This is a genomic window from Rahnella selenatireducens (genome assembly GCF_046449555.1).
Taxonomy (GTDB): Bacteria; Pseudomonadota; Gammaproteobacteria; order Enterobacterales; family Enterobacteriaceae; genus Rahnella; species Rahnella selenatireducens.
Genome location: NZ_JBKEZJ010000018.1, coordinates 1 through 57,671 on the forward strand (window position 1 = coordinate 1; position 57,671 = coordinate 57,671).

At 53.0% G+C, this 57,671-nt stretch carries 45 protein-coding genes and 1 riboswitch (1 of these 46 running past the window's edge); of the genes, 32 read left to right on the plus strand and 13 right to left on the minus strand.

Annotated features, from left to right (window positions below):
* The first annotated feature begins 223 nt into the window (after positions 1-223).
* The 4 genes from metA to aceK all read left to right on the plus strand — a co-directional run bounded on the left by metA (position 224) and on the right by aceK (position 6,242).
* Positions 224-1,153 carry a homoserine O-acetyltransferase MetA gene (gene metA, locus ACLBVC_RS21580; protein WP_410151322.1) on the plus strand — a complete coding sequence of 310 codons (930 nt, stop codon included), beginning with the start codon at positions 224-226 and terminating at the stop codon, positions 1,151-1,153.
* A 368-nt stretch (positions 1,154-1,521) separates the two neighbouring features.
* Positions 1,522-3,120 carry a malate synthase A gene (aceB, locus tag ACLBVC_RS21585; protein WP_410151323.1) on the plus strand — a complete coding sequence of 533 codons (1,599 nt, stop codon included), beginning with the start codon at positions 1,522-1,524 and terminating at the stop codon, positions 3,118-3,120.
* Positions 3,121-3,160: 40 nt separating this feature from the next.
* Positions 3,161-4,483 carry an isocitrate lyase gene (aceA, locus tag ACLBVC_RS21590; RefSeq protein ID WP_410151324.1) on the plus strand — a complete coding sequence of 441 codons (1,323 nt, stop codon included), beginning with the start codon at positions 3,161-3,163 and terminating at the stop codon, positions 4,481-4,483.
* A 46-nt stretch (positions 4,484-4,529) separates the two neighbouring features.
* Entirely contained in the window at positions 4,530-6,242 is a 1,713-nt protein-coding gene (aceK, locus tag ACLBVC_RS21595) for a bifunctional isocitrate dehydrogenase kinase/phosphatase (RefSeq protein WP_410151325.1), read from the plus strand.
* A 40-nt stretch (positions 6,243-6,282) separates the two neighbouring features.
* Here the strand turns inward: aceK and iclR are convergent, their stop codons facing one another.
* A complete protein-coding gene (iclR, locus tag ACLBVC_RS21600; RefSeq protein ID WP_410151326.1) occupies positions 6,283-7,125 on the minus strand; it encodes a glyoxylate bypass operon transcriptional repressor IclR in 843 nt (280 codons plus the stop codon).
* Positions 7,126-7,390: 265 nt separating this feature from the next.
* Between iclR and metH the strand changes: the two genes are divergently transcribed.
* On the plus strand, positions 7,391-11,074 hold the full coding sequence (gene metH / locus ACLBVC_RS21605; protein ID WP_410151327.1) for a methionine synthase: 3,684 nt from the start codon (positions 7,391-7,393) through the stop codon (positions 11,072-11,074).
* 87 nt (positions 11,075-11,161) lie between these two features.
* Here the strand turns inward: metH and ACLBVC_RS21610 are convergent, their stop codons facing one another.
* Entirely contained in the window at positions 11,162-11,872 is a 711-nt protein-coding gene (locus tag ACLBVC_RS21610) for a UTRA domain-containing protein (protein WP_410151328.1), read from the minus strand.
* 204 nt (positions 11,873-12,076) lie between these two features.
* On the opposite strand from ACLBVC_RS21610, the gene ACLBVC_RS21615 reads away from it, so the two are divergent.
* From ACLBVC_RS21615 to ACLBVC_RS21640, 6 genes are all read left to right on the plus strand, one after another.
* Entirely contained in the window at positions 12,077-13,135 is a 1,059-nt protein-coding gene (locus ACLBVC_RS21615; RefSeq protein WP_410151329.1) for an ABC transporter substrate-binding protein, read from the plus strand.
* 79 nt (positions 13,136-13,214) lie between these two features.
* The gene (locus ACLBVC_RS21620; protein ID WP_410151330.1) at positions 13,215-14,012 is read left to right on the plus strand and encodes an alkaline phosphatase family protein; all 798 of its coding nucleotides are present in this window, start codon (positions 13,215-13,217) and stop codon (positions 14,010-14,012) included.
* 26 nt (positions 14,013-14,038) lie between these two features.
* Complete coding sequence (locus tag ACLBVC_RS21625) at positions 14,039-14,881, plus strand: ABC transporter permease (RefSeq protein ID WP_410151331.1); 843 nt, start codon at positions 14,039-14,041, stop codon at positions 14,879-14,881.
* A gap of 21 nt (positions 14,882-14,902) precedes the next feature.
* Positions 14,903-15,688, plus strand: coding sequence for an ABC transporter permease (locus ACLBVC_RS21630; RefSeq protein WP_410151332.1), 786 nt, complete (start codon positions 14,903-14,905; stop codon positions 15,686-15,688).
* A gap of 2 nt (positions 15,689-15,690) precedes the next feature.
* Positions 15,691-16,683 carry an ABC transporter ATP-binding protein gene (locus ACLBVC_RS21635; RefSeq protein WP_410151333.1) on the plus strand — a complete coding sequence of 331 codons (993 nt, stop codon included), beginning with the start codon at positions 15,691-15,693 and terminating at the stop codon, positions 16,681-16,683.
* The gene (locus tag ACLBVC_RS21640; RefSeq protein ID WP_410151334.1) at positions 16,680-17,336 is read left to right on the plus strand and encodes an HAD family hydrolase; all 657 of its coding nucleotides are present in this window, start codon (positions 16,680-16,682) and stop codon (positions 17,334-17,336) included. The genes ACLBVC_RS21635 and ACLBVC_RS21640 overlap by 4 nt, the downstream gene beginning before the upstream one ends.
* 83 nt (positions 17,337-17,419) lie before the next feature.
* Here ACLBVC_RS21640 and ACLBVC_RS21645 read toward each other — a convergent pair whose 3' ends face one another.
* Positions 17,420-21,310 (minus strand): S6 family peptidase, encoded by a 3,891-nt coding sequence (locus ACLBVC_RS21645; protein WP_410151335.1) that lies wholly within the window; start codon positions 21,308-21,310, stop codon positions 17,420-17,422.
* Positions 21,311-21,773: 463 nt separating this feature from the next.
* Between ACLBVC_RS21645 and ACLBVC_RS21650 the strand changes: the two genes are divergently transcribed.
* Positions 21,774-23,426: a Na/Pi cotransporter family protein gene (locus tag ACLBVC_RS21650; protein WP_410151336.1), complete on the plus strand. Its 1,653-nt coding sequence runs from the start codon at positions 21,774-21,776 to the stop codon at positions 23,424-23,426.
* A 63-nt stretch (positions 23,427-23,489) separates the two neighbouring features.
* Here ACLBVC_RS21650 and panS read toward each other — a convergent pair whose 3' ends face one another.
* Together panS and lysC are read right to left on the minus strand one after the other, a co-directional pair.
* Complete coding sequence (gene panS, locus ACLBVC_RS21655; protein ID WP_195816332.1) at positions 23,490-24,407, minus strand: ketopantoate/pantoate/pantothenate transporter PanS; 918 nt, start codon at positions 24,405-24,407, stop codon at positions 23,490-23,492.
* A gap of 94 nt (positions 24,408-24,501) precedes the next feature.
* Positions 24,502-25,890, minus strand: coding sequence for a lysine-sensitive aspartokinase 3 (lysC, locus tag ACLBVC_RS21660; RefSeq protein WP_410151337.1), 1,389 nt, complete (start codon positions 25,888-25,890; stop codon positions 24,502-24,504).
* 112 nt (positions 25,891-26,002) lie between these two features.
* Positions 26,003-26,191: riboswitch (Lysine riboswitch) on the minus strand.
* 232 nt (positions 26,192-26,423) lie between these two features.
* On the opposite strand from lysC, the gene pgi reads away from it, so the two are divergent.
* The 4 genes from pgi to ubiA all read left to right on the plus strand — a co-directional run bounded on the left by pgi (position 26,424) and on the right by ubiA (position 30,265).
* Positions 26,424-28,070, plus strand: a complete 1,647-nt coding sequence (pgi, locus tag ACLBVC_RS21665) for a glucose-6-phosphate isomerase (protein WP_410151338.1) — start codon at positions 26,424-26,426, stop codon at positions 28,068-28,070.
* A gap of 250 nt (positions 28,071-28,320) precedes the next feature.
* Positions 28,321-28,728 carry a phosphate-starvation-inducible protein PsiE gene (gene psiE / locus ACLBVC_RS21670; protein WP_195816329.1) on the plus strand — a complete coding sequence of 136 codons (408 nt, stop codon included), beginning with the start codon at positions 28,321-28,323 and terminating at the stop codon, positions 28,726-28,728.
* An 89-nt stretch (positions 28,729-28,817) separates the two neighbouring features.
* On the plus strand, positions 28,818-29,357 hold the full coding sequence (ubiC, locus tag ACLBVC_RS21675) for a chorismate lyase (protein ID WP_410151339.1): 540 nt from the start codon (positions 28,818-28,820) through the stop codon (positions 29,355-29,357).
* Positions 29,358-29,386: 29 nt separating this feature from the next.
* Entirely contained in the window at positions 29,387-30,265 is an 879-nt protein-coding gene (gene ubiA / locus ACLBVC_RS21680) for a 4-hydroxybenzoate octaprenyltransferase (protein WP_410151340.1), read from the plus strand.
* Between the two features lie 86 nt (positions 30,266-30,351).
* Here the strand turns inward: ubiA and plsB are convergent, their stop codons facing one another.
* The gene (gene plsB, locus ACLBVC_RS21685) at positions 30,352-32,832 is read right to left on the minus strand and encodes a glycerol-3-phosphate 1-O-acyltransferase PlsB (RefSeq protein ID WP_410151341.1); all 2,481 of its coding nucleotides are present in this window, start codon (positions 32,830-32,832) and stop codon (positions 30,352-30,354) included.
* A gap of 138 nt (positions 32,833-32,970) precedes the next feature.
* On the opposite strand from plsB, the gene ACLBVC_RS21690 reads away from it, so the two are divergent.
* The 3 genes from ACLBVC_RS21690 (at position 32,971) to ACLBVC_RS21700 (ending at position 34,666) form a co-directional block, all read left to right on the plus strand.
* Positions 32,971-33,339: a diacylglycerol kinase gene (locus tag ACLBVC_RS21690; RefSeq protein ID WP_410151342.1), complete on the plus strand. Its 369-nt coding sequence runs from the start codon at positions 32,971-32,973 to the stop codon at positions 33,337-33,339.
* Between the two features lie 119 nt (positions 33,340-33,458).
* Entirely contained in the window at positions 33,459-34,067 is a 609-nt protein-coding gene (gene lexA, locus ACLBVC_RS21695) for a transcriptional repressor LexA (protein ID WP_047605531.1), read from the plus strand.
* A 389-nt stretch (positions 34,068-34,456) separates the two neighbouring features.
* Positions 34,457-34,666 (plus strand): CsbD family protein, encoded by a 210-nt coding sequence (locus ACLBVC_RS21700; RefSeq protein ID WP_101074856.1) that lies wholly within the window; start codon positions 34,457-34,459, stop codon positions 34,664-34,666.
* 194 nt (positions 34,667-34,860) lie between these two features.
* On the opposite strand, the gene zur is transcribed toward ACLBVC_RS21700, so the two are convergent.
* Entirely contained in the window at positions 34,861-35,370 is a 510-nt protein-coding gene (zur, locus tag ACLBVC_RS21705; protein ID WP_410151343.1) for a zinc uptake transcriptional repressor Zur, read from the minus strand.
* A 99-nt stretch (positions 35,371-35,469) separates the two neighbouring features.
* Entirely contained in the window at positions 35,470-36,666 is a 1,197-nt protein-coding gene (locus tag ACLBVC_RS21710; RefSeq protein WP_410151344.1) for an ROK family protein, read from the minus strand.
* Positions 36,667-36,775: 109 nt separating this feature from the next.
* Between ACLBVC_RS21710 and ACLBVC_RS21715 the strand changes: the two genes are divergently transcribed.
* The 5 genes from ACLBVC_RS21715 (at position 36,776) to pspG (ending at position 43,993) form a co-directional block, all read left to right on the plus strand.
* Positions 36,776-40,030, plus strand: coding sequence for a DUF5107 domain-containing protein (locus tag ACLBVC_RS21715; protein WP_410151345.1), 3,255 nt, complete (start codon positions 36,776-36,778; stop codon positions 40,028-40,030).
* 12 nt (positions 40,031-40,042) lie between these two features.
* Complete coding sequence (locus ACLBVC_RS21720; RefSeq protein ID WP_410151346.1) at positions 40,043-40,948, plus strand: aldose 1-epimerase; 906 nt, start codon at positions 40,043-40,045, stop codon at positions 40,946-40,948.
* Between the two features lie 13 nt (positions 40,949-40,961).
* Complete coding sequence (locus tag ACLBVC_RS21725; protein WP_410151347.1) at positions 40,962-42,401, plus strand: sugar porter family MFS transporter; 1,440 nt, start codon at positions 40,962-40,964, stop codon at positions 42,399-42,401.
* A 108-nt stretch (positions 42,402-42,509) separates the two neighbouring features.
* The gene (gene dusA, locus ACLBVC_RS21730) at positions 42,510-43,553 is read left to right on the plus strand and encodes a tRNA dihydrouridine(20/20a) synthase DusA (RefSeq protein ID WP_410151348.1); all 1,044 of its coding nucleotides are present in this window, start codon (positions 42,510-42,512) and stop codon (positions 43,551-43,553) included.
* Between the two features lie 203 nt (positions 43,554-43,756).
* Positions 43,757-43,993 carry an envelope stress response protein PspG gene (gene pspG, locus ACLBVC_RS21735; RefSeq protein ID WP_410151349.1) on the plus strand — a complete coding sequence of 79 codons (237 nt, stop codon included), beginning with the start codon at positions 43,757-43,759 and terminating at the stop codon, positions 43,991-43,993.
* A gap of 528 nt (positions 43,994-44,521) precedes the next feature.
* Here pspG and ACLBVC_RS21740 read toward each other — a convergent pair.
* On the minus strand, positions 44,522-45,511 hold the full coding sequence (locus ACLBVC_RS21740; protein WP_410151350.1) for a quinone oxidoreductase: 990 nt from the start codon (positions 45,509-45,511) through the stop codon (positions 44,522-44,524).
* A 192-nt stretch (positions 45,512-45,703) separates the two neighbouring features.
* Here ACLBVC_RS21740 and dnaB point away from each other — a divergent pair, with 192 nt between their 5' ends.
* The gene (gene dnaB / locus ACLBVC_RS21745; RefSeq protein WP_101074864.1) at positions 45,704-47,110 is read left to right on the plus strand and encodes a replicative DNA helicase; all 1,407 of its coding nucleotides are present in this window, start codon (positions 45,704-45,706) and stop codon (positions 47,108-47,110) included.
* A gap of 107 nt (positions 47,111-47,217) precedes the next feature.
* A complete protein-coding gene (gene alr, locus ACLBVC_RS21750) occupies positions 47,218-48,297 on the plus strand; it encodes an alanine racemase (protein ID WP_410151351.1) in 1,080 nt (359 codons plus the stop codon).
* Between the two features lie 3 nt (positions 48,298-48,300).
* Here the strand turns inward: alr and ACLBVC_RS21755 are convergent, their stop codons facing one another.
* The gene (locus ACLBVC_RS21755; RefSeq protein WP_410151352.1) at positions 48,301-49,080 is read right to left on the minus strand and encodes a transporter substrate-binding domain-containing protein; all 780 of its coding nucleotides are present in this window, start codon (positions 49,078-49,080) and stop codon (positions 48,301-48,303) included.
* Between the two features lie 249 nt (positions 49,081-49,329).
* On the opposite strand from ACLBVC_RS21755, the gene ACLBVC_RS21760 reads away from it, so the two are divergent.
* Together ACLBVC_RS21760 and ACLBVC_RS21765 are read left to right on the plus strand one after the other, a co-directional pair.
* Positions 49,330-49,794 (plus strand): Lrp/AsnC family transcriptional regulator, encoded by a 465-nt coding sequence (locus tag ACLBVC_RS21760; RefSeq protein ID WP_410151353.1) that lies wholly within the window; start codon positions 49,330-49,332, stop codon positions 49,792-49,794.
* A 265-nt stretch (positions 49,795-50,059) separates the two neighbouring features.
* Positions 50,060-50,692 (plus strand): YitT family protein, encoded by a 633-nt coding sequence (locus tag ACLBVC_RS21765; RefSeq protein ID WP_410151354.1) that lies wholly within the window; start codon positions 50,060-50,062, stop codon positions 50,690-50,692.
* Between the two features lie 54 nt (positions 50,693-50,746).
* Here ACLBVC_RS21765 and ACLBVC_RS21770 read toward each other — a convergent pair whose 3' ends face one another.
* Positions 50,747-51,496, minus strand: a complete 750-nt coding sequence (locus tag ACLBVC_RS21770) for a 3-oxoacyl-ACP reductase family protein (RefSeq protein WP_410151355.1) — start codon at positions 51,494-51,496, stop codon at positions 50,747-50,749.
* A 227-nt stretch (positions 51,497-51,723) separates the two neighbouring features.
* Here ACLBVC_RS21770 and ACLBVC_RS21775 point away from each other — a divergent pair, with 227 nt between their 5' ends.
* Complete coding sequence (locus ACLBVC_RS21775; protein ID WP_410151356.1) at positions 51,724-52,917, plus strand: amino acid aminotransferase; 1,194 nt, start codon at positions 51,724-51,726, stop codon at positions 52,915-52,917.
* A 56-nt stretch (positions 52,918-52,973) separates the two neighbouring features.
* Here ACLBVC_RS21775 and ACLBVC_RS21780 read toward each other — a convergent pair whose 3' ends face one another.
* Both ACLBVC_RS21780 and ACLBVC_RS21785 read right to left on the minus strand, forming a co-directional pair.
* Complete coding sequence (locus ACLBVC_RS21780; protein WP_410151357.1) at positions 52,974-53,759, minus strand: DeoR/GlpR family DNA-binding transcription regulator; 786 nt, start codon at positions 53,757-53,759, stop codon at positions 52,974-52,976.
* A gap of 35 nt (positions 53,760-53,794) precedes the next feature.
* Positions 53,795-54,691, minus strand: coding sequence for a sugar kinase (locus ACLBVC_RS21785; RefSeq protein ID WP_410151358.1), 897 nt, complete (start codon positions 54,689-54,691; stop codon positions 53,795-53,797).
* Positions 54,692-54,863: 172 nt separating this feature from the next.
* On the opposite strand from ACLBVC_RS21785, the gene yihU reads away from it, so the two are divergent.
* The 3 genes in view from yihU to yihS are tightly spaced (at most 22 nt apart) and all read left to right on the plus strand, a layout consistent with a single transcriptional unit that may run on beyond the window.
* Positions 54,864-55,760, plus strand: coding sequence for a sulfolactaldehyde 3-reductase (yihU, locus tag ACLBVC_RS21790; RefSeq protein WP_410151359.1), 897 nt, complete (start codon positions 54,864-54,866; stop codon positions 55,758-55,760).
* Between the two features lie 22 nt (positions 55,761-55,782).
* Positions 55,783-56,661 carry a sulfofructosephosphate aldolase gene (gene yihT, locus ACLBVC_RS21795; protein ID WP_410151360.1) on the plus strand — a complete coding sequence of 293 codons (879 nt, stop codon included), beginning with the start codon at positions 55,783-55,785 and terminating at the stop codon, positions 56,659-56,661.
* Between the two features lie 15 nt (positions 56,662-56,676).
* Positions 56,677-57,671 carry the 5' portion of a sulfoquinovose isomerase gene (gene yihS / locus ACLBVC_RS21800; protein ID WP_410151361.1) on the plus strand. Its footprint extends 247 nt past the window's final position, so the window shows 995 of its 1,242 coding nt (coding positions 1-995); it begins with the start codon at positions 56,677-56,679; its stop codon lies off the right edge, out of view.

Below are 57,671 nucleotides of genomic sequence, written 5' to 3' on the forward strand. Positions count from 1 at the left end.
GGAGATTCTCAGCCACATCCCTCTGTTCTTTCCCTTCTGTCGTTCCCTTATTATCGCTCATTGCTTTGCATTTCCTCTGTTATATAACCAGATCGTCTAATTTAATAACCGAAGCTGAAACATTTTCACTTACCGTTTGCAGACTCGACATCTTAGATAAAAACCGCTATCTTCGGCTGTCTAGAAGTCTAAACGTATAAATGGATGTAGTGAGGAAGTAGCTATGCCGATCCGGGTTCCAGATGAGTTACCAGCCGTAAATTTCCTGCGCAATGAGAATGTCTTTGTGATGACTTCATCACGTGCAAAAACGCAGGAAATTCGTCCTTTGAAAGTGCTGGTACTCAACCTGATGCCAAAGAAAATTGAGACCGAAAATCAGTTTTTACGGCTGCTTTCTAACTCTCCTTTACAGATTGATGTGCAGCTTCTGCGCATTGATAGTCGTGAGTCTAAAAACACTCCGGCTGAGCACCTGAACAATTTCTACTGTGATTTTGAAGATATCCAGCATGATAACTACGATGGCCTGATTGTCACCGGCGCTCCTTTAGGCTTAGTGGATTTCTGTGATGTTGCCTACTGGCCAGAGATAGAACGCGTTATCCACTGGGCTAAAGAGCACGTCACGTCGACTTTGTTTGTGTGTTGGGCAGCGCAGGCTGCCTTAAATGTGCTTTATGATTTGCCGAAGATGACGCGCGAAACCAAGCTTTCAGGCGTTTATCCTCACCAGACATCACAGCCACTGGCTTTGCTGACCCGTGGATTTGATGAAACATTTCTGGCTCCTCATTCACGTTACGCTGATTTTCCTGCGGACATCCTGCGTCAGCATACCGATCTTGATATTTTCGCTGAATCTGACGAGGCTGGTGCCTATTTGTTCGCAACGAAAGATAAACGTATGGCCTTCGTTACGGGCCATCCGGAATATGATGCCGGTACACTGGCTGGAGAATATCTACGTGATGTCGCAGCCGGTTTATCGCCTGAAATGCCTTACAATTACTTCCCGCAAGATAATGCAGAGCTATCGCCTAAAGCGACCTGGCGTAGTCACGGGCACCTGCTGTTTACCAACTGGCTGAACTACTATGTTTATCAGATCACACCATTCGATCTGCGCCAGATGAATCCAACTCTGGAATAATTCCCTTCATGATTTGCAGACGATCCCCGCCGATCGTCTGTTTCTGTTTGCCTCCAACGTCTTCCCCCGCAACTGACTATCCGATCCTCAATCCCTAAAAAAATCGAAATTGATTCTTATTTTTCGATATTTTTTACGTTTCCATCTCACTGATTAATAGCTGTTAATTCATATAATAAAAATAAAATGGAAATCGTTTTTGATTTTATAGAAATTATGATTACGCTTAAATCTATCGGGTAATAAATGACCATCGATAAATCGTCACAGGATCTTCCCCGGTGTCGCTGGTTTATTTTCTACCTTATCAGCATCTGCTTAGTAAGGCGGTCTGGCAGATTTAAGTCGAAAAATCAGGAGAGTTAGAGATGTCAGAGCAAATTACGCGTAATCAGCTTGGTTTTACACGCCGTTTGGGTGAAAACGAAACACATATTCTGACTGAAGAGGCTGTGGACTTTTTGTCTGAGTTGGTCGTGCGTTTTACCCCGCTGCGTAACCGCTTGCTGGCAGAACGCGTTGTGGTGCAGAGAAAAATTGATGGCGGTGTTTTACCGAATTTTATTTCGGAAACTGATTCCATAAAAAAATCACAGTGGACGATTCGGGGCATTCCGGATGATTTGAGGGATCGCCGCGTAGAAATCACCGGGCCGGTAGAACGCAAAATGGTGATTAATGCGCTCAATGCCAATGTGAAAGTCTTTATGGCAGATTTTGAAGATTCTCTGGCTCCAAACTGGCAGAAAGTCATCGAAGGGCAGATCAACTTACGTGATGCGGTCAACGGCACGATCAGTTACACCAATGAATCAGGCAAGATTTACCAGCTCAAACCTGATCCTGCTGTTTTGGTCTGCCGCGTCCGCGGCCTGCACTTGCCCGAAAAACACGTGACCTGGCAGGGGGAAGCCATTCCCGGTTCATTGTTTGATTTTGCTCTGTACTTTTTCCACAACCATCGCGCATTACTGGCAAAAGGCAGCGGCCCTTATTTCTATCTGCCAAAAATGCAGTCTTATCAGGAATCGGACTGGTGGAGTCAGGTCTTCAGCTTTGCCGAGGACTACGCCGGATTATCCCGTGGCACCATCAAAGCCACAGTTCTGATTGAAACTCTGCCTGCCGTATTCCAGATGGACGAAATTCTTTACCACCTGCGCGAACATATCGTCGGGCTGAATTGTGGCCGCTGGGATTACATCTTCAGCTATATCAAAACGTTGAAGAGTCATGCTGACCGCGTTTTGCCTGATCGCCAGTCAGTCACCATGACGCAGCCATTCCTCAATGCGTACTCACGGCTTCTCATCAAAACTTGCCACCGCCGCGGCGCATTTGCGATGGGGGGAATGGCGGCATTTATCCCGAGCAAAGATATTAAACGCAACGAATGGGTGCTTAACAAGGTAAGAACAGACAAAGAGCTGGAAGCGGCCAACGGGCATGACGGTACCTGGATAGCACATCCGGGTCTGGCTGATACCGTGCTGGAAGTCTTCGATGAAGCGCTCGGTTCCCGCTCCAATCAGCTGGACATATTACGCGAAGACGATGCCGATATTACTGCGGCACAACTGCTGGAGCCTTGTTCCGGTGAACGTACTGAAGAGGGGATGCGTGCCAATATCCGTGTTGCCGTGCAGTACATCGAAGCGTGGATATCCGGTAATGGCTGCGTACCTATTTACGGGCTGATGGAAGATGCCGCTACCGCCGAGATTTCCCGAACCTCAATCTGGCAATGGATCCATCACGGTAAAACGCTCAGCGACGGTCAGCTGGTCACCAAGCCTTTGTTCCGCCGCATGCTGAATGAAGAAATGCTGGTGATCCAACAAGAGTTAGGTGAACAACGTTTCAGCGCCGGGCACTTCACGCAGGCCGCCACACTAATGGAAAAAATTACCACGCAGGATGAGTTAATCGACTTCCTGACCCTACCGGGCTATCAGCTGCTGGCCTGATTCTTCTTACCCTACACATAAAAAGATCGGAGCATTTGCCATGAAAACAACACGTAATCAGCAAATTCAGCAGCTTGAAGAAACCTGGAAGCAGCCACGCTGGAAGGGGATTACCCGCCCTTATACGGCCTCCGAAGTCATCAGCCTGCGCGGCTCAGTGAACCCGGAATGTACTCTGGCTCAGCACGGTGCTGCCCGTCTGTGGAATTTACTGCACGGCGCGTCCCGTAAGGGGTATGTGAATTGCCTGGGTGCTCTCACCGGCGGGCAGGCATTACAGCAGGCAAAAGCCGGGATTGAGGCGATTTATTTGTCTGGCTGGCAGGTTGCCGCCGATGCGAATACCGCATCCAGTATGTATCCCGATCAGTCGTTATATCCGGTGAATTCTGTACCGGAAGTGGTGTCCCGTATTAACAATACCTTCCGCCGTGCCGACCAGATTCAATGGGCAAATAATATTGAACCAGGTCAGCAAGGCTATACCGATTATTTCCTGCCGATAGTTGCCGACGCAGAGGCCGGTTTTGGCGGCGTGCTTAATGCGTTTGAACTGATGAAATCGATGATTGAAGCCGGTGCGGCAGCGGTGCACTTCGAGGACCAGCTTGCTGCGGTGAAAAAATGCGGACATATGGGCGGCAAAGTGCTGGTACCCACTCAGGAAGCGGTACAAAAGCTGGTATCTGCCCGTCTGGCTGCTGATGTGCTTGGCGTGCCGACATTGCTGGTTGCCCGTACCGACGCCGACGCCGCTGATTTGCTGACATCCGATTGCGATCCTTATGACAGCCAGTTCATTACCGGCGAGAGGACGCATGAAGGTTTTTACCGTACACACGCCGGTATCGAACAGGCGATCAACCGCGGGCTGGCTTACGCGCCTTATGCTGACGTGGTTTGGTGTGAAACTTCAACGCCGGATCTGAAACTTGCACAGCGTTTTGCCGAGGCGATTCATGCGAAATTCCCCGGTAAATTGCTGGCCTATAACTGCTCGCCGTCGTTTAACTGGAAGAAGAATCTGGATGATAAAACGATTGCCAGCTTCCAGGATCAGCTGGCGGCGATGGGCTATCAGTATCAGTTCATCACGCTGGCCGGTATCCACAGCATGTGGTTCAACATGTTCGATCTTGCTCATGCGTATGCGCAGGGCGAAGGGATGAAACACTACGTCGAAAAAGTACAGGAACCTGAATTTGCGGCAATCAGCCGTGGGTACACTTTCGCTTCACATCAGCAGGAAGTGGGCACCGGGTATTTCGACAAAGTGACTAACATCATTCAGGGCGGACGCTCATCGGTAACCGCGTTAACCGGTTCGACCGAAGAACAGCAATTCTCCCCGACATCCCACTGATCTGACCCGGCGCAAGCCGGGTTTTTCCTCTGACGGAGCCGACATTATGCGCATCGAGCTGTTGATTGCTCAGACTATTTTGCAAGGGTTCGATGCACAGTATGGCCGGTTTCTGGAGGTGACTTCAGAAGCTCAGCAACGTTTCGAGCATGCCAACTGGCCGGCGGTGCAGGCGGCCATGAAACAGCGAATTCATCTTTACGACCACCATGTCGGATTGGTTGTCTCGCAGCTCAAATGCATCACAGGCCAGCACTTTTACGATGCTGCATTTCTGGTCCGCATAAAAAGCTGTTATGCCGGATTGTTGCCTGATTATCCCCGGGCAGAAATCGCAGAAAGTTTCTTTAATTCAGTCTATTGCCGGATTTTCAAACACCGTGAACTGACGGCCGACAAGCTTTTTATTTTTAGCGAACAGCCAGTTCATCGGCCACAAAATTGCGCCCGACCACTGGCCCGGCAATATCCGGTGCAAGGAAACCTGGTCGCCACACTGGGAAGATTTCTCCACGATCTTCCGATGCGTTTAGCGTGGGAGAATGCGCCACGTGATATTGATTACATCAGTACGGCGTTGCAGCAAAAATTTCCCGGTGATGCGTTATCAGGGGCGGTAATTGAGATAGCCACTGAAGTTTTCTACCGTAATAAGGCGGCGTGGATTATTGGAAAAATCAGGATGGGGCAGCAGGTTTTCCCGCTGTTATTGCCGGTGCATCAAAGTCATCAGCGCGAGTTATTTGTGGATGCGTGTCTGACTGAGGGGAATGATGCCAGCATCATTTTTGGATTCGCTCGCTCTTATTTTATGGTTTACGCCCCGCAACCGGGCGCGCTGGTGGAATGGCTGCGGGAGATTTTACCGGCCAAAACGACGGCTGAACTTTACAGTGCTATTGGCTGCCAGAAGCATGCGAAAACTGAATGTTATCGCGAGCACTTACACTTTATGGCGCAAACCGACGAGTCTTTTATTATTGCGCCGGGCGTCAAAGGTATGGTCATGCTGGTCTTTACCTTGCCGGGAAGTGACCGCGTTTTCAAAGTCATTAAAGACCGTTTCGCCCCGCAAAAGGAGGTGACCGAAGCGCAGGTTATGGCCTGCTACCAACTGGTCAAAGAGCACGACCGCGTGGGGCGGATGGCCGATACCCAGGAATTTGAGCATTTTGTTCTGGCTAAGAAAAACATCAGTCCGGAGTTAATGGCCGAGCTACAGCGTGAAGTCCCGGCGAAGATTGAAGATCTGGGCGACAGTATTGCCCTGAAGCATTTGTATATCGAACGGCGTATGACGCCGCTGAATTTATATCTGGAACAGGCGAATGACCAGCAACTGCATGACGTTATTGAAGAATACGGCAACGCGATTAAACAACTTGCGGCAGCGAACATTTTTCCCGGCGATATGTTGTTTAAAAACTTTGGCGTAACCCGTCATGGTCGTGTCGTATTTTATGATTACGACGAAATCTGTTACATGACGGAAGTGAATTTCCGCGATATTCCTGCCGCGCGTTACCCTGAGGATGAACTGGCCAGCGAGCCCTGGTACAGCATTGCGCCGGGGGATGTTTTTCCTGAAGAATTTCGCCATTTCCTGTGCAGCGACAAACGCGTCCGGCAACACTTCGAAGCGGCGCACAATGACTTATTTTGTGCGGCTTACTGGCGCGGTTTGCAAACGCGGATCCGCGAAGGACATGTAGAAGACGTTTTTGCATATCGTCGCAGCCAGCGTTTCAGCCGCCGTTAAGTCTTATGCTCCCACCATCCGTGTGGGAGCTATTCCTCAATTAATGTTTCCCGCCGCCGTAAGCCTGAGTGATTTCTTTCGCTGCATGTATCACCAGCGCTCCCAGCTCGGTCACGCGATCGTCAGTTATGCGTGACACCGGGCCGGAGATAGAAATCGCGGCGTAAGCGTCATTATGCTCATCGTAAATGCAGGTCGCCACGCAGCGCAGGCCGAGTGCATGTTCTTCATCATCAAAGGCATAACCGCGTTTGCGCGTATCGGCCAGCTCCTGTTTCAAGTTTGCCGGAGACGTCTTGGTCAGCGGCGTGTAACTGTGTAAACCAATTTTGTGCAGAAGCTTCGCGAGGCGCTCTTCCGCCAGGGTGGAAAGAAATGCCTTACCCGCACCGGAGGCGTGCATCGGCAGTTTTCCGCCAATCGGCGCCGACATCCGCATCAGCGCATTGCACTGCACCTGATCGATGATGATCGCCTGATAATCACTGTGATCCAGTACAGCCAGATTGACGGTTTCACCCGACTCTTCCATCAGACGGCGCAGCATCGGGTGCACCATCGCCAGTAAATTACGGCTTTGCAGAAAACTGCTACCGACGACGAATGCATGTGAGCCAATGGTCCACAGACCCAAATCGCCAACCTGCCGGACAAATCCCTGTTGCTGCATCGTGGTCAGCAAACGGTGAGTGGTGGAATTCGGTAAACCTGCCTGCTGGGCCAGATCCGTCAGCGCAACACTGCCCTGAGCTTCAGCGATATATTCCAGCAACTTAAGGCCACGCGTGAGGGACTGAACTTGTCCGGTGGCGGCGCCGCCTGCTGTTGCAGCGGCTTTTGTTTTCTTAGCACGCTTGGCCGGAGTCAATGCGGAGGTTGCCATAAGCCTATTCCTTGTAAGATGCGCCAAAATCTGGCGAAGAAAAGTCATTTTTGGAATTGATTTTCGTTTTTACAGTATGGATCGCAACCTGCCTTTGCGCTCATCCGATGTGTTGCACAGCATTTGCGGGATGCCTTCCTGAATTGAAAAAGTCTCATGTCACCGCGGCCTTTTGCCTTCTGAAGGTATGCTAGGATGTTGACCATAATTTCCGGCGTATGAATGAACAATTTGCCGGGTGTGCGTGGTGGGTGATGAGGTGAAAGTGACTAATCGGGTTGAAGCGCTACATAAGCAACTGGCACAGCGCATTTTGGTGCTGGACGGCGGCATGGGAACCATGATCCAGAGCTACCGTCTTGAAGAAGAAGATTATCGCGGCGAGCGCTTTGCTGACTGGGAAAGCGATCTTAAAGGTAATAACGATCTTCTGGTCCTGAGCAACCCCGAAGTGATCATCGAGATCCATAACGGTTATCTTGCCGCTGGCGCAGACATTCTCGAAACCAACACCTTTAACTCCACGACCATCGCGATGGCCGACTACCACATGGAGTCGCTTTCCGCTGAGATTAACTATGAAGCGGCGCGTCTGGCGCGGGTCTGCGCTGATGAATGGACCGCGCGCACGCCGGATAAACCGCGTTATGTGGCAGGTGTTTTAGGCCCGACCAACCGCACAGCTTCGATTTCTCCGGACGTTAACGACCCGGCTTACCGTAATGTCTCTTTTGATCAACTGGTGGAAGCGTACCGCGAATCCACCCGTGCGCTGATTAAGGGCGGTGCCGATCTGATCATGATCGAAACCGTTTTCGACACACTCAACGCCAAAGCCGCGACGTTTGCGGTAGAAACCGAATTTGAAGCGCTGGGAATTGTGCTGCCGGTAATGGTTTCCGGCACTATCACCGACGCCTCGGGTCGTACGTTGTCAGGCCAGACAACCGAAGCGTTTTACAACTCGCTGCGTCACGTTAAGCCGCTCACATTCGGCCTGAACTGCGCACTGGGGCCGGATGAATTACGTCAGTACGTCGCTGAATTGTCGCGTATTGCTGAATGTTATGTCACCGCGCACCCGAATGCGGGCTTACCGAACGCCTTCGGTGAGTACGATCTTGAAGCCAAAGAAATGGCAGAACACATCGGTGAATGGGCGCGCTCGGGCTTTCTGAATATCGTCGGCGGCTGCTGTGGTACTACGCCGGCGCACATTGCTGCGATGGTGAAAGCGGTTGAAGGTGTGCCCCCGCGTCGGCTGCCGGTGATTCCCGTTGCCTGCCGTCTGGCGGGGCTGGAGCCATTGACTATTGATGCACAAACCCTCTTTGTGAACGTGGGTGAACGTACCAACGTCACCGGTTCTGCGCGTTTCAAACGCCTGATTAAAGAAGAAAAATACGCGGAAGCGCTTGCGGTGGCACGTCAGCAGGTGGAAAGCGGCGCGCAGATTATCGACATCAACATGGATGAAGGAATGCTCGACGCCGAAGCGGCGATGGTGCGCTTCCTGAATCTGATTGCCGGTGAACCGGATATTGCCCGCGTGCCGATCATGATTGACTCCTCTAAGTGGGATGTCATTGAAAAAGGCCTGAAATGCATCCAGGGCAAAGGCATTGTTAACTCCATCTCGATGAAAGAAGGGGAAGAGGCTTTCCTTCACCATGCCCGGATTGTGCGGCGCTACGGCGCGGCCGTAGTAGTCATGGCTTTTGATGAAACCGGACAGGCAGATACCCGCGCCCGTAAAATCGAAATCTGCCGCCGCGCCTATAAATTACTGACAGAAAAAGTCGGCTTCCCGCCGGAAGATATTATCTTTGACCCGAATATCTTCGCGGTCGCCACGGGGATTGATGAGCACAATAACTACGCCGTCGATTTCATCGAGGCCTGTGCAGATATCAAAGCAGAATTGCCGCATGCGATGATCTCGGGCGGCGTTTCCAACGTTTCCTTCTCCTTCCGCGGCAATGAGCCGGTGCGCGAAGCCATTCACGCCGTATTCCTGTATCACGCGATCCGCAACGGCATGGATATGGGCATCGTTAACGCCGGTCAGCTGGCTATTTACGATGACTTACCGGCGGAACTGCGTGATGCCGTTGAAGATGTGATTCTGAACCGCCGTGAAGACGGCACAGAACGCCTGCTGGAACTGGCGGAAAAATACCGTGGTAGCAAAGATGACGTTGAAGCTAACAAGCAGCAGGCCGAATGGCGTGGCTGGGATGTTAAAAAACGCCTCGAATATTCCCTGATCAAAGGTATTACCGAATTCATCGAGCTGGACACCGAAGAATGCCGCCAACAGGCCGCGCGCCCGATTGAAGTGATTGAAGGGCCGCTGATGGATGGCATGAACGTCGTCGGTGACCTTTTCGGTGCGGGTAAAATGTTCCTGCCCCAGGTGGTGAAATCCGCGCGTGTAATGAAACAGGCGGTGGCTTATCTCGAACCTTACATCGAGGCCAGCAAGGAGAAAGGCCAGACAAATGGCAAAATCCTGCTCGCGACGGTGAAAGGCGATGTTCATGACATCGGCAAAAATATCGTGGGTGTGGTGCTGCAATGTAATAACTACGAGATTATCGATCTCGGGGTTATGGTGCCGACCGACAAAATTTTGAAAACGGCCATCGAAGAAAACGTCGATATCATCGGCCTTTCCGGCCTCATCACACCGTCGCTGGACGAAATGGTCAATGTGGCAAAAGAGATGGAGCGCCGCGGGTTTACGATGCCGCTGCTTATCGGCGGTGCGACCACGTCGAAGGCACATACCGCGGTTAAAATCGAGCAGAACTATAGCGGCGCGACGTGTTACGTGCAAAACGCCTCGCGTTCTGTCGGCGTGGTTTCGGCTCTGTTATCCGCTGAACAGCGTGACGCTTTTATCGGGCGAACCCGCAAAGAATACGAAACCGTGAGAATTCAGCATGGCCGTAAAAAGCCCCGGACACCGCCGGTCAGCCTTGAAGTGGCGCGCGACAACGCCACGACAATTGATTGGGAAAGTTATACGCCGCCGGTTGCACATCGTCTGGGCATTCAGAAAGTAGAAGCCAGCATCGAAACGCTGCGTAATTACATCGACTGGACGCCATTCTTCATGACCTGGTCGCTGGCAGGTAAATACCCGCGGATTCTGGAAGATGAAGTTGTTGGCGAAGAAGCCAAACGCTTGTTCAAGGATGCTAACGACCTGCTCGATAAGCTTTCCGCTGAAAAATTACTGAATCCGCGCGGCGTGGTTGGTTTATTTCCTGCGAACCGCAAAAGCGACGATATCGAAATTTACAGCGACGAACGTCGTGAAGAAGTGCTGGTGGTCAGCCACCATTTACGTCAGCAAACGGAAAAAACAGACTTCGCGAACTATTGCCTGGCCGATTTTGTTGCGCCGAAATCCAGCGGCAAAAAAGATTACATGGGCGCATTTGCCGTGACCGGCGGGCTGGAGGAGGATGCGCTGGCCGAGGCGTACGACAAGCAGCACGACGATTACAACAAAATCATGATCAAAGCGCTGGCAGACCGTCTTGCAGAAGCCTTTGCAGAATACCTGCATGAAAAAGTGAGGAAGGTTTACTGGGGCTTTGCCGCCAACGAGAACCTAAGTAACGAAGAACTTATCCGTGAAAATTATCAGGGGATTCGCCCGGCACCGGGTTATCCGGCGTGTCCTGAACACACTGAAAAAGGGCAAATATGGAAACTGCTGGATGTTGAGGCTAACACCGGTATGCAACTGACCGAATCCTTTGCAATGTGGCCCGGCGCGGCTGTCTCGGGCTGGTATTTCAGTCATCCCGACAGCAAATATTTCGCCGTCGCACAAATCCAGCGTGATCAGGTCGAGGATTACGCGGCGCGTAAGAATATGCCCGTCGCCGAAGTTGAGCGCTGGCTGGCGCCTAACTTGGGTTACGACGCAGACTAATTTCCCCGCCATGCTTCACGCTGACTCTGCGTTGTCGGTTCTCATAAAACCTGGTCACTGACTTAAATAAGTGGCCGGGGGCTCATCTCAATTGACTTCCACATCAATATGCAGCGCGTCATAACGCCAGTATTCCAAATCACAGTCGATGACCCGGTCGTGTTGATCGCGGTTAGTACGCGTAATAAACAACGCCGGGCTGCCGGAGGCGACTTTCAGCGCGTGCGACGCTTCGCTTGTCAGCAGCGTCGGCACCATATCAAACCGGACACGTCCGTAATGAATGTCGTAACGCGAGGCATAAAGATCAGTCAGCGAAGACGTTAAGTCAGCATCGAGAATATCATTGAAATATAAAGGGTTGAGGTAATGCTCGACGTAAAGTACCGGGCGTTTATCGATATAACGTAACCGGCGGATGCAAATCACATCACTGGCGGAGGGCAGCAATAACTTCTGACAGACGGTATCGCTGGCGACGCAGTGTCTGGCGTCGATGACTTCCGTCTGCGCGCGGCGCCCCTGATCCTTTGCCATTGCGTGAAAATGGCTGCGCTGCAACGGGTTATAAATAATGCGCGGCGGTGAAACAAACCAGCCCCGGCGCACTTCACGATAAATCAGCCCTTGCGCTTCCAGATGGCCTAACGCTTCACGCAGCGTAATGCGGGTCGTGGAAAACTGTTCACTCAACGCGCGCTCAGAAGGCAGCCTTCCCTCGGCAGAAAATGCCCCGGCCGCAATACTTTCGCTCAATGCCTTGCAGATAACGGCAAGGGTGGTCTGCGATTCATTCATCGGTCAGCAAGCCTCATTTCAGTGCGTTTTTGCACCAATCCGACTCTGCATTGCGTAAATTATGTGCGCTTGTTAACAGCGATAAGCTTAAAACTGCTGCTTTTTCACGCTGACATATAATTATCACAATTGATCGTTAGATTGGCTTGGTTCTTGCTGGACTAGACCAGCATTTCACACACATTATCATCTGGAGCATCCGTTATGAAACAGTTGTTCGCTTCTGTGTTAACCAGCGCGCTTGTCCTCTCCGCATCATCGGCTTTTGCCGCTGAACCTCCTGCTGAACTCCTGAAAGCGGCACAAGCCGAAGGCACGGTGAACAGCGTCGGTATGCCTGATGACTGGGCTAACTGGAAAGATACCTGGAATGATTTGAACACCAAATACGGCCTAAAACACAGTGATACCGATATGAGTTCTGCGCAGGAAATCGCGAAATTCCTCGCCGAAAAAGACAATGCCAGTGCGGATATTGGTGATGTGGGTGCTGCATTCGGCCCTGTAGCGGTTCAGAAAGGCGTCACACAGCCTTATAAACCGACCACCTGGGATCAGGTGCCAGACTGGGCCAAAGACAAAGACGGGATGTGGGCACTCGCTTACACCGGAACCATCGCGTTCATTATTGATAAGTCTCAGGTCAAAGATGCGCCACACAGCTGGGCTGATTTGCTGAAGGGCAAATACAAAGTCACCATCGGTGATGTCAGCACCGCAGCACAGGCGGCAAACGGTGTTCTGGCCGCCACATACGCCATGGGCGGCAATGAACAGAACCTGAAACCGGGTCTTGAATACTTTGGTAAGCTGGCGAAAGCAGGGCGTCTGAGCCTGACTAACCCGGTTATCGCTTCTCTGGAAAAAGGTGAAGTGCAGGTTGGTGTGGTCTGGGACTTCAACGGTCTGAACTATCGCGACAAGATCGACAAAACCCGCTTCGACGTGGTTATCCCTTCTGACGGTTCTATCACCTCGGGTTACACCACCATTATCAACAAATTCGGCAAACACCCGAACGCTGCCAAACTGGCGCGTGAATACATCTTCTCCGATGCCGGTCAGATCAACCTGGCGCGTGGCTATGCCCGTCCAATCCGTGCTGATCACATCACGTTGCCAGACGACGTGAAAGCCAAACTGCTGCCATCCAGTGAATATAAAAATGCTCACCCGATTGCGGATCCGGCTGCATGGGATAAGAGCGCTAAAACGCTGCCTCGCCTGTGGCAGGAAAACGTCATGATCAACATGCAGCAATAATTTCCTGCATTAAAAAATAGAAAAACCGGGCAGCGAAAGCATTGATTAATTACAACACCTGCAAGAAAGGCAAAGTGTAATGAAAAGCATTCTGGTAGTACTCGACGGCCTCAATTATCAGGTGGCCCAAGACGCAATGGGATATTTACAGGCGCAATGTGCCGCAGGGCGCGGGCGTTTGTATCAACTGGAATGCGAACTGCCCTCGCTGTCCCGGCCGCTTTACGAATGCATTCTCACCGGTATCACGCCGGTAGAAAGCGGCATCGTTCATAACCACGTTGACCGTTTATCGACACAACGTAGTATTTTTCATTATGCCCGCGACGCCGGTCTGACGACGGCTGCCGCGGCCTATCACTGGGTCAGCGAGCTGTATAACCGCACGCCATTTGATCCGCCGCGTGACCGTCATACCAGCGATGAATCCCTGGTTATTCAGCACGGTCATTTTTATTACGATGACGCTTATCCTGATTCGCATTTATTCGATGATGCGGAAAGTCTGCGCCGTCGTCATGACCCGGATTTCCTGCTGATCCACCCGATGAACATTGATGATGCGGGCCACAAATTCGGGCTTTCGACGCCGCAATACCGCAACAAAGCGCGCACAGCGGATGGCATTCTTTCGCAATATTTGGGCGACTGGCTGGAAGCAGGTTATCAGGTGATTGTTACCGCCGACCACGGAATGAACGATGACCGCAGTCACGGCGGGATTTTGGCGGAAGAGCGTCAGGTGCCGCTTTTTGTTTTTGGTAGCGCGTTCAGCCTGAGAGACGCCGAACCCCTGCAAACTGAGCTGTGCGGCACGGTTTGTCAGATCCTCAATATTGCCCACGATAAGCCACACTGCGCGGCATTACTGGCCTGAACTCCCTCACTTTTAAAGGATCCCCGATGAAAGGTAAGTGGATTGCGGCGCTGTTTATTTTGCCGTTCCTGGTGTTTTTCATCGCTTTCCAGCTGGCGCCGCTGGCCTGGATTGCGGTGAGCAGTTTTTACAGCGAAACCTATGAAGCCTGGGGGCTGGGTAATTACACCGACATTCTGACCTCTCCGTTTTATTTACAGGCCATGCGCTTCTCGCTGGATATCTCAATCTGGTCGAGTTTGTACGGTTTGATTATTGCGTTAGTGGGCAGTTACTCACTTCGCCAGCTAGGCCCGACAAAGCTTCATGATTTCGTAATGTCCTTTACTAACATGACCAGCAACTTTGCAGGCGTGCCGCTGGCTTTTGCCTTCGTCATCTTGCTCGGTCTGAACGGATGCCTGACGTTATTGCTGCGTAAATACGGCCTGATGGAGCATTTTGACCTGTATTCGAAAGACGGGCTGATTGTGCTCTACACCTATTTTCAGATCCCTCTCGGCGTTTTGCTGATGTATCCGGCCTTTGATGCGTTGCGCGAAGACTGGCGTGAATCGGCTGCATTGCTGGGCGCCGGGCGCTGGAGTTACTGGCGGCACATCGGCATACCGGTTTTGTTTCCGGCGCTGCTGGGGACTTTCGTCATTTTGCTGGCCAACGCCCTCGGCGCTTACGCCACGGTGTACGCGCTGACCACCGGTAACTTCAACGTGGTGCCGGTTCGTATCGCCGCGCTGGTGTCGGGTGATATTTCCCTCGACCCGAATATGGGGAGTGCGCTGGCGATGTTGCTGGTGGTGCTGATGGCCTTTATCACGCTGATTCATCAGTGGTTATTGCGCAAAAGCTATCTCAGTCAGCATAGCTGATTGCCAAAAAAGGAACGTGAGATGTCGCGATCTGAAGCGATTTACCACCGTGTGGTGATCTGGATTTTGTTGATTGTTTTGATGCTGCCGCTGCTGGCGACGCTGGTTTATGCGCTGGTGCAGGAATGGGGTGCCACAATTTTGCCGAGCGGTTTCACGCTCAAATGGCTGGTGGAGTTGTGGAGCGATCCGCGCTTCCTGATTGCGCTCTGGCATTCTCTGCTGATCTGTTTCGGCACGCTTTTCCTGTCGCTGGTACTGATACTGCCGCTTATGTTTGTGATTGCTTACTATTTCCCGAAGCTCGACGCGCTGATGAATATTCTCATTCTGTTGCCGTTTGCCGTGCCGCCGGTCGTTTCATCCGTCGGCCTGATGCAGCTCTATTCTGGCGGGCCTCTTGCACTGACTGGAACGCCGTGGATCCTGATCGGCTGTTATTTCACGATAGCGCTGCCGTTTATCTACCGCGCCATCTCCAACAACATGCAGGCAATAAACCTGCGTGACCTGATGGACGCCGCACATTTACTCGGGGCCAGCACCTGGAAAGCCGCGCTACTCGTGGTGTTGCCGAACTTACGCAAGGGCGGAACCATCGCCGTATTGCTGTCGTTTTCCTTCCTGATTGGGGAGTTTGTTTTCGCCAATCTGCTGGCGGGCAGTCGTTACGAAACGGTTCAGGTTTATCTCTATAACATGCGAAATGGCAGCGGCCATTTCACCAGCGCACTGGTTATCTCGTATTTCATGGTCGTCCTGATTTTCACCTGGGTGGCAAACATGCTGAACAAAGGAAAGAGCTGATTATGTCGTATTTGCAGGTCACTCAACTTAACAAGTCTTACGGCCCGACTCAGATTTTCAACAACATCGATTTCTCCGCAAAAGAAGGGGAATTCGTGACGCTGCTGGGGCCGAGTGGCTGCGGGAAGTCTACGCTGCTGCGCTGTCTGGCCGGTCTGACGTCCGTCGACAGTGGCAAAATTCTGATTCAGGGGCAGGACATCGTGCCGCTGCCACCGCAACAGCGCGGGATCGGCATGGTTTTTCAGAGCTATGCGCTTTTTCCCAATATGACGGTGGAAGCCAACGTTGCGTTCGGCCTGAAAATGCAGAAGATACCCGTTTCCGAAGTGCATCGCCGCGTGGGCGAAGTGCTGGAACTGGTGGAAATGAACGATTACGCCAAACGCTATCCGCATCAGCTTTCCGGCGGTCAGTGTCAGCGTGTGGCGCTGGCGCGTTCGCTGGTGACACAACCTCGCCTCTTATTGCTTGATGAACCGCTGTCGGCGCTGGATGCCCGTATCCGCAAGCATTTACGCGAACAAATTCGGCGGATCCAACGAGAAATGAACCTCACCGCCATTTTCGTGACGCACGATCAGGAAGAAGCCCTGACTATGTCAGACCGGATTGTGCTGATGAACAAAGGACAAATCGTCCAAAATGCCGATGCCGAAACCCTGTATACTGAGCCGGTCGATGCTTTCGCCGCTGGTTTTATTGGCAGCTATAATTTGCTGAGTGCTGAACAGGCGCTGGCGCTGACAGGCCTGGCGTACACTGGCCGTGTTGCCATTCGTCCGGAGTCCGTGACCATTTGCACGGCCGGACAGGGCATTCCGGCTAAAATTCTCAGCCATAGTCTGCTGGGCAATGTTGTGCGGTATCGCGTTTTAGCGCACGGCGTCGAGCTTTCTGTGGATGTCTTAAACCGTTCTGTTGCCTCACTTCGCGCCGATGGCAGCGATATTGGTCTACAGTTAGATCTTGTTACATTACGGGAAGTTGCATGAAACTGGCGCTGTTTGACCTCGATGAAACCCTGATTAGCGGCGACTGTTCCAGCTTGTGGTCAGCCTACATGGTGGCAAAAGGCTGGGTGGCCGATGAGCAGGCTTTCCTGCAACAAGATGCCGCGCTGATGCAGCAATATGCGGTCGGCAAGATGGATATGCAGGAGTACATGCGTTGTACTCTGGTGCCGCTGATTGATCGCCGTGAAAGTGACGTCGCGGCAATGGTCGCAAATTACATTCAGGATGTGATTGCTCCGCGTATTTATACGCAGGCGCGCGACTGTCTGGCCGCTCATCGCGCTCAGGGCGACCGGACGGTGATTATTTCCGCGTCCGGCGAACATTTGGTAAGGCCGATTGCCCGTTTCCTCGGTGTTGATGAAACGCTGGCGATTGGTGTTGAAATATTAGACGGGCGCTTTACCGGCGCCACGCAGGGGACGATGACCTATCGCGAAGGCAAAGTTTCGCGGTTGCTGCATCTCATCAATCAGGACGAAACCTTGTTACAGGAAGCCCGTTTCTATTCGGATTCTCACAATGATTTGCCGTTACTGAACCGCGTCGGATACCCCGTCGCAGTGAACCCGGATGCTATCCTGCTCCGGCACGCACAACAGGAAGGATGGCCGATTTATGCCTGGCATTAAGCCCTTTTAAACCTGAGTTTCCCCACCTGCTTTATTAAACAGGCGGGGAAATCTTGACGCAGCACCGGTTTCTGAATCGTTATTTAAAAGCTGATTCTGACGCCGGTCGTGACCTGCCAGTAATCAATTCCTTCTTCCTCCAGACGTTTCTGATATTGCCCGCCGACGCTCAGAGAGACATTCGGCAAAAGCGTATTCACCAGCCCGACATCCAGCAGAGCTGCGCTTCCCGGCACACCCGTTGAGAAATCACTGGATTCGGCACTATGTACATCCCCAATGGCGACGGTTTCGTCATTACTGAAGTCTTTATACAAACGTGTACTCGCAATAATTGCCCATTTCCCGGCATGCAAACTGTCCCAGTCATAGCGATACCTCAGGCCGATATGACCGGTAGGGCGTACGATATTGCCGTAATCAATATGAGCACCATCAACATCAGTAAAATCATCGACTTTCAGGTACTGAACTCCGGCACCAATGAGAGGCGTGAGCTGATGCTGCCCAAAAGTGAACTGGTAGCCTAAATCCAGCGTGGTCCCCAAGGATTTGGCATTAATATCAGCCACATCGCCACCACGAAGATCTGTAGAAACTGTGCCATCATATTTCGCAGCGTCCAGTTCCCACTCAGCCAGTAGACCGTCGTTCTGCTTGTAAACGAGTAGTGTTGACAGCCCCCAGGCGGTGTAGTGCATTTTGCTGTCACCATCTGCCGCATCCGGCGTTATGTCCAGCTCTGCACGGGAAAGCCCGAAATTCAGCCCGAGGGACTGCGTTTCGTCCCCGAGTTGCAACACTTTGCCGCCAAACAACCAGCCTTCCTGTTTTTGTTTGTAGTCGTAACCGTAATTTTTAAAGCTTAGCCCGGAGTGATACGTATCTTCCCCGTTGAGATACTGGAAGAAAATGTTAACCCTCTTATCGTCCAGCAGAAGAGCCTGATCATGGAAACTGGTGTTCAGACGGCTGCTGTAACTGAGTAACGCCGACGGCAGGGACAAATATGAAGGCACCTGTGGCGTTACCGCAGAGCGGCTATCACTATTTTCAGGTGTCGGGGCTATGCCGCTGTCATCGGGATCAGGTATTGGTGTTGTACCGCCGCCATCGGGGTCAGGAATTGGCGTTGTGCCGCCGCCATCGGGGTCAGGAATTGGCGTTGTGCCGCCGTCATCGGGATCAGGAATTGGCGTTGTACCGCCGTCATCGGGATCAGGAATTGGTGTTGTACCGCCGTCATCGGGATCAGGAATGGGATCGGCTGTCGGCTCATTATTGTCGTTCTCACTGAGCATTCTGTTTTGCAGGCGGTAGTCCCAGTACTGACCTCCGGAACCTGCAACGGCACGCTGAACTGCTGAGCTCCGACCCGGAGCAAAAGCGTAGAGCGTATAGGCATATGCGCCCCTTGCGACGTATTCTCCCGCCAGCGCAAAGGTATTTTTACCGGCATTCCCGCCAACCTGAATCAGGGAAATCCCTTCCTGATTATCTGCTACGCCATCGTTATCGCTGTCGGTGAATATCCCACTGCCATCGGGTGTGACGGAGACCGAGATCGGCTTGCCAGCAGAAATGACATCGCCGTCTATGAGCAGACGGTCATACTGTAAATCATCGGTATTCAGTCTGGCGCGCAGGTTGATCACATCATTATCACCCGCGGACAGATTCCCGTTAACCCGCATTGTCGCAGGGTTAATGCTGTCTGTGGCGGCCTGAACGTGATCATAATGTGGAGCCAGCACGACATTATCTTTCAGAATCAGATCAGCGATGCTGGCATTGCCGGAAAATGAAGTGCCGTTTTCCAGTGTCAGCGCTGAAGTCAGTGAACCTTCCAGCACAAAATCGCCATTCTTAACTGTCGTGCCGCCGGAAAACGTGTTATCGCTGTACATCAGAAGTGTACCCCAGCCGTCTTTAATCAGGCTGCCTGTCCCTTCCAGTGCAGCGGTAATGATGGCGTTTGCAGCACCGACGGTACTTTTATCGCTGGCGTCACCGGCGATAATGGACAATCTGGCGTTATCTCTCAGCATTACATTTCCGGCGAGCGTGCTGCGGCTGTGCATTTGTAATGCAGAATTTTCGGCAAGCGTCATATCAGATTCGAGCGTTCCATGTTCTCCCAGGGTGAGAAGTCCGCCCTGATTTAGGTTTAACGTGGTGATCTGATAGGTTTCGTCTATCCAGTCATTACTGAAGATAGCGCCCCCTGCATGAGGTGTTTGCTTTCCAGCAAGCATCAGGCCGCCGTTGAGTACTGTAAAATCATTAAGATACGCACCGCCCGTCAGGGAATAGTTATTCGTGCTTTTTGTCGAATTCAAAATCGCGTTCATTCCCTGCGGATTATCAGGGGATCCCAGCTGGCCCAGGAAAGTATCGGATTTTGTATTCGCCAGCGTCAGGGTTGAACTGTCATTCCCGTTGGCGTTTATGATTGTGGCACCGGCATCACTGTGGTTAATCGCCGTGAAACTCATGTCATAACCGTTGAGATCCAGCACTCCGCCACGATAACCAAAGAAAATCTGGTCGGGGGCGACCTGACTTTCACCGCCCAGTTGTACCGTAGGGCGACCACTCACAATCGTTACCGATGAAAATGCCTGATGGTGTCCTGCGCTGTCGTCTTGTTGGGCAAGTACGACCGTTCCGTCACCGACATTTAATGAGCCGGCGTTGTCACCGGTGGCGTTAACATACAGAGTGCCCGCCCCGATTTTATGCAGGCTGTCTCCCGCTACGCCTTTAACTTGCCAGTCGACGGTTTTGCTGGCGTCAACTTCAATTCCGCCGCCCATCCAGGTGTTTCCTGCACCTTCAGCGGAAACCACGCGATAGTCATTGGAGAACTGCAGTTTACCCGCGCCCTGATCAACGCTGGCATCCAGTACAATCAGGCCGCCATCACCGTTGAAACGCAAATCTTTCGAGGCATCCATAGAGGGGTTGCGAACATCCGTTCCGACATCTCCGGCGATAATCTTGTCTATGGTAAGAATAAACTGCCCGGGTAAATCCGGGTCAGCGCCGTGCCATTTCCAGACGGAATCCCCCTGAACGATATCGCCCACAGCGCCTGTGCCGGTCCAGTGTATATCGCCACTGGCGGCGACATCAGTCACATCCGGATCGGTATTTTGGTCAAATATACTGTTAATGAAGTCGGTCTGAAGCGCTAATGCATTCGTTTTTGAGGTATGCGTCGCACCATTTTCAACCAAGATCCCGGAGGTGAGAACTCCATACATTTTCCATTTCTTATCAACATTGTCATAAACCAGAATCTGGCTGCCACTGTCCCCGGAGTTACCGGCAATATCTAAAGGGGAGCTTGTATCATTGTTAACCCATGTGATGCCATTTTGGGATATTTGAGATGGTTTTAATGTCCCTGCACTTTTCCATGCGTAAGGATTGGGTGTCAGTAAATTCAGATGCTGTCCTGTCGAATCAATCTGATATTGGTAGCCAGCACCCACACGAGCAAAATAGGTATAGCGTCCTGTATTTCTCTTATCGTAAACATCTGCGGGATCAACCATTTCGACCGGGGCGACTTCAGTAACGACTTTATTTAGACGCGCGGCGCTAAAATCTTCGGAGGGATGATTATTGTAATTAATAACAAGATAATCGTTGCTGTATTTTGCGCCGGTAGCAAAGTTGGTGTTCTCGTACCATCCGTTATGCTTAACGGTTGTGACATAGCTACTGGCGATGAGCGTGGTATAACCGTTTTTCGATGCGCTGGAAAAGTCGGGGATAGAAAAAGGCAGAAATCCGGCAGAAGTGCCATCAATATTAAATACTTCTACGTTTTCTGCGCCGGGTTTGTATTTCCCGATGTTTTCGGCAAAATCCCGGTACTCCTGAACAGGAATGTTTTCATTCATGACACCGGCTTCAGCGTCAAATATACAGAGCGATATTACGCCAACCAATAAGTCGTACTTCATAATCCATTACCTTGAGTATTTAAGGGGGGGCGGGATTTCTTTCAATAATCAACGGGTTGTTTATTGATGAGTTTTGTCGTTCCTGATGTGAAATATCTCCCCGACTTACGTGTTTAATTATGTTGGTTGAATTTATGGGTGTACAATAAATACATGGCGTTATGATTTCATTTCACACTATTTAAAGAGATAGCATTGAGCTGGAGAATAATATAAATCAATAAATATAAAGGCGGGGTTAATGTCTTCGCGCGGATTTTAAATGACAGTCTTTGTATTAACAATTTCGCTATTCTTAATAATAAATTTAATATCTCTTAACTCTGCAGTTTTGGCTTCGCTATCCTGTGGTCTTCTTAAGCGCGTAGTCTACAGTTAAATCTGTTAGATTAAGAAGATACAATAAGCGGCAACATTCCGTTCACCAATGGTTTGTGCCAGGCATAACAGGAGTTCTGCATTCGTGTTAACCCTTTTACACCTTCTGTCTGCTATATCGTTGCTAGTTTGGGGTACGCACATTGTGCGTACCGGCATCATGCGCGTTTTCGGTGCGAATCTGCGTCGTGTTCTGAGCAACAGCGTTGAGAAAAAACCGCTGGCTTTTGTGGCGGGTATTGGCGTCACCGCGTTGGTGCAAAGCAGTAATGCTACGGCGTTGCTGGTGACGTCGTTCGTTTCGCAGGGACTGGTTGCGCTCGCGCCCGCGCTGGTGATTATTCTCGGTGCCGACGTCGGGACCGCCGTGATGGCGCGTATCCTGACCTTCGATCTCTCCTGGCTTTCCCCGCTGCTGATTTTCGTCGGCGTGGCCTTTTTCCTCAGCCGTAAACAAACCCGCGCCGGACAAGTCGGGCGTGTCTGTATCGGGCTTGGGCTGATTTTACTGGCGCTGGAACTGATTGTGGCGGCAGCGACGCCAATCATGCAGGCATCCGGCGTTAAAGTGTTGTTCTCATCGCTGACCGGCGACGTCATGCTCGACGCCCTGACCGGCGCAATTTTCGCCATCATCAGTTACTCCAGTCTGGCCGCCGTTTTGCTGACGGCAACGCTGGCCGCGACCGGGGTGATTTCTCTCAAAGTCTCGCTGTGTCTGGTCATCGGCGCCAATCTGGGCAGCGGCCTGCTGGCGATGATCAATGCCAGCAAAATGAACGCCGCCGGGCGTCGTGTGGCGCTGGGCAGCACGCTGTTCAAGCTGATTGGCTGTGTAATTGTGCTGCCGTTTGTCGGCCTGCTTTCGACGCAGCTTGCGCGTCTGGGCATTCCAGACGAAGAGCTGGTGATCTATTTCCACATGTTCTACAACCTGATCCGCTGTCTGGCGATGGTGCCGCTGACGGCACCGATGGCAAAAGTTTGCCAGCTGATGATTGCCGATGTGCCGGAAGATGATCCGCGTCTGCGCCCGCGCCATCTGGATGTCAGCGCGATTGATACCCCGACGCTGGCGCTGGCGAATGCGGCACGCGAAACGCTGCGCATGGGCGATGTGGTGGAACACATGCTGATCCTCAACCGTGAAGTGATGCACGGAAAACTGGCGCAGGATCGCGAAGTGCGGCGGCTCGATGACGATGTTGACGTGCTGTATACCGCCATCAAACTCTATCTGGCGCAAATCAACAAAGAAGGGCTGGGCGAAGACGATTCACGCCGATGGGCGGAAATCATCGAAATGGCTCTGAACCTGGAACAGGCGGGCGATATTATCGAGCGAATGACCGGCGATATCACTGCGAAATCCCACGCTACGCGCCGTGCTTTCTCGCCGGAAGGGTTGGTAGAACTCGAAGCGTTGCACGAAAAATTGCTGGATAACCTGCGTCTGAGTCTGGGTGTCTTCCTCTCGAACGACCTGACCAGCGCGCGCCGTTTGCGCCGCTCAAAGCATCGTTTCCGCATTCTCGACCGCCGGTATGCGCACGCACACGTTGACCGCCTGCATCAGCATAACGTGCAAAGTATCGAAACCAGTTCGCTGCATCTCGGGTTGCTGGGCGATATGAAACGTCTTAACTCCTTGTTCTGCGCGGTAGCGTATAACGTGCTGGATCAGGACGAACAGGAAGATGAACAGCGTGAAAATAACGATGATATGAAGCGGGTATGAGTTTCTGAATCGGGTACAAACAATGAACCGGGCGCGAACGATGCGCCCGTTTTTTTTTGCTTATCAGTCTTTTTTAACCGGTTTACCGGACCAGTAACCGGCCAGCAAAGAACCGGAAAGGTTGTGCCAGACCGAGAAAAGTGCGCCCGGCAAAGCCGCCAGCGGCGTGAAGTAAATTTTCCCTAGCGTGGCGGCTAAACCTGAGTTTTGCATTCCGACCTCCATCGCCAGCGTGCGGCAGGTTGTCTCGTCAAACCCGAACAATTTCCCGCCCCAGTAACCGCTCAGCAGGCCGATACCGTTGTGCAGGATCACCGCCACAATCACGATCAGACCGACAGAACCGATAAAGCCCTGACTGCCCGCAACGACGGCGCTGATGATTGCGACGATGCACACCATGGAAAACAGCGGCAGCAGCGGCTCAATGCGTTTCACCGTTTTAGTAAACAGATGATGAATAATCAGGCCGGCTAAAATTGGAATAACCACGATCTGCAAAATACTCAGCAGCATGCCTTCGACATCGACTTTAATGTGTGTGTCGACATAAAGCCGCGTCAGCAACGGCGTGGCAAAAACGCCGACCAGCGTGGAGACCGCGGAGATCGTCACGGAAAGCGCGACATCTCCTTTCGCCAGATAAATCATCACATTGGATGCGGTTCCGCTTGCGACACTGCCTACCAGAATCATCCCGGCGGACAAATCAGGTGGCATATGGAACAGTTTTGCCAGCACCCAGGCCGCCAGCGGCATGACCAGATAATGCAGGAACGTTGCTGCTGCGACCGGTGCGGGGCGAGCCAGCACGCGTTTGAAATCACCGAACTCCAGCGTGACGCCCATCGCGAACATAATCAGCATCAGCAGGGTCGAAACGTGAGGCCCGATGGGTGTGAAAGTGCCGGGCGAATAGTAAGCCGCGACCGACAACAGCACGGCCCACAGCGGGAACAGGCGGGTTATTTTGGCTAACATGTTGAGGATGATCCTTGTCTTTGTTGTTTTGCAAAAGTACAGACAAAAAAAGACCGGGCACAAGGCCCGGTCTTCTCAGATACCGCGCCCGATATTATTCGAATAGGTTGCGGTGTAGAGTTTTTACGACCTGATCGGCATCACTGCCCGGCACCAGGAAGCACAGATTGTAGCTGCTTGCGCCGTAGCAAATCATGCGGATATTGAATGGATCCAGCACGCCGAAGACCTCTTTGCCGACGCCACAGGCTTGGGATAATTTGTTACCGATAATTGCAATCAGTGCCAGATTTTCTTCGACTTCCACGCGACACAGCGATGACAGTTCGGTCAGCAGTGACGTGGTCAGCAGACTGGCGTCTGATGAGGTTGAACCGGTGGTGTCGAGCGTCAGTGCCACGCTGACTTCTGATGTAGTGATCAGATCCACAGAAATATTGTGGCGTGCCAGAATGCCAAACACGTCGGCGAGGAAACCACGTGAATGCAGCATGGTCAGGCTGTGTAGCGTGACCAGCGTTTGTCTGCGGCGTAGGGCAATGGCACGGAACAGCGGCGGATTTTCAGTGTTGTCACACACTAACGTGCCGCCGCCCGACGGATCCTTGCTGGAGCCGACAAACACCGGAATACCGCGACGCACCGCGGGCAGAAGCGTGGCCGGATGCAATACTTTGGCACCGAACGTCGCCATTTCAGCCGCTTCTTCAAACGCAATGCGATCAATACGTTTCGCCGCAGGCACCAGACGCGGGTCAGTGGTGTAAATTCCCGGCACGTCAGTCCAGATATCCACACGGACTGCGCCCAGCGCTTCGCCCAGCAAGGCTGCGGTATAGTCGCTGCCGCCACGGCCCAGCGTAGTGGTCCGGCCTTTTCCTTCCGAACCGATAAAGCCCTGCGTTATCACCAGCGCGTCCTGTAAACGTGGCTGCAATTGCTGAAGTGTCAGGTCTGTCAGCGCCTGAGTGTCTGGCTCTGCGCGGCCAAAATGATCATTGGTGTGCATCACTTTACGCACGTCGAACCATTCCACCGGCACATTGCGCTGGCGGATGATTTCAACAAACAAAAGCGTGGACATCAGTTCGCCGTGGCTGACCAGTTCGTCGGTCAGCGCCGTGGAAGTCGCAAGGCTCGCGGCTTCGGACAGCATGGCGATATTTTCCAGCATGCGACCGATTTCTTCACGGATCACCGCCGGATTATCGAGGCGGTCAATTATGGCGTTTTGAATACGGCGAATTTCATCAAGCAGGAACACCCGGCGCTCGGTTTCTTTGCCTGTGGCCAGCTCGACTAATAAATTGGTGACGCCCGCGGAGGCGGAGAGAATGACCAGACGTACTTCAGGGCGCGCAAGAACGATATCTGCGCTGCGGTTCATGGCGTCGAAGTCCGCTACGCTGGTGCCGCCGAATTTGGCGACGATAACGTTGCCCAAAGGCTGCGGGTTGGCGTTGCGGGATGCTGCGTAATTCATGTAAAACCTCGTGTCAGGGTCGTCATACCAGACGGCCATCGATTCCATAATTCTCTAAGAATTGGCACAAGGGGAGGGCGGATAACGGGAGCAGACGTAGAGATGCTACGATACACCCAGAAGCGCTCCACCTTGTCGGCATCCTCACGGATGCCCGGTGACAACCCAGGGGATTCAGCCCCTGTAGCCGATCTTATGCCTGCCGAAGGCTTCAGACCTCGGCGTCGCTCCCCCTGATGTACCCTCGCAGGATTTCGGTTCCTCCGATACACTTCCTGGGCGACGCGCCTCTTCTGGCTCACGCGTCAAACGCGCGCGTGAGTTAGGTGCTTAGGAATAACGGGTTCTCGCCTTTCTGTCAACGGCAACAGGGCGCTAACGCCACATTTTGAACGATTGTCATCTAATATTGTTCTCTGTCATTGTGATTCAACAGATCTGACCTATCGCAAGAAAAGGCATCTCATCTCGGGAACTACAGGTTACAATCGGGACAGTTACCTCATATTTATTCTCAGCCTAAGAGCATTGCTATGAAAAATATCAATCCAACTCAGACCGCTGCCTGGCAAGCCCTGCAGCAGCATTTCGACACGATGAAAGATGTGCAGATTAGCCATCTGTTTGCTGAAGATGGTGATCGTTTCTCCAAGTTCTCTGCCACTTTTGAAGACCAGATGCTGGTCGATTTCTCTAAAAACCGTATTACGACAGAGACGCTGGACAAACTGCAGGCGCTGGCCAAAGAAACTGATCTTCAGGGCGCCATCAAATCGATGTTCTCTGGCGAGAAGATCAACCGCACTGAAGACCGCGCCGTTCTGCATGTTGCCCTGCGTAACCGCAGCAACACGCCAATCGTGGTGGATGGCAAAGATGTGATGCCGGAAGTGAATGCCGTTCTGGCGAAAATCAAAGGCTTCACTGAGCGCGTTATCGGTGGCGACTGGAAAGGTTATACCGGCAAAGCGATTACGGATGTGGTGAACATCGGTATCGGTGGTTCAGACCTCGGCCCGTTCATGGTGACCGAAGCGTTGCGTCCGTACAAAAACCACCTGAATATGCATTTCGTCTCCAACGTGGATGGCACGCACATCGCCGAAACGCTGAAAGACCTGTCCCCGGAAACTACACTGTTCCTGGTGGCATCAAAAACCTTCACCACGCAGGAAACCATGACCAACGCCCACAGCGCGCGTGACTGGTTCCTGAAAACCGCGGGTGACAACAAGCACGTGGCGAAACACTTCGCTGCGCTGTCTACCAACGGTAAAGCGGTCAGCGAATTTGGTATCGACACCGACAACATGTTTGAATTTTGGGACTGGGTTGGCGGCCGTTATTCACTGTGGTCCGCGATTGGCCTGTCCATCGCGCTGTCCATCGGTTTCGAAAACTTCGAACAGCTGCTGAGTGGCGCTCACGCGATGGATAAACACTTCGCGAATACCCCGGCTGAGAAAAACCTGCCGATTCTGCTGGCGCTGATTGGTATCTGGTACAACGATTTCTACGGCACTGAAACCGAAGCTATCCTGCCCTACGATCAGTACATGCACCGTTTTGCGGCGTACTTCCAGCAAGGCAACATGGAATCCAACGGTAAATTCGTTGACCGTAACGGCAATCCGGTGGATTACCAGACTGGCCCGATCATCTGGGGCGAGCCAGGTACCAACGGCCAGCACGCGTTCTATCAGCTGATTCACCAGGGCACCAAAATCGTTCCTTGTGACTTCATCGCGCCTGCGGTCAGCCACAACGCACTGAGCGATCACCACGCGAAACTGCTGTCTAACTTCTTTGCACAGACTGAAGCGCTGGCATTCGGTAAATCTCTGGAAGTCGTCGAGAAAGAATTCGCCGATCAGGGTAAAAAACCGGAAGACGTTAAACACGTCGCACCGTTCAAAGTGTTCGAAGGTAACCGTCCGACCAACTCCATCCTGCTGCGCGAAATCACGCCATACAGCCTGGGTGCGTTGATCGCGATGTACGAGCACAAAATCTTCACGCAGGGCGCTATCCTGAACATCTACACCTTCGACCAATGGGGTGTGGAACTGGGTAAACAACTGGCGAACCGTATTCTTCCTGAACTGGAAGGTAGCGAAGATGTGACCGGCCACGACAGCTCGACCAATGGTCTGATCAACCGCTTCAAAAACTGGCGCTAATCCCTCGTCATCCTTCAGGCTGTTTCAGCGTTGGCTGCGTGAACTCACCCCGGTCACTTACGTATGTAAGCTTCGGGGCTTCGTTCCCTTGCCGCCTTGATCCAGCCCGAATGATTTAGACGAACAGGTCGAAATATTTCTAAATAAAAGGGTTAGCCCCAACAGGCTGACCCTTTTTCAATGCCGCTTTTCCGGCACAGACTCTGTGGTATTCTGCGGGTATTAATAACAAAAGTGGGATGTAGATCACATGGCAGGATCAAAACGTGCGACGATGGTTTCCGTCATCATGCAGCGAATTTTGAACGTTTTCTTATTAGGGCTGGCCGTTATTCTGATGATTTTTATCGGGCGCGAAACCTACCATCTGGCGATGGTTTTGTTCGTCAATAACGATCAGTCTTCATCGTATCTGCTGATAGAGGGCATCGTGATTTACTTCCTCTATTTCGAATTTATTGCGCTGATCATTAAGTACTTTTCGTCGGGATATCACTTCCCGCTGCGTTACTTTATTTATATCGGCATCACGGCGATTATCCGCCTGATTATCGTCGACCATAAAAGTCCTTACGACACACTGGTTTACGCCTGCGCCATCCTCGTCCTCGTCGTGACGCTTTACCTCGCCAACGGCGAACGTCTGCGTCGCGAATAAATGAGGCGATTACTGCCTTGCATTCATGCGTTAGAATGCGAGGCAGATAATTAATTGGAGGTATGAATACCTCCATGATGGAGCCGTTGATGTCTGATTCCCATTCCCCTGAACAACTCCCGATCCATTGGTTTCAAGATCCGAATGACGTGCCAGCGGATGTTGCTGACTGGCTGATGGAAATGGGATCCATGACCCGCCGGTTTGAAAAGCAGGGTGTTACCGTCACCGTGAAACCGAAAAATGAATGTTTTGTGCGTCGTGATGAGCTGGGTGAAAGCGAAGCACAACAGTTGCCGGAAAGCGCCCGTTATTGGGTTCGCGAAGTGATCCTGTTTGGCGATGCTGAGCCCTGGCTGCTCGGACGCACGGTGATCCCGGAAGAAACGCTGACAGGGCCGGATCTGGCGCTGGTCGATTTAGGCACGGTGCCGCTGGGCCGGTATCTGTTTAGCGGTAACAACCTGACCCGTGATTACATCCATCTGGGACAATTAAATACTGAGCAGGGCAGTTTATGGGCGCGTCGCTCGCGGCTTTGCCTGTCGGATAAGCCCCTGCTTTTGACGGAAATTTTTCTGCCGGACTCGCCGGTTCACCGCCCTGAGGGCAAAGTGGGCGAGGCATGAGCCAAACCAATCCACAAGGAGAACAGAGAGTGTCAGGAAGTATGACTCAGGGCACCTGGCGGGATTACTGCCGCCTGATGCGCATTGATAAGCCGATAGGTTCCTTGCTGCTGTTGTGGCCGACGCTTTGGGCGTTGTGGCTGGCCGGTGAGGGCGCGCCTTCTGCCAAAATTTTACTGGTCTTCGTGCTGGGCGTTTTTTTCATGCGCGCGGCGGGTTGTGTGGTGAATGACTATGCGGACCGTAAATTCGACGGACACGTAAAACGTACGGCCAACCGCCCGCTGCCGAGTGGTGCGATCACCGGGAAACAGGCAAAAATCTTGTTTGTTGGGCTGGTGCTGGTGTCCTTCCTCTTGGTTCTGACGCTGAACCGGATGACCATTTTGCTGTCCCTCGCGGGGCTGGCGCTGGCATGGGTTTACCCGTTCATTAAGCGGGTCAGCAATCTGCCGCAGTTTGTGCTGGGCGCGGCGTTTGGCTGGGCAATTCCGATGGGTTACGCCGCTGTCAGCGGGACGTTACCATTAAGCTGCTGGCTGATGTTTATCGCGAATATTTGCTGGACGGTGGCTTACGACACGCAATACGCGATGGTCGACCGTGATGATGATTTAAAAATTGGCGTGAAATCCACGGCGATTTTATTTGGCCGTTTTGACACGCTGATTATCGGCCTGTTGCAGCTGGCAACGCTGGTTCTGATGGGCATTATCGGGCATCTTTCCCAGCTTGGCGCCCCGTTCTGGTGGTCATTAGTGCTGGCCGCTGCGCTGTTTGTTCACCAGCAAAAGCTGATTGCCAAGCGTGAGAGAGATGCCTGCTTCCTTGCTTTTCGCCAGAATAATTACGTGGGGCTGGTGCTGTTCCTTGGCATCCTGATGAGTTTATCTGCTTTCAGCTTCTGAGCCTTTCAGGCAATAAAAAAACGCCCGGTCTTTTATAAGCCCGGGCGTTTTGCTTTATGGCATTACCGCAATGATTTTAACGTCAATCAGTGGTCGGTATCGCGCACATCCATCTTCGGCTCAGCCGGAGGTTCGGTCGCCTGAGGCAGCTCAGAAGGCATACCGGCGCTTTCAATGGTGAGTTTGATATCCGGCGTCATCAGATCGCTGAGCATGTTGTAAATCTCACGCGTCTGTTCCTGAATCGCATCGCCGCTGTCGCTGATATACCCTTCAGCGCGCAGTGTGCCGACCAGCGTGGAGAATACCGCTTTGTCGAAGAATTCAGGGGCATTAATGCCGTGCAGCACGGATAAACGCTGCGCCATGATCCGGCTCTCTTTTTCCAGCGCACCGCGGTTGATGCTTGGATTATTGGTGAGCAGGGAGAATGTAATCGCGTAGCGTTGCAGCGTTTCGCGGACACCCGCCGCCAGCAGTTGCAGCGTGCGGATGCGCGCCGGGTTCAGCGTCAGTTCGTCGTCTTCCAGATGAATGATCTGCTGACGCGCCAGTTCCAGCGTCAGAATATCCAGCACGTGCGGAAGTTCCGATTTATCGAAATGCATAAACAGTTCAGCTTTCAGCATCGGATAAATCAGTTCGACCTGACGCAGCAACTCAGCACGACTCACATGACGGTGGTGCATCACGATGCTTGAAATCAGCGACGGCAGAACCAGCATATGGTGGATGTTATTGCGGTAATACGTCATCAGCACCGCTTGTTCGCGCGGCAGAACGATGATGTCGCCGATATTGTCTTTCTCGACCTGGAACTTGTTCATGTTCAGGGCGTGATCGAGCAGTTGGTCGGCAGTCAGATCAGGCACCGTCGAATCGGCGTTATACGGCACGTTGCGCAGCAATTGCAGATAACAATCAATCTGCTCGGTCAGCTGTTCGCGGGTCAATGAACGCTGACGCGATGCCAGCAGCGCGGTACAACACAGGTTCATGGCGTTTGCCGCCGCTGAGTTGTTGATGCGCACCATAATCTGTTCTGCCAGATCCTGAACCGTTGGCGTCAGCCAGCTCGGACGCTGCGCTTCGATAGGGTCGATCGCTTCACGCCAGGTTGGCACGTTCTGGTTCAGATACGTGGTCAGATGCAACGGTTCACCAAAGTTTACATAACCCTGACCAAGGTTACGCAGTTTGCGTAAACCGTTGAGCATCTGGGTCAGGCTTTCTTTCTCTTTGGTCGCTCCGCGCAACTCCTTGGCGTAAGTACCCACTTCCATCACGTGCTCGTAACCAATGTAAATCGGCACCAGAGTAATAGGACGGGAACCGCCGCGCAGCATGGCCTGAATGGTCATTGAGAGCGTACCGGTTTTCGGCTCCAGTAAACGCCCGGTGCGCGAACGTCCACCTTCAACAAAGTATTCGACCGAATAACCGCGGCTGAATAATTCGCCGAGGTATTCGCGAAACACTGTCGAATACAGTTTGTTGCCTTTGAACGTCCGGCGAATGAAGAATGCGCCCAGACGGCGGAAAATCGGACCTGCGGGCCAGAAATTCAGATTGATACCGGCCGCAATGTGCGGAGGCACCAGCCCCTGATGATAAAGCACATACGACAACAGCAGGTAATCCATGTGGCTGCGGTGGCAGGGCACATAAACGATTTCCTGTCCTTCGAGCGCAAGCTGACGCACACGCTCCGCGTTATTGACGTTGATGCCTTTATACAGGCGGTTCCACGTCCAGCTCAGCACGCGATCAGAAAGGCGCACGGCTTCATACGAGAAGTTAGCCGCAATCTCTTCCATCAGGGCGATGGCGTTTTGCTGGGCTTTTTCGTGTGAGATTTTCTTGCTGCGCGCTTCGTCCTCAATGGCTTTTTCAATCGCCTTGGATGCCAGCAGTTTATTGAACAAATCCTGGCGCGCCGGCAGACGTGGCCCGACCGCCGCCAGACGTTGGCGGGAGAAGTGCATACGCGCAACACGCGCCAACTTCTGGGCGATGGTTTTGTCGGTTCCGTGCTCGGTCGCCATATAACGCAGCGAAACGGTATTGGAGAAACGGACAAAACTGTCGCGGCCCAGCCACAGCACGGCGAAGAATTTCTGGATCCCATTCAGCACGCGCAGATGCGGCGTATCGTGGCCTTCGCGGCCTGGCGCACGGCCAAACATGACCGATACGGGCAGCATCTGAATGTCTAAATCCGGGTTATTACGGTGCAAATCCAGGTAATCGTGGAACAGCTTTACCGATTCCTGCTTGGGCGTGTAATAGGAGAAAACGCGCGGGCCTTCGGCAATAAACACATGGCTCGGCAGCAGCGTTCCGTCGATTTCCAGCGGAATAAGGGGATCAGGCAGATTTTGAGCCAGACACTGCGCACGCAATGTCAGCAAATCCGCTTTGGAGTTATAAGGCAATACGTACAGAATTGGCCGGGTCGGGTCTAAATGCAACTCGGTAACCGGATCTGAAGGTATGACCTTGCTCTTTACCAGCAATGAGAGTGGTAAATTCAATAATGTGTAATAAAGTCTACGCCAACCTGACATAAAAACGTGAAGCCTCTTGTTAGCCATTTCGCCGCAAGGATACCAGAAAGCTCAGACGAGATCTGTGGTGATGAGATACCATTAAACCGCTAAAATGCGCAAAACCCGCAGGATAATATTTCAAGGATCAGTAACAGAATGGCGAACCAAGTCACTGGATTTACCCGCATCTATAAAGCCGCAGGCTATTCCTGGAAAGGCCTCAAGGCCGCATGGCAAAACGAGGCTGCTTTTCGGCAGGAAGCCAGCGCTACTATCCCGCTAATTTTATTAAGTTTCTGGCTGGATGTGAGCAGCATAGAACGTATCTTGCTGATCGGCTCCGTCGTGCTGGTCTGTGTGACTGAATTGCTCAACAGTGCCATAGAATCTGCGATTGACCGCATCGGGCCTGAGTTTCACGTTCTGTCAGGCCGCGCTAAAGATATCGGTTCTGCCGCTGTACTGCTGACCATCATATTGGCGATTTTTGTCTGGGTCAGCATCTTTTGGCCGCGATGGTTCTGATTTGGAATCTGCATTCCAGGAATTGTCGTTATGCCCTGTTTTTATTCAATCTTAGGTTTTCATTGACCGTTTAGCTGTATATACTCACAGCTAGACTGTATAAACAACCAGGGGGCGGAATGAAAGCTTTAACGACCAGACAACAAGAGGTCTACGACCTTATTCGCGATCATATCTCCACCACCGGTATGCCACCGACCCGAGCAGAGATTGCGTCCCGTCTCGGGTTCCGTTCCCCGAACGCGGCGGAAGAACACCTGAAAGCGCTCGCGCGTAAAGGCGTTATTGAGATCGTTTCCGGTGCTTCGCGCGGTATTCGTCTGCTGATGGAAGAAGAAGAAGGTTTACCGCTGATTGGCCGTGTTGCTGCCGGTGAACCGCTGCTGGCTCAGCAGCACATCGAAGGACATTATCAGGTCGATCCGGCCATGTTTAAACCGAGTGCGGATTTCCTGCTGCGCGTCAGCGGGATGTCGATGCGTGATATCGGTATTCTGGATGGCGATCTGCTGGCAGTACACAAAACGCAGGATGTCCGTAATGGTCAGGTTGTCGTTGCACGTATTGATGATGAAGTCACGGTCAAGCGCCTGAAGAAACAGGGCAGCGTGGTTCAGTTGTTGCCTGAAAACAGCGAATTCCAGCCTATTGTGGTTGATTTGCGTGAACAGAATTTTAGCATTGAAGGTCTGGCTGTTGGCGTTATCCGCAACGGCGACTGGATCTAATCAGCGCTTAAGCACTACGTTGCAGGTGCGTTGGCCGCCTCTGACGCGCCTGTAAAATCAGTATCTCATCGTCCCGTTTTGGGGCGATGTTGTTTTAGGCATGACTCAGAAACTCTCCCGATAAAATCCTCTTTCTTACTGTTATCCGTTTCATTGCCTGTTCAAAGAAAATGCCGTGTTCGCTTCCTCTATGCCCTGAATTAGCGGCCTTTTTCAGTCAGACAGATTTCAATTCCACGTTATTTCCTGCTTTGGATTAATCCTAATAGTGGTTTTTATCCCTGTTTTGGGAAGACGAATCCGCATTCTCTACTAAGCTTTGAAGTGTTAAGGACGGGCTGCCAACAAACGTGCAGCTCTACAACCCAAGGTAACAGGAGATATTTATTATGAATAAGGACCAAGCCGACGGTAACTGGAAGCAGTTCAAAGGGAAAGTGAAAGAACAGTGGGGTAAGCTGACTGATGACGACCTGACAGTCGTTGAAGGTAAACGTGATCAGCTGGTAGGTAAGATTCAGGAGCGTTATGGCTATCAGAAGGATCAGGCCGAGAAAGAGCTCAAGGATTGGGAATCGAAAAACAAATATCACTGGTAACACGCGACTCCCCCTCGCGTATCAGTGACGTATCCTGAGTCATTGCTGCTCCTACCCGGAACACTTTCAGGATACGGGTACAAGGATGTACCCAACCTTCAATATCTTCCTTCAGCACCTTAAATTATCCGTTCAGCTGCGTGAAAACCCTTCCGCTTTAGGATTTTTAAAACCCATTCAAAAACAACTGTTTATCAACGTTTTTTCACAACAATGCTGTGGTCGTGTTCGCAATGATCGTGACTGTCGCAGGTTTCAACAACTTTGCATTCGGCACATAAGCCATGCGCTTCAACGACCGAATGACGCAACTCAAAACCGGATTCATGCGCCAGTTTCGCCAGACGTTCTTCAATGCCGTCAGTGGTTTTTTCCGTGACCAGCCCGCAGCGATCACAGATAAACAGCGCGGAAGTGTGGCTCGGCTCTTCGAAATGATGGCAAAGCACATAGCTGTTAGCCGATTCAACCCGATGAATAAACCCTTGTTCCAGCAGGAAATCAAGCGCCCGGTAAACCGTTGGCGGTTTGGCCTGTGGCTCGCTGACGCGCAGCAGATCCAGCAAATCATAGGCGCTGATTGCACCGGGTTGTTGCGCCATCAGTCGCAAAACTTCCAGCCGCTGCGGTGTAAGACGAACATTGCGTTGCTGGCAAAGTTCTTCAGCTTGTGAAAGTAATTTTTCTGGATTATTCAGGGTCATAGCAACATTCTCTGAGCGCAGATTGGGATAAATAGGCCACATCATGCAGCCATTCTTAATTTTATCATGCTTCAGCCAGATCGACGAATTATGCGCCGCTCAACCCGCCATACTTTCCAATGCCTTTTCCACATACAGATAGCCGATACCCATAATTTGCTGCTCGCGACTCAGCGTGCCGGGCGCGATGTGTGTCGCCAGCGTTTTAACGTGGTCGGTTCTGTCGAACGGGTTCAGTCCGCTCTGCACCCGCACGGCGTTGAGCCAGTCGTCGCCGAATCCGCAACTGCGGCCATACAGATAAATACGGTTAATGTTCAAAATATTGAGGAAGTTGTACAGGCTCAGCCCCAGCGCCCGCGCACCTTCCATCACCTGCGCGCAAAGTGCCGCGTCGCCCTGATGAAAGCGGTCAATCAGCTCCTGCGTGCCCGGTGTGCGTAGTGCCTGCGAAGGATTTTCTGCCGCGATAAGCTGGCGGGCTTTTTTCTTCAGCGCCGACAGCGAAGCCAGCGTTTCCAGGCAGCCGTAGCGGCCACAGGCGCAGCGGCTGCCCTGCGGATCGACAATCGTGTGCCCGAGTTGCCCGCTGCCGAACAGGCTGCCGCGATAAATCTGCTGATTGATCACGAAAGAAGATCCGATACCGTAATCGACGTTGATCACGCAAAAATCATGCTGTTCGTTCGCGTGCTGCCACTTCTCGGCCAGCGCCAGCATGATGCAGTCGTTATCCATCAGGATTTCGGTTTGCAACTTATCTTCAAGTAAATATTTAATCTCGATTTCGCCGGTCCACGGTGCCTGCGGCATGCGCTGAGATACGCCGGTGGTCGGGTTGACCTGGCCGTGGATCGCCAGCGCCAGCCGGATTTTGAGTCCGGGGAATTTCTTCCGATACCGATGAAAACAGGCCTCGATCTGCGCCAGCAGCGCTTCCGGCGTTTTGACCGCAATATCCGTCAGCTGATAATCACTCAACGGCAGAATCAGCCGGTTTACCAGAATACTCTCGATGCGATAAGGCGTGATGTTCATGCACAGGATCGTGCTGCCATCTGTGGCGACCTGATAACTGCCGCCGCCCAGCCCGCGGGAATGTAAATTCACCGGATTATGGGTGATCAGCCCGTTGTGTTGCAGATCATCAAGGATCTTGCTGATAGCCGGGATCGACAGATGTGAAAGTCGAGACAACATTGATTTACTTGTGTTTTTTTTCCGGTAAAGCAATGTCATCAGCACCTGTTTATTAAACTGACGTACCCGCGAATTGTTTAATCCTTCCATCGGCATTTACTAAACCCCGTTTACTGAATTGCGTGACCGTAGCGGATCCGCGCCTTTTGTACGTTGCGTAGACTCTCGAAATTGATATTTCGGTATGACGTATTGAGGACAAATCATGAGCGGAACAGTCAAAGTCTGGCAGGAAGCGGTGGATTTACCGACCTGGTTAACAGGGAAACAGGACACGCACCCGATGTTTCTGGCGCATCGCGTGTATCAGGGCTCGTCCGGCGCGGTCTATCCGTACGGCGTGACCGATACGCTGACCGGTGAGAAAGTCATGAAAACTTATCAGGCGCTGTATCTGGAAAATGATTACATCAAAATCATGCTGTTACCGGAACTTGGCGGGCGTGTACATCGCGCCTGGGACAAAGTAAAACAGCGCGATTTTGTGTATTACAACGAAGTCGTGAAACCGGCACTGGTCGGCTTGCTCGGGCCGTGGATTTCCGGCGGCATTGAATTTAACTGGCCGCAACATCACCGCCCGACCACTTTTATGCCGGTGGATTTCACGATTGCAGAGCAGGAGAACGGCGCGAAAACGGTCTGGATGGGTGAAGTTGAGCCGATGCGCGGTTTGCAGGTGATGACCGGTTTCACGGTGTATCCGGACAAAGCGCTGCTGGAAATCAGCGCCAAAATTTATAATGGCAACCCGACGCCGCGCCATTTCCTGTGGTGGGCGAACCCCGCAGTCACCGGCGGCGACGGTCATCAGAGCGTATTCCCGGCGGATGTCACTGCCGTTTTTGATCACGGCAAACGCGACGTCTCCTCATTCCCGATCGCCACCGGCACTTACTACAAAGTGGATTACTCCGCGGGCGTCGATATCTCGCGTTACAGAAACATTCCGGTGCCGACGTCATACATGGCGGATAAATCGGACTTCGACTTTGTCGGCGCGTATGACCACGATCAACAGGGCGGATTACTGCACATCGCCGACCATCATGTTTCACCGGGCAAAAAGCAGTGGACCTGGGGGAATTGCGATTTTGGCCGTGCGTGGGACAGAAATCTTACTGACAACAACGGGCCGTACATCGAACTGATGACCGGCGTCTTCACCGATAATCAGCCGGACTTCACCTGGCTGGATGCGTACGAAGAAAAATGTTTCGTGCAAAACTTCCTGCCTTACAGCGGGTTAGGTACGGTGCAAAATGCTTCTGAGCAGGCAGTAGTTAAGCTTGAACGTCACCGTGACACGCTCAAATGGGGCGTTTACGCCGTCAGTCCGTTACAGGTTGCACGACTGGAAATTGCCGGTGAAAAGAGCAGCGAACTTCTGTTCGAAGACGCTGTAAACCTGCAACCGGGCGAGGTGATTCAGGGCGAGTTGCACGGCGAATTCCCGGCGCGTCTGCGTTTACGCTTGCTGGATAAACAGGGCGCGGAATTGCTGACCTATCTGGAGCATCAGGCTGAAGAAATGCCGCTGCCCTCGCCGGCCACTGCGCCGTTGCCTGCGGCGGACATCACTTCTGCCGATGAAGCCTGGTTTATCGGCCAGCATCTTGAGCAGTATAACCACGCCAGTCAGGGCGCGGCGAAATACTACCGGCGCGGCGTGGCGCTCGACCCGCTGGATTATCGCTGCAATCTGGCGCTGGCGACGCTGGAGTACAACCGGGCGAATTTTTCTCAAGCTATCACTCTGGCGGATGCCGCACTGAGCCGTGCACACCGTCTGAATAAGAATCCGCAATGCGGCCTGGCGAGCCTGATCCGCGCCAGTGCGCTGGCACAAACCGACGATTTTGATGCCGCGTTTGACGGTTATTACCGTGCCGTGTGGAGCGGTAACGCCAAACCGGGCGGGTACTTCGGGCTGGCGCAGATTGCGACCCGCCGCCAGCGGTTCACTCAGGCGCTGAATTTCTGTGAGCAGGGGCTGGCGACGCAGGCTAATCATTACGGGCTGATTGGCCTGAAAGCTCTGTTGCTGTGCCTAAGCGGGCAGGATGCACGTCCATTTATCGACATGCATTTGCAGCAATATCCGCTTCACTACCTTCTGCATTTTTTACGTTATCACCTTGCGCCCGACACTGACGCTGCCGCTGAACTGCGCCGCGTTACCGGGCGTCGTGGCGAAAATGCCATGAATATCGCCATGCAACTGACAGAGTGCGGGCAGGATTTGCTGGCGCGGGAAGCTCTGCGCGTGCTCGACAGTCAGGAAACACTGCCGTTGTATTTACGTGCGAGCCTTGAGGACGAAGGGCGCGAAGCCTTGTGTCAGATGGCGCGGCGTGTTTTCCCGGACAGGGTACGTTTCCCGCAATGGCTGGCGGAAGTCCGCCTGCTGGGGGCATTGCCTGATGACGCCTTTGCTCTGCATCTTCTGGCCTCTTTCCATTACAGCAAAGGCAATACTTCTTCCGCCGTGACCTGCTGGCAGCGCTGTCTGACGCTTGAACCGGACTTTGCCGATGCGTTGCGCGGGCTGGGAATTTATGCGTGGAACCACCAGCACGATGCTTTAGAAGCGCGCCGCTGTCTGGAAGAAGCCTGCCGGTTACAGCCACAGGATGCCCGTTTGCTGTTTGAATCTGATTTGCTGAACCGGCTGACCGGTGTTCCGCCGCAAATCCGTCTCGCGCGGCTGGAGAAACTGTTGCCGGTAGCGACACAACGTGACGATCTGACCGCCGAATTGCTCGGCCTGTATAACCTCAGTGGTCAGTTACAGCCTGCGAAAGCGCTGCTGGCCGACCGGCAGTTCCATCCGTGGGAAGGTGGCGAAGGACGGATCACCGGACAATATCTGATGAATAAACAGCTGCTGGCCTTTGAAGCGCTGAATGCCGGAAACGCGGTTGCTGCACAGGCGCTATTGCTGTCGGCGCTGGAATATCCGCATAACCTTAGCGAAGGGCGGCTGGTCGGGCAGACTGACAATGACATCTGTTTCTGGCTGGGCGTCTGCGCGCAAAAACTACAGCAGCATAAGCAGGCGCAGGCGTGGTTTGAGCGTGCGGCGGCCGGTGATAAAGGCATGGGCGAGCGACGTTATTACAACGATCAGCCGGTCGATTATCTGTTCTATCAGGGAATGGCGCTGCGCAAACTTAACGATCCGGCGCAGAGTCGTCAGGTCTTCACGCAGATGCTGGAATGGGCCGCCAGTGCGGAAATGCAGCCGGTCACCGACGACTTCTTTGCGGTGTCATTGCCGGATTTAGTGGTGCTGACCGGCGACCGTCAGAAAGATCATCGTATCCACTGTTTGCTGGTGCGCGCGCTGGCGTTGCGCGGGCTGAACGACGACGGTTCCGATGATGTGCTGCAACAGATTTTTGCGCTGGATCCGTCCTGTGCAAAAGCGCATCTCTTCTCGCAGCTTCCTGCGTCTTAACCGGAGAAAAATATGCCGCTCTGTTCTCTGGAAAACCGCCACCTTGCGCTGACTGTGTCGTCATCGGGCGGCGCGATTTTACAGCTTAGCGCAAGGCGCTCCGGCGGGGATTTTCCGCTGCTGCGTCCGGCTATGCTCAGTGATGAAACGCCTGCCGCGCAGTCTGCGTGTTTTCCGCTGGTACCCTTCGGCAACCGGCTGAAAGGGAATGCGTTCAGCTTTGAAGGGAAAACGTATCGCCTGGCGCCGAATACCGCCGATGCGCATTACCTGCACGGGGACGGCTGGCTGGCGGAGTGGGACTGTATTTTTCAGAGTGCGACGGCACTGACGTTGATTTTTGAGCATCACAGCGACAGCTATTGTTACCGCGCCGAACAGCACTTTGCGCTCGACGGCGACCGGCTGGAGGTGACGATGACCGTCACCAATCTGGCATCTTACGCATTGCCGTTCGGACTGGGCTGGCATCCATTTTTCCCGCTGACAGAATCCACCCGTTTGCAGGCTGCCGCTTCGGGGCACTGGCAGGAAGACGCGCAATGTGTGGCGGGGAAACATCATCAAAATTTGCCCGCTGGTCTGGATTTTTGTACCCCTCAGCCGCTGCCACGCCGTTGGACGAATAACGGATTTTCTGGCTGGAATGGTTCGGCGGATATCGTCTGGCCGGATGCCGGACAGCAATTACGGCTGACTACACAACCGGCCTGCCCGGTGTATTTCCTGTTTATTTCTGATACCCGTTTCGACCCCGGCTATCAGCACGACTTCTTCTGCATTGAACCCATGACCCATGCGGCAAATGACCATCATTTGCCGGGCGGCGGCTCGCTGACGATTTTATCTCCGGGCGCTCACCTGACACAGCAAATGTCGCTGCACGGTATTGCACTGTGCGGCGACGAACATGCCTGAATGAGGAATGATTATGTCTGACTCAAAAGCTTTGAATATGCCCTACGTATGGATGATTTGCCTGGTGGCTGCCTGCGGCGGCTTGCTGTTTGGTTATGACTGGGTGGTGATCGGGGGAGCCAAGCCTTTTTACGAGGCGTATTTTGGCATCACTGACGCCGCGATGTCTGGCTGGGCGATGAGTTCCGCTTTATTGGGCTGCGTGCTGGGCGCCGCGGTTTCCGGTTCGCTTTCTGACCGGTTTGGCCGTCGCCTGCCGCTGATTATCGCTGCGGTCTTATTTACCGCTTCCGGTATCGGCACGGCACTGGCATTCAGTTTCGACGCCTTTGTTTTCTGGCGCATTGCCGGCGGTGTTGGCATCGGTCTGGCCTCAGCGCTGGCACCGGTTTACATCGCCGAAATCAGCCCGGCAGAAAAACGCGGCCGCTTTGTCGCCGTCAATCAGCTGACCATTGTGCTCGGCGTTCTGGCCGCACAGCTTATTAACCTGATGATTGCTGAACCCGTGGCGTCTGCCGCCGCGCAGGCCGATATTTTGCAAAGCTGGAACGGACAAACCGGCTGGCGCTACATGTTTGGTGCGGAAGCCATTCCGGCGGCAGTCTTTTTAATGCTGATGTTTGTGGTGCCTGAATCCCCGCGCTGGCTGGCGAAAGCGAACCGTTATGCTCAGGCCGAAAAGGTTCTGGGCCGCATCGGTTCTGCCGGATATGCGCGTTCAACGCTAGCGGATATCCGCCGTTCTCTCGGTTCTGAAAGCCAGAAAGTGCCGTTCTCGGCGCTGTGGGAACCGCGTGTTCGCCCGATTGTGCTGATGGGCATTGTGCTGGCGGTTTTCCAGCAGTGGTGCGGCATCAACGTGATATTCAACTATGCGCAGGAGATTTTTGCGTCTGCCGGATTTGATATCAACGACACGCTGAAATCGATTGTCGCCACCGGCCTCATCAACCTGATTTTCACGTTGCTGGCGCTGCCGCTGGTGGACAAAATCGGGCGTCGCCGTCTGATGCAGCTCGGTTCTGCGGGCCTGACCGTGATTTATATTCTGATCGGGCTGGCCTACACCTTTGGCGTGATGGGATTACCGGTGTTACTGCTTGTGCTGGTAGCCATCGCGATTTACGCCATGACGCTCGCGCCGGTAACCTGGGTGTTGCTGTCTGAAATCTTCCCGAATCGTGTGCGCGGCAACGCTATGGCGGTCGGTACGCTGGCGCTCTGGATTGCCTGCTTCTTCCTGACGTATACCTTCCCGCTGATGAACGCGGCGCTGGGCGCGGCGGGCAGCTTCTTTATCTACGCGGTGATTTGTCTGGCGGGCTGGATTTTCATTCAGTGCAAAGTGCCGGAAACGCGCGGCGTCACGCTGGAAGTGCTGGAGCAGCGTCTGAGCCGTACCGCCGAAGAGCGAAAAACCGACGATGCGGCCGTGTCGCAAAGCCGCTAAACCGGGCAAGATGCCGAATCTTTGTTCTGTGGTATAATCAGCGATTAACTTCCCTCTGGCCGCCGTGCCGGAGGGAGCGCCACGAACCCCTCAGCGAATGTCAGGCCGATGTCAGAAACTCAACACGCAATGCCCCAAAACGCCATGTCCACAACCCAGCCATATTCCGCTCAGCGTTTTTCCGTTGCGCCGATGCTTGACTGGACCGACCGTCACTGTCGCCATTTCCATCGCCTGATGACCGGCCAGACGTTGCTGTATACCGAAATGGTCACTACCGGCGCGATTATTCATGGCAAAGGCGATTATCTGGGCTTTGGCAATGAAGAACATCCGGTGGCTTTGCAGCTCGGTGGCAGCAATCCGGCCGATCTGGCGCACTGCGCGAAGCTGGCAGAAGAACGCGGCTACGACGAGATCAACCTGAACGTCGGTTGCCCGTCGGATCGCGTGCAGAACGGTATGTTCGGTGCCTGCCTGATGGGTCAGGCGTCGCTGGTGGCGGATTGTATCAAAGCGATGCGCGATGTGGTGTCGATTCCGGTCACCGTCAAAACCCGTATCGGGATTGACGATCAGGACAGCTACGAATTCCTCTGCGATTTTATCCGTCAGGTATCTGAAAACGGCGGCTGTGATACCTTTATCATTCATGCCCGTAAAGCCTGGCTTTCCGGCCTGAGCCCGAAAGAAAACCGTGAAATCCCGCCGCTGGATTACCCGCGTGTTTATCAGCTCAAACGTGATTTCTCCCATTTGACGATGGCGATTAACGGCGGCATTAAAACGCTGGAAGAAGCCAAAACGCACCTGCAACACATGGACGGCGTAATGGTAGGCCGCGAAGCCTATCAGAATCCGGGCATGTTGCTGAGCGTGGATCAGGCATTGTTCGGCTCTCAGGCACCGGTGAAAACCGGCCCGGAGATCATCCGCGCGCTGTATCCGTACATCGAAGCCGAACTGAGCAAAGGCACTTATCTGGGCCACATCACCCGCCATATCCTCGGCCTGTTCCAGGGCGTACCGGGTGCGCGTCAGTTCCGCCGTCATCTCAGCGAAAACGCACACAAAGCGGGTGCGGGCATTGATGTCGTTGAGCAGGCGCTTTCGATGGTCAGCCAGCCGCAGGAAGCGCCGGTTCAGGCGTAAGCGCCTTCAAAATTGACGTGAGCAAATTCACTATCAGTTAGTCAGATTCACTATTTTTTCGCAGGCCGTTTGCGCCTGCGAAAAGTTTTCCCCTGTTAAATCAGTTAATTATTCATCACGCTACTCTGGCACGCTTCTTGTAATAGCTTCATCGTGTTTTGACATTACGTCTTACTGCACACTGGCTTATTAAGGAGCACCCGATGCTGGAAATTCTCTTCGTGCTTGGTTTTTTCTTTATGCTGATGCTGACCGGCATTTCCCTGCTGGGCATGGGAGCGGCGCTGATCGTGGCATTTGGCTTGATGATGTTGGGCGGCTTCTTCGTGATTGTTATTAAAATGTTGCCGTGGCTGATTTTGGCCGTTGCCGCCGTCTGGATTTACCGGACATTTATCCGGCCTGACGAACCTAAATATCGCCGTCGCCGCCTGCCATAAAAAAATCGGAAGATAAGTTGTTTTCATAACTTCATGAAATAGAAAAGGTTGATGGCGGCGTTTTGAGCACAAAAAAATGTAAACGTTACATCTATAACTTTTACTTATGTGCTGGCGATCACAAGCTGGATCAGAATGTGCGGTCGAAATGCATAAATCATATTTTTTAACATGGGTGACTGTTAGGATGGAATTCATACGTGGTCAGCAGGCCGCAAACTGAATTCATCAAGTCTGGTGAGGCACACAATAGTCGCATAAGTGACACCGCCCTCCGGATTTACCCGGCAGTACCCTACAGCAGTACCCGTCTGAACTCAGAGGTCGTCTGTATCAGGCAGTAAAAAAGGCTTCCTTCTGGAAGCCTTTTTTGCATTCGCTTCCCCGTTGTCCTTGACGCCACAGCTGCGTTAGCCGCACTCAACAACCCGAATCACTTACCGGAGTAAGCTCATCGGGATTCTCTCGTTTGCTGCCTTGCTGTAACGCCAATGACTTTGGGGATCGTTTGGCAGATATGCCTGTTAATTACTTGCCCGGGATCAGCAGGCTTGAGCCTTGCGTGATGCGGCTTTCCAGCGTTTCATGTGCGCGTTTAGCTTCGGAGAGCGGGAATTTCTGTGCGTCGCTGACGTCCACTTTTATCGCACCGCTGGCAATCAGCGAAAACAGCTCGCTACTGGCCAGCGCCAGTTCTTCGCGATTGGTTACGTAGCCATTGAGTGAAGGACGCGTGACGAACAGCGAACCTTTCTGATTCAGGATCGCCAGATCCACACCTTTCACTGGCCCGGAGGCATTACCGAAGCTGACAAGCAAACCGCGGCGCTTCAGGCTGTTCAGGGATTTTTCGAACGTGTCTTTGCCGACAGAATCGTAAACCACCCCGACTTTTTCGCCGTTGGTCAGTTCGGCCACGCGGGTGGCGATATCTTCTTTCTGATAGTTAATCGTCGCCCAGGCACCGGCTTCTTTGGCGCGTGCAGCTTTTTCATCAGAACCGACAGTCCCGATCAGTTTTACGCCCAGCGCTTTTGCCCACTGGCTGGCAATCAGCCCGACACCGCCTGCGGCAGCGTGGAATAAAATGGTTTCGCCCGCCTGCACTTCATGCGTCTGGCGCAGTAAATAGTAAACCGTCAGCCCTTTCAGGAACGACGCCGCCGCCTGTTCAAAGCTGATGGCATCCGGCAGCAGAGCGATTTTTTCCTGCGGCACATTATGGATTTCGCTGTAAGCGCCGAGCGCGGACTGCGCATACACCACGCGATCACCCGGTTTGATGCCGGTCACGTCGCTGCCAATTTTGGTGACAACGCCTGCCGCTTCGGTGCCTAAACCGGCAGGGAAACTGGCTGGTGGATACAAACCGCTGCGCACATAGGTATCGATGTAGTTAATACCAATGGCTTTGTTCTCAACCTGAACTTCACCAGCCTGTGGTTCTTGTGGCTGATAATCAACGTATTGCAGAACGTCAGGTGTACCTGTTTCAGAAAACTGAATGCGCTTTGCCATGCTTTTCCCTCGTGATGGAGTCTGATTTCAACCCTAGGCTAAATGGCCGGGACAATCCAGATTTTAGGCACAGCCGGTTAATACCCTTTTGAAATGAGACATGACGACCTATACTAACGCGCACGTTGCGCTTCTGATTTTCGGAAGTCGACGCTCATAAAACAGGCGCTTACAGCAGGAACAAATCCACAGATGGCAGCAAAAAAACCGACCAATCAACAGAACGAAACCCGCGATCGTCAGATGGAAGGCCTGAAGCTTCCGCCGCATTCGCTGGAAGCTGAGCAATCCGTTCTGGGCGGGCTGATGCTGGACAACGAACGCTGGGATAACGTCGCGGAGCGCGTGGTCAGCAATGACTTCTTCAGCCGTCCGCATCGCCTGATTTTCACCGAAATGCAGCGTTTGCTGGAAATGAGCAAACCGATCGACCTGATTACGCTGTCCGAATCGCTCGAACAAAAAGGTGATTTAGACTCAGTCGGCGGTTTTGCTTATCTGGCAGAACTCTCTAAAAATACCCCAAGTGCGGCAAACATCGGCGCTTATGCCGATATTGTGCGCGAACGTGCCGTTGTGCGTGAAATGATTTCCGTCGCCAACGAAATCGCCGACGCCGGTTATGATCCGCAAGGTCGCAGCAGCGAAGACCTGCTCGATTTAGCCGAGTCCCGCGTATTCCAGATTGCCGAAAGCCGCGCCAGTAAGGATGAAGGCCCGAAAAGCATCGACCGCATTCTGGAAAGCACGGTGTCCCGTATCGAAGAACTGTTCCAGCGCCCGCACGATGGCGTGACGGGTGTATCGACCGGTTATGCGGATCTCGATAAGAAAACCGCAGGTCTGCAAAAATCTGACCTGATCATCGTGGCTGCGCGTCCGTCGATGGGTAAAACCACGTTTGCGATGAACCTCGCCGAAAATGCCGCGATGATGCAGGATAAACCGGTCCTAATCTTCAGCCTGGAGATGCCCGGCGACCAGATCATGATGCGTATGCTGGCGTCGCTTTCCCGCGTTGACCAGACCAAAATCCGTACCGGCCAGCTCGACGATGAAGACTGGGCGCGTATTTCCAGCACCATGGGAATTTTGCTCGAAAAACGTAACATGTATATCGATGATTCCTCCGGCCTGACGCCAACCGAAGTCCGTTCCCGCGCACGCCGTATTTTCCGCGAGCACGGCGGCCTGAGCCTGATCATGATCGACTACCTGCAACTGATGCGCGTTCCGGCGCTGTCCGATAACCGTACGCTGGAAATCGCCGAAATCTCCCGCTCGCTCAAAGCGTTGGCGAAAGAATTGCAGGTGCCGGTGGTGGCGCTGTCGCAGCTGAACCGAAGCCTGGAGCAGCGCGCAGACAAACGTCCGGTCAACTCCGACTTGCGTGAATCCGGCTCCATCGAGCAGGACGCCGACTTGATCATGTTTATCTATCGTGACGAGGTTTATCACGATAACAGTGAAGAAAAAGGCATCGCGCAGATCATCCTCGGTAAGCAACGTAACGGCCCGATCGGGACCGTTCGCCTGACGTTTAACGGTCAGTGGTCGCGGTTTGATAACTACGGCGGCCCGCAATACGACGAAGACTAACGTCTCAGGTTTTGACTTTATCCCTCCCCTTTCAGAAGGGGAGGTCAGGTGGGGTTTGGTTCTCAACCCCGCTTTCGGAAACTCTCCATTTCATTAAAGGATTCAAAATGAAAGCGGCTACGGCTGTCATTGATCGCCGCGCTCTGCGACACAATCTCCAACGGGTGCGTCATCTTGCGCCACAAAGTCGTCTCGTTGCGGTCGTGAAAGCAAACGCTTATGGGCACGGTTTACTGGAAACGGTGCACAGCTTGCAGGATGCCGATTATTACGGCGTATCCCGGCTCAGCGAGGCGTTATCGCTGCGTAAATCCGGCATTGTTAAACCCATTCTCCTGCTCGAAGGTTTTTTCTCACCGGAGGAATTGCCGCTGCTGGTGGAGCATCAGCTCGATACCGCCGTTCACAGCATCGAACAGCTCGACGCGCTGGAAAACGCGCAGTTGGCGCGACCGCTGAATGTCTGGCTGAAACTCGACACCGGCATGCACCGTCTGGGTGTGAACCCGGCGCAGGCTGAGGCGTTTTATCAGCGCCTGAGTGCCTGCAAAAATGTTGTTCAGCCGGTTAATATGATGAGTCATTTCTGCCGTGCCGATGATCCGGAAAGCGATGCCACGCCAAGGCAGCTGGCCTGTTTTACTGCGTTTGCCGCCGGTAAACCGGGGCAAAAATCGATCGCTGCTTCCGGAGGGATCCTGCTCTGGCCGCAGTCACACATGAGTCTGGTGCGTCCGGGGATAATCCTTTACGGGGTATCGCCGCTGGAAACCGGAGACGCCAGCGATTTTGGCCTGCAACCGGCGATGACGCTGACCTCCAGCCTGATTGCGGTGCGCGAGCATTTCGCCGGTGAACCGGTCGGTTACGGCAGCACCTGGACAAGCGATCGCGACACCCGTCTCGGCGTGGTGGCGATGGGGTATGGCGATGGTTATCCTCGCAGTGCGCCGAGCGGAACGCCGGTGCAGGTAAATGGCCGTATCGTGCCGCTGGTCGGACGCGTTTCGATGGACATGATCACGGTGGATTTAGGGCCGGATGCGCCCGACAAAGTTGGCGATGAAGTCATCTTCTGGGGGGCAGAACTGCCGGTTGAACGCGTTGCGCAGGCAACCGGCATCAGTGCGTATGAACTGGTTACGCAGCTCAGCGAAAGGGTTTGCCGCCAGTATATTGGCGACTGACGTTTACTTCTTCACCGCCAGCCACTGGCTCACAATTTGCTGATATTCGCCGGTGGCTTTACTCAGGTGAAGCCACTGGTCGACATACATCTTCCAGCTAATATCATCACGCGGCAGCATGTAGGCTTTCTCGCCGTATTGCAGAGGCTTTTTTGGGTTCACCGCACACAGTTTCGGATAGCGTTTCTGCTGATATAGCGCTTCTGACGCATCGGTAATCATCACGTCTGCTTTCTTATCCACCAGTTTCTGGAAAATCGTCACGTTATCGCTCAGCGTCAACGTGCTTTTTGGCAGATGGCTGTGAACAAAAGCTTCATTGGTGCCGCCCGCCGGTTCAATCAGGCGAACGGAGGATTTGTTCAGCTGCTCAACGGTCTGGTATTTCCGCACATCTTCGCAACGAACCAACGGAATTTTCCCGTCCTGATCCAGCACATTGGCGAACCATGCTTTTTGCTGGCGTTTCAGCGTGACGGAAATACCGCCCATCGCGATATCACAATGCCCGGCATTCATTTCATCTGGCAGCGATTTCCAGGTGACCGGCACCCAGGTCGGTGTTACGCCCAGACTGGCCGCCAGTGATTCCGCCATGGCAATATCAATGCCTTCGTACTGGCCGTCTTCTTTCAAAAAGGTGTACGGTTTGTAATCGCCGGTGGTACAGACGTTCAGCGAGCCTTTCTGTAATACACGTTCAAGACGGGATGAAGTGGCGTCTGCGTGGACCACTGCGGGTATTACGGCAAGAAATGCCAAAGGGTAGAGGATTTTTTTCATTATTCTTTCCTTGAGTTTACATCACGCGCAAGTATAAGAAAAAACAGCCGATAAGTAATTAACCGATAAATACCCGTCATACTTCAAGCTGTTTATGCGTTGGCTGCACCCGCTCACCCCAGTCACTTACTTGAGTAAGCTCCGGGGATTCACGGCGTTTCCGCCTTCAAACAACTTGAATTATTTTGGGTATAGTCTTTGCAAAGTTAAATCACTATAAACAAAAATTAAAACGACAGGAAAGTTGCTATGTACAGCGTTGATGATTATGACCTGAAAATTCTGACCTTATTACAAGCTAACGGAAGACTGACTAATCAGGAATTAAGCGAACTGGTAGGATTGTCCGCATCACAATGCTCACGCCGCCGGATTGGTCTGGAACAGGCGCAATTAATCCTCGGTTATCATGCACGTCTGGCGCCGGAAGCGCTCGGTCTGGGTATGATTGGGTTGATTGAAGTCAGGCTTATCAATCATTTACCCGCGCAGGTTGACGCTTTCCACAGCATGCTCGGTGAAGTCGATGCTATCATCGACGCCTACAAAACCACCGGTGATGCGGATTATCTGCTGAAAGTCGCCGTCAAAGATTTGGCCGGTTTGAGCACATTGATCAGCCAAATCCTGTCTGTACACAAAAGTGTGGCGCATGTGAAAACATCGGTTGTGCTTAACCGCTTAAAAGAAAACGGTCTTTTAACCTTTGCCTGATAAAAATAACCTCAGCGTAATAAATAAAAACCCTCTGTTTATTACGCACTATTATGGTGACTTATTTTGGTGCGAATTCCCGTTTCTGGTGCATAAAAATGAATTAAAATGCGCAATCTGTGCATGTAAAGATTAATTAACGCGTCACAAAATCTTATTTTCGCTTTTTAATGCAAATTACGTGCGTAAATATTGCCTTAATTCCCCGTCTCCTTAATTATCACGAAAAGTATTTTGAGTAACTTTTTCCGGGGAAAGGGGATTTATGGCAAGTTTAGACAATATTAAGCCCGCCGCTGAACAACCGCACAGCGGGCACACGCTGGTTGAAGATGCGCTGGCGATTATCATCGGCACGCTGATGGTCTCGTTTGGCGTGGTGATGCTACGTCAGGTCGGCGCGCTGACCGGTGGTACGGCGGGGATGGCGTTTCTGGCGCATTATATTTCGCACGTCTCATTCGGTACGGCTTTCTTTATTATCAACTTACCGTTCTATTATTTATCCATCCGCCGCATGGGCTGGCAGTTCACGCTGAAAACATTCACGGCGGTGGCGCTGGTCTCGGTGTTCTCTGATTTGCACCCGCTGTTCGTTCACTTCGATCATCTCCAACCTTTCTACGCCACGCTCTTTGCTAACGTTATCATGGGGATCGGCTTTATCGTCCTGTTCCGCCACAAAGCCAGCCTCGGCGGCGTGAATATACTGGCGCTGTTTCTGCAGGACAAATACGGCATCCGCGCCGGTAAATTCCAGATGGGCGTCGATTGCTGCATCGTGCTGGCATCGCTGTTTGTGGTCAGTGTTGAAATGCTGATCGCCTCTATTCTGGGCGCGGTGATCGTCAATCTGATTATCGCCATGAACCACCGGCCGGGGCGTTACAGCGTCTGACGCCAAAAAAACGGCGAAAATTATTCGCCGTTTTCGATGCCCGTCGTCGCCCTGTTATGCAGCGAAACCGCCGTCAATAGTCAGGCTGGAACCGGTGATATATCCCGCTTCCGGGCCTGCCAGATACGCCACGAAACCGGCGATTTCACTGTCTTTACCGTAACGATCCAGCGCCATAAAGCTCAGCATACCTTCTGCCATCTCGCCGTCAGCCGGGTTCATATCGGTATCAACCGGGCCGGGCTGCACGTTATTGACGGTAATGCCGCGTGGGCCTAAATCACGCGCCAGGCCTTTCGTCAGGCCGACAATCGCGGATTTGCTCATGGCATACACCGCACCGCCCTGGAACGGAATGCGATCCGCGTTGGTGCTGCCGATGGTGATGATGCGGCCGCCGTCCGGCATATGGCGCGCGGCCTGCTGGCTGGCGACGAAAACGCTGCGCACGTTAACCGCAATGGTGCGGTCGAAATCGTCGATGGTCAGCGCATCCAGCTCGCCGAACGCCAGAATACCGGCGTTGTTGACCAGAATATCGATTTTACCGAAAGCCTGAGCGGCGTTGTCGATAGCTGAACGCACGCTGCTTTCATCGGCGCTGTCGGCTTTAATCGCAAGGGCTTTACCGCCGCCGGCTTCGATGGATTTCACCAGCGCCTGCGCTTTTTCGTCGGAAGAAACGTAGGTGAAGGCGACGCTGGCACCATCGTGGGCCAGACGCTTGACGATCGCGGCGCCGATGCCGCGTGATCCGCCCTGAACAAAAGCGGCTTTGCCTTGCAGTGATTTCAGTGTGGTCATTTTAAAGGGCTCCGGTTCGAATGAGGTGACTGTTAGATCCTAGTCTATCTGGGCTGATTAGCTTCTCAGACGAACGGGCGGTTTTATATGCAATGGGTGCCCGAAAATTGACAACAATGTTGTCATCTTTTTTAACGAACTTTGATAGTCTGTGAAATAGCAGCGATGCGCCGGTATGACTGGCGTGGATTGCCGCGCCACTCAACCAAACCAAGGAGATGTATACCGTGTTCCAACATGTTGATGCCTATGCCGGTGACCCGATTTTGTCGCTGATGGAAAGCTTTAAGACCGATCCAAGACAAGACAAAGTGAACCTGAGCATCGGTCTCTATTACGACGAGCAGGGTATTATCCCGCAGCTGGCTGCGGTGGAAAACGCAGAGCAACAGCTGAACGCCGGGCCACAGGCCGCGTCAGTGTATCTGCCGATGGAAGGCCTGCCAGCGTACCGCGCGGGCATTCAGGAACTGCTGTTTGGCGCGGAACATCCGGCGCTGAAACAACAGCGTATTGCCACCATTCAGACCGTCGGCGGTTCCGGCGCGCTGAAAGTGGGCGCTGACTTCCTGAAGTTCTATTTCCCGAATTCAGAAGTTTACGTGAGCGACCCGACCTGGGAAAACCACGTGGCCATTTTTGGTGGCGCAGGCTTCAAGGTTCACACCTATCCGTACTTTGACCCTGAAACGCTGGGCGTAAACTTCGAGGCGATGACTGACCGCCTGAAAACCCTGCCAGCGAAAAGCATCGTGCTGCTGCATCCGTGCTGTCACAACCCGACGGGTTCTGACCTGACGCCAGCCCAGTGGGATCAGGTGATCGAAATTACGAAACAGCGCGAGCTGATCCCGTTCCTCGACATCGCTTATCAGGGCTTTGGCGCAGGCATTGATGAAGATGCTTACGCTATCCGCGCAATGGCATCTGCCGGTGTGAATTGCTTCGTCAGCAACTCCTTCTCGAAGATTTTCTCCCTGTACGGTGAACGCGTCGGCGGGTTGTCCGTGGTGTGTGAAGACAGCGACGCCGCAGGCCGCGTACTGGGTCAGCTGAAAGCGACCGTGCGCCGCAACTACTCCAGCCCGCCGAATTTCGGTGCGAAAGTGGTAGCGAAAGTCCTGAGCGACAGCGCGTTGAACGCGCAGTGGAAAGCCGAAGTAGAAAAAATGCGCACCCGTATTCTTGAAATGCGTCACACGCTGGTCGACAGCCTGAAAGTCGCCTTGCCGGGTCGTGATTTCAATTACCTGCTGCAACAGCGTGGGATGTTCAGTTACACCGGATTTAGCGAAGAACAGGTTGTCAGTCTGCGTGAAGAATTCGGCGTTTACCTGATCCTCAGCGGCCGCGTGTGCATGGCCGGCCTGAATCACCATAACGTGAAACAGGTCGCCGAAGCCTTCGCGGCCGTGCAATAACTCCCCGTTTTATACGAAAAGGGCTGACAGCGATGTCGGCCCTTTTTTGTATTCATTTATTCCGATGTGCTGACGTTAATCACTTCAACCTGATGATTTTTCAGAATCTTAAGCAGCCCGGCAGCGGGGAGTTCGTCGGTAAACAATGCGGCGGCCTGCGAGATGTTTCCAATCTCTACGGCCGCGGAAGCATGATATTTGGTGTGGTCGGCAGCCAGTAAAATATGCCGCGAATGCGCCATCATAGTTTTCACCACGCTGGCCTCGTTCACATCAAACTCCAGCAACGCGCCGTCACTTTCAATTGCCCCCACGCTGGTAACCAGATAATCGGCGCGAAAACCTGCGACAAAAGAGGTCGCGGAAGGGCCAATAATCCCACCATTGTGCGGACGCAGCGTCCCGCCTGGCACCATGACCTCAAAGCGGGGATTTTTATACAGAATATGTGCAACCCGCAGACAGTTAGTGATAATCCGCAGGCGGTTGTGGTTGAGTAAAGAATGCGCCACCTGCTCAACGGTAGTGCCAATGGTGATAAACACCGTGGAGCCGTCGGGAATGTAATCGGCGATCGCTTCCGCAATGGCTTTCTTCTCTTCCGTCCACGAAATTTCACGCTGCTCAAAGGCGGTATTAACCACGCTGGATGCGCGGCCCGCCCCTCCGTGATGACGTGTTATCAATCCCTGCTCGCTGAGTTTGCGGATATCCCGGCGGGCGGTTTGTGTTGAAACCTCCAGCAAAGCGGCCAGCTCTTCAATGTTCATATAACCGCGTTCAGCGATCAGCTCCAGCAATTGATCGTGACGCGGATTCCCGGTCAGTTCAGTAAGACTCATGGACATACCTCTAAAATGAGCGTCTGAGTCGTATTCTATACAGAAAGTGACAAAAAAGACCGGGCTTGATCACAGTCGGGGATCCCTGCACGACCGCCGGGCTGCGTGCATTTCAATGCGGCAACACCACTGGCAAACTTCACCGCTTCTGCGGGCGATGCGCCCTGTGCGAGGCTGATGGCCAGTGCGCCATGAAAAACATCGCCTGCACCCGTGGTATCCACGACTTTGACGTGAAAACCGGGCTGATGGCGGATCGCGTCATTTTCCAACCACAGACACCCCTGCGAACCCTGCGTGACATAAAGATGTCCGTTTGTGAGCGATTTTGTTTTCAATAACGCCGTCCCCGCATCATCTGTGTCCGTCAGACGTTGTAATCCTGGTGCAGAGAAAGCGGTGTGATCGCTTAATGCCACCAGTTCAGAAATGTCCTGCGGCGTCACATCGGCATCCAGAACGGTCATCACGCCGGCTTTACGCGCCAGGGTAAATGCCTGTTTTGCACCGTCATGCCAGCGCACATCGGCCAGTACGACATCCCACTGTGAAAAGTCTATCGCTTCGAGCCATTTTGCAGAGGCCGGTAAATCAGGGCTGGGATAATTGATGATGATTCGCTCACCTTTTTTATCCACCAGCACAGCAGATTGCGAGGAACGGGCCTCTTTCACGCGCCGGACAAAACGGGTGTTTACCCCCAGGGATTCCAGCTCCGCGAGCAGCCGGTTTCCGGTATCGTCATCGCCCACGCGACCAATGAAGTCCACCTTTGCCCCCAGTTTTGCCGCCGCCACGGCGGCGGTTGCTGCCGGTCCTCCGCCCACTTCATGATATTTTTCAGCGACATATTTCCCTCCCTCCGAAGGCAGTTCCTCAACGCAATAAATACGATCCATTACGGTAATCCCGACACAGGCAATGCGAATCATGGCTATTCCTTAAGCATTTTTTGATGAGGTTATTTTAATTAAGCCAATTGTTAAAAAAGTGATGGCTGTCAATTTTTTGACTTGAAATTACAAATACGATCAAAAAAAGACAAATACAGACATTATCAGTCATCAAAAAATGACATAACGCGGCAGTGCTAAGGAGATGTTCATGGCAAATATTGCATTTATCGGACTGGGGCAGATGGGGGCACCGATGGCCACCAATCTGATTAAACACGGTCACCGGTTAAGCGTTTTCGATCTTAATCCGCAGGCTATGGAGGCGTTGGTCCGTCAGGGCGCGGCTGGAGGCAAGAGCGCTGCGGAGGCTGCGCGAAGCGCCGATTTCGTGATCACCATGTTGCCCAACGGTGATCTTGTACGTGAGGCACTCTTTGGCCGTAACGGCGTCTGCGAGACGCTGGAGAAATCAGCGCTGCTTATTGATATGTCGACCATCCACCCGCTGCAAACCGACAAACTGATGGCTGAAATGCGTGAAAAGGGTTTCAGCATGATGGATGTGCCTGTCGGGCGGACGTCCGATCATGCCATTGCCGGAACGTTGCTGCTGCTGGCCGGTGGCACACAAGAACAGGTGGAACGGGCGAAACCGGTGCTGATGGCGATGGGGTCTGAGCTGATTAACGCTGGCGGACCGGGCATGGGGATCCGCGTCAAACTCATTAATAACTACATGAGTATTGCGCTCAATGCACTTTCAGCCGAAGCCGCAGTGCTTTGCGAAGCGCTGGGTCTTTCCTTTGAAGTAGCGCTTCAGGTCATGAGCGGCACGCCAGCCGGAAAAGGCCACTTCACTACCTCCTGGCCAAACAAAGTCCTGAAAGGCGACCTTTCACCGGCTTTCATGATTGATCTCGCCCATAAAGATCTCGGCATTGCGCTGGATGTTGCCAACCAGCTTCATGTTCCGATGCCGCTCGGTGCCGCTTCACGCGAAGTTTACAACCAGGCTCGTGCCGCAGGGCGCGGACGGCAGGACTGGACCGCCATTTTAGAGCAGGTTCGCACCAGCGCCGGATTGGCTCAAAAAACACACTTGTAACGTTTTAACAAAGGAAAGACGAATGACTCACTACACCCTCAAAGATATCACCCGACCTTCCGGCGGCTTCGCCATGCTGGCTGTCGATCAGCGGGAAGCGATGCGCTTAATGTTCGCTGCGGCAGGGGCGAAATCACCGGTGGCGGATCAGGTTCTGACCGATTTCAAAGTGAATGCGGCCAGAACACTTTCCCCTTACGCCTCGGCCATTTTGGTCGATCAACAGTTCTGCTATCCGCAAGTTGTTGAACAGCACGCGGTGGCAAAAAACTGCGCCATGATTGTCGCCGCTGATGAGTTTATTCCGGGTAACGGTATTCCGGTGGACAGCGTGGTGATCGACAAAAATGTTGATCCGCGCGCGGTCAGGGAAAATGGCGGTAAAGCGTTGAAGTTACTGGTTCTGTGGCGTCGTGATGAAGATCCGCAGGCACGGCTGAGTATGGTTAAAGCGTTTAATCAGCTTTGCCATTCTAACGGACTGCTGAGCATCATTGAGCCGGTCGTCAGGCCACCACGGCGCGGGGATAAATTTGACCGCGAACAGGCGATTATCGACGCCGCAAAAGAACTCGGCGACAGCGGTGCAGATCTTTATAAAGTCGAAATGCCCCTCGGCGGACGGGGCTTGCAGGCCGAATTGCTCACCGCTTCGCAGAAACTCAATGAACACATTCACATGCCCTGGGTGATCCTCTCGTCCGGCGTCGATGAAAAACTCTTCCCGCGCGCCGTCAGCATTGCCATGGCCGCCGGCGCTTCCGGTTTTCTCGCAGGTCGGGCCGTCTGGTCTTCGGTCGTGGGATTACCCGACACCGAACTGATGCTCAGAGATATCTCCGCGCCGAAATTGCAGCGCCTGGGCGAAATCGTGGACGAAATGATGGCTCGCCGCCGTTAAACAAAGGAGTGGAAAATGAAATGGTTTAACACCCTGAGCCATCACCGCTGGCTTGAGCAGGAAACTGACCGGATTTTCGATTTTGGTAAAAATGCAGCCGTTGCTACCGGTTTCGGCTGGCTGGGAAATAACGGGCAAGTCAGGTCAGAGATGGGAACACATTTGTGGATCACCGCCCGCATGTTGCATGTTTATTCGGTTGCCGCAGGGATGGGACGCCCCGGCGCTTATCAGCTTGTTGATCACGGTATCCGCGCCCTGAATGGTGCGCTTTCAGATAAGCAATTTGGCGGCTGGTATGCCTGCGTGAACGATGAAGGTGTGGTGGATGCCTCAAAACAAGGCTATCAGCATTTCTTCGTCCTTCTGGGGGCAGCGAGTGCGGTGACGACCGGCCACCCGGAGGCCAGAAAATTGCTCGATCAGGCTATCGGCGTGATCGAAAAGTATTTCTGGAGCGAACAGGAACAAATGTGCCTGGAATCCTGGGACGAAGCCTTCCGCGAGACGGAAGATTATCGCGGTGGCAATGCCAATATGCACGCCGTCGAAGCCTTCCTGATTGTTTATGACGTCACACACGACCGCAAATGGCTCGACCGGGCACTGAGAATTGCCTCGGTGATTATTCATGACGTCGCCAGAAAAGGGGAATACCGCGTTAACGAGCACTTTACGGCGCAGTGGGACCCGATCCGCGATTACAACAAAGACAATCCCGCGCACCGTTTTCGCGCTTATGGCGGAACGCCCGGCCACTGGATCGAATGGGGACGGCTGATGTTGCATCTTCATGCTGCGCTGGAGGCTCGTTTTGAAACCCCTCCAGCCTGGTTAGTCGAAGATGCCAAAGGCTTATTTCACGCCACAATCCGCGATGCCTGGGCACCTGACGGCGCAGACGGCTTTGTGTATTCCGTGGACTGGGACGGCAAACCCATCGTGCGCGAAAGAGTCCGCTGGCCGATTGTCGAAGCCATGGGAACTGCCTACGCCCTTTATTCCATCAC

Bases quoted from the DNA above. Each gene is read 5' to 3' on its own strand.
- metA (WP_410151322.1), top strand. From the start codon at position 224: ATGCCGATCCGGGTTCCAGATGAGTTACCAGCCGTAAATTTCCTGCGC.
- aceB (WP_410151323.1), top strand. From the start codon at position 1,522: ATGTCAGAGCAAATTACGCGTAATCAGCTTGGTTTTACACGCCGTTTG.
- aceA (WP_410151324.1), top strand. From the start codon at position 3,161: ATGAAAACAACACGTAATCAGCAAATTCAGCAGCTTGAAGAAACCTGG.
- aceK (WP_410151325.1), top strand. From the start codon at position 4,530: ATGCGCATCGAGCTGTTGATTGCTCAGACTATTTTGCAAGGGTTCGAT.
- iclR (WP_410151326.1), bottom strand. From the start codon at position 7,125: ATGGCAACCTCCGCATTGACTCCGGCCAAGCGTGCTAAGAAAACAAAA.
- ACLBVC_RS21610 (WP_410151328.1), bottom strand. From the start codon at position 11,872: ATGAATGAATCGCAGACCACCCTTGCCGTTATCTGCAAGGCATTGAGC.
- ACLBVC_RS21615 (WP_410151329.1), top strand. From the start codon at position 12,077: ATGAAACAGTTGTTCGCTTCTGTGTTAACCAGCGCGCTTGTCCTCTCC.
- ACLBVC_RS21620 (WP_410151330.1), top strand. From the start codon at position 13,215: ATGAAAAGCATTCTGGTAGTACTCGACGGCCTCAATTATCAGGTGGCC.
- ACLBVC_RS21625 (WP_410151331.1), top strand. From the start codon at position 14,039: ATGAAAGGTAAGTGGATTGCGGCGCTGTTTATTTTGCCGTTCCTGGTG.
- ACLBVC_RS21630 (WP_410151332.1), top strand. From the start codon at position 14,903: ATGTCGCGATCTGAAGCGATTTACCACCGTGTGGTGATCTGGATTTTG.
- ACLBVC_RS21635 (WP_410151333.1), top strand. From the start codon at position 15,691: ATGTCGTATTTGCAGGTCACTCAACTTAACAAGTCTTACGGCCCGACT.
- ACLBVC_RS21640 (WP_410151334.1), top strand. From the start codon at position 16,680: ATGAAACTGGCGCTGTTTGACCTCGATGAAACCCTGATTAGCGGCGAC.
- ACLBVC_RS21645 (WP_410151335.1), bottom strand. From the start codon at position 21,310: ATGAAGTACGACTTATTGGTTGGCGTAATATCGCTCTGTATATTTGAC.
- panS (WP_195816332.1), bottom strand. From the start codon at position 24,407: ATGTTAGCCAAAATAACCCGCCTGTTCCCGCTGTGGGCCGTGCTGTTG.
- lysC (WP_410151337.1), bottom strand. From the start codon at position 25,890: ATGAATTACGCAGCATCCCGCAACGCCAACCCGCAGCCTTTGGGCAAC.
- pgi (WP_410151338.1), top strand. From the start codon at position 26,424: ATGAAAAATATCAATCCAACTCAGACCGCTGCCTGGCAAGCCCTGCAG.
- psiE (WP_195816329.1), top strand. From the start codon at position 28,321: ATGGCAGGATCAAAACGTGCGACGATGGTTTCCGTCATCATGCAGCGA.
- ubiC (WP_410151339.1), top strand. From the start codon at position 28,818: ATGTCTGATTCCCATTCCCCTGAACAACTCCCGATCCATTGGTTTCAA.
- plsB (WP_410151341.1), bottom strand. From the start codon at position 32,832: ATGTCAGGTTGGCGTAGACTTTATTACACATTATTGAATTTACCACTC.
- ACLBVC_RS21690 (WP_410151342.1), top strand. From the start codon at position 32,971: ATGGCGAACCAAGTCACTGGATTTACCCGCATCTATAAAGCCGCAGGC.
- lexA (WP_047605531.1), top strand. From the start codon at position 33,459: ATGAAAGCTTTAACGACCAGACAACAAGAGGTCTACGACCTTATTCGC.
- ACLBVC_RS21700 (WP_101074856.1), top strand. From the start codon at position 34,457: ATGAATAAGGACCAAGCCGACGGTAACTGGAAGCAGTTCAAAGGGAAA.
- zur (WP_410151343.1), bottom strand. From the start codon at position 35,370: ATGACCCTGAATAATCCAGAAAAATTACTTTCACAAGCTGAAGAACTT.
- ACLBVC_RS21710 (WP_410151344.1), bottom strand. From the start codon at position 36,666: ATGCCGATGGAAGGATTAAACAATTCGCGGGTACGTCAGTTTAATAAA.
- ACLBVC_RS21715 (WP_410151345.1), top strand. From the start codon at position 36,776: ATGAGCGGAACAGTCAAAGTCTGGCAGGAAGCGGTGGATTTACCGACC.
- ACLBVC_RS21720 (WP_410151346.1), top strand. From the start codon at position 40,043: ATGCCGCTCTGTTCTCTGGAAAACCGCCACCTTGCGCTGACTGTGTCG.
- ACLBVC_RS21725 (WP_410151347.1), top strand. From the start codon at position 40,962: ATGTCTGACTCAAAAGCTTTGAATATGCCCTACGTATGGATGATTTGC.
- dusA (WP_410151348.1), top strand. From the start codon at position 42,510: ATGTCAGAAACTCAACACGCAATGCCCCAAAACGCCATGTCCACAACC.
- pspG (WP_410151349.1), top strand. From the start codon at position 43,757: ATGCTGGAAATTCTCTTCGTGCTTGGTTTTTTCTTTATGCTGATGCTG.
- ACLBVC_RS21740 (WP_410151350.1), bottom strand. From the start codon at position 45,511: ATGGCAAAGCGCATTCAGTTTTCTGAAACAGGTACACCTGACGTTCTG.
- dnaB (WP_101074864.1), top strand. From the start codon at position 45,704: ATGGCAGCAAAAAAACCGACCAATCAACAGAACGAAACCCGCGATCGT.
- alr (WP_410151351.1), top strand. From the start codon at position 47,218: ATGAAAGCGGCTACGGCTGTCATTGATCGCCGCGCTCTGCGACACAAT.
- ACLBVC_RS21755 (WP_410151352.1), bottom strand. From the start codon at position 49,080: ATGAAAAAAATCCTCTACCCTTTGGCATTTCTTGCCGTAATACCCGCA.
- ACLBVC_RS21760 (WP_410151353.1), top strand. From the start codon at position 49,330: ATGTACAGCGTTGATGATTATGACCTGAAAATTCTGACCTTATTACAA.
- ACLBVC_RS21765 (WP_410151354.1), top strand. From the start codon at position 50,060: ATGGCAAGTTTAGACAATATTAAGCCCGCCGCTGAACAACCGCACAGC.
- ACLBVC_RS21770 (WP_410151355.1), bottom strand. From the start codon at position 51,496: ATGACCACACTGAAATCACTGCAAGGCAAAGCCGCTTTTGTTCAGGGC.
- ACLBVC_RS21780 (WP_410151357.1), bottom strand. From the start codon at position 53,759: ATGAGTCTTACTGAACTGACCGGGAATCCGCGTCACGATCAATTGCTG.
- ACLBVC_RS21785 (WP_410151358.1), bottom strand. From the start codon at position 54,691: ATGATTCGCATTGCCTGTGTCGGGATTACCGTAATGGATCGTATTTAT.
- yihU (WP_410151359.1), top strand. From the start codon at position 54,864: ATGGCAAATATTGCATTTATCGGACTGGGGCAGATGGGGGCACCGATG.
- yihT (WP_410151360.1), top strand. From the start codon at position 55,783: ATGACTCACTACACCCTCAAAGATATCACCCGACCTTCCGGCGGCTTC.